50 protein-coding genes and 1 pseudogene are annotated in these 52,456 nt (G+C 66.2%); 37 read left to right on the plus strand and 14 right to left on the minus strand.

Annotated features, from left to right (window positions below):
* The 6 genes from H5T77_RS12780 to H5T77_RS12805 form a co-directional block, all read right to left on the minus strand.
* Positions 1 to 1,106: cbb3-type cytochrome c oxidase subunit I (locus H5T77_RS12780; protein WP_292649791.1), on the minus strand; the 1,106-nt coding region annotated here is incomplete at its 3' end.
* Between the two features lie 99 nt (positions 1,107 to 1,205).
* Positions 1,206 to 2,012, minus strand: a complete 807-nt coding sequence (locus tag H5T77_RS12785) for a GntR family transcriptional regulator (RefSeq protein ID WP_246088255.1) — start codon at positions 2,010 to 2,012, stop codon at positions 1,206 to 1,208.
* A 132-nt stretch (positions 2,013 to 2,144) separates the two neighbouring features.
* Entirely contained in the window at positions 2,145 to 2,921 is a 777-nt protein-coding gene (locus H5T77_RS12790) for a sigma-70 family RNA polymerase sigma factor (protein WP_008362735.1), read from the minus strand.
* Positions 2,918 to 3,169 carry a YgaP family membrane protein gene (locus H5T77_RS12795; protein ID WP_008362733.1) on the minus strand — a complete coding sequence of 84 codons (252 nt, stop codon included), beginning with the start codon at positions 3,167 to 3,169 and terminating at the stop codon, positions 2,918 to 2,920. Before H5T77_RS12795 ends, H5T77_RS12790 begins: the two co-directional genes overlap by 4 nt.
* A 245-nt stretch (positions 3,170 to 3,414) precedes the next feature.
* Entirely contained in the window at positions 3,415 to 3,681 is a 267-nt protein-coding gene (locus tag H5T77_RS12800; protein ID WP_008362732.1) for a metal-sensitive transcriptional regulator, read from the minus strand.
* Positions 3,681 to 4,085, minus strand: coding sequence for a DUF302 domain-containing protein (locus H5T77_RS12805; protein WP_292649796.1), 405 nt, complete (start codon positions 4,083 to 4,085; stop codon positions 3,681 to 3,683). The genes H5T77_RS12800 and H5T77_RS12805 overlap by 1 nt, the downstream gene beginning before the upstream one ends.
* Before the next feature lie 160 nt (positions 4,086 to 4,245).
* Between H5T77_RS12805 and H5T77_RS12810 the strand changes: the two genes are divergently transcribed.
* The 4 genes from H5T77_RS12810 (at position 4,246) to H5T77_RS12825 (ending at position 9,186) form a co-directional block, all read left to right on the plus strand.
* Entirely contained in the window at positions 4,246 to 4,548 is a 303-nt protein-coding gene (locus H5T77_RS12810) for a rhodanese-like domain-containing protein (RefSeq protein ID WP_008362726.1), read from the plus strand.
* Positions 4,549 to 4,556: 8 nt separating this feature from the next.
* The gene (locus H5T77_RS12815; protein ID WP_008362725.1) at positions 4,557 to 6,050 is read left to right on the plus strand and encodes an MBL fold metallo-hydrolase; all 1,494 of its coding nucleotides are present in this window, start codon (positions 4,557 to 4,559) and stop codon (positions 6,048 to 6,050) included.
* Between the two features lies 1 nt (position 6,051).
* The gene (locus H5T77_RS12820) at positions 6,052 to 6,903 is read left to right on the plus strand and encodes a sulfite exporter TauE/SafE family protein (RefSeq protein WP_008362724.1); all 852 of its coding nucleotides are present in this window, start codon (positions 6,052 to 6,054) and stop codon (positions 6,901 to 6,903) included.
* Positions 6,904 to 6,984: 81 nt separating this feature from the next.
* A complete protein-coding gene (locus H5T77_RS12825; RefSeq protein ID WP_008362723.1) occupies positions 6,985 to 9,186 on the plus strand; it encodes an MMPL family transporter in 2,202 nt (733 codons plus the stop codon).
* 221 nt (positions 9,187 to 9,407) lie between these two features.
* Here H5T77_RS12825 and H5T77_RS12830 read toward each other — a convergent pair whose 3' ends face one another.
* The 3 genes from H5T77_RS12830 to H5T77_RS12840 are packed head-to-tail and all read right to left on the minus strand — an operon-like array spanning position 9,408 to position 13,594.
* Positions 9,408 to 9,884 carry a PaaI family thioesterase gene (locus H5T77_RS12830; RefSeq protein ID WP_008362722.1) on the minus strand — a complete coding sequence of 159 codons (477 nt, stop codon included), beginning with the start codon at positions 9,882 to 9,884 and terminating at the stop codon, positions 9,408 to 9,410.
* Positions 9,885 to 9,897: 13 nt separating this feature from the next.
* Positions 9,898 to 10,518, minus strand: coding sequence for a TetR/AcrR family transcriptional regulator (locus tag H5T77_RS12835; RefSeq protein WP_170225267.1), 621 nt, complete (start codon positions 10,516 to 10,518; stop codon positions 9,898 to 9,900).
* Positions 10,519 to 10,552: 34 nt separating this feature from the next.
* A complete protein-coding gene (locus tag H5T77_RS12840) occupies positions 10,553 to 13,594 on the minus strand; it encodes an MMPL family transporter (RefSeq protein WP_141782166.1) in 3,042 nt (1,013 codons plus the stop codon).
* 101 nt (positions 13,595 to 13,695) lie between these two features.
* On the opposite strand from H5T77_RS12840, the gene H5T77_RS12845 reads away from it, so the two are divergent.
* The gene (locus H5T77_RS12845) at positions 13,696 to 14,328 is read left to right on the plus strand and encodes a TetR/AcrR family transcriptional regulator (RefSeq protein WP_008362719.1); all 633 of its coding nucleotides are present in this window, start codon (positions 13,696 to 13,698) and stop codon (positions 14,326 to 14,328) included.
* A 257-nt stretch (positions 14,329 to 14,585) separates the two neighbouring features.
* On the opposite strand, the gene H5T77_RS12850 is transcribed toward H5T77_RS12845, so the two are convergent.
* Complete coding sequence (locus H5T77_RS12850; protein ID WP_292649807.1) at positions 14,586 to 15,599, minus strand: AraC family transcriptional regulator; 1,014 nt, start codon at positions 15,597 to 15,599, stop codon at positions 14,586 to 14,588.
* Positions 15,600 to 15,638: 39 nt separating this feature from the next.
* Here H5T77_RS12850 and H5T77_RS12855 point away from each other — a divergent pair, with 39 nt between their 5' ends.
* From H5T77_RS12855 to H5T77_RS12900, 10 genes and pseudogenes are all read left to right on the plus strand, one after another.
* The gene (locus H5T77_RS12855; protein WP_292649808.1) at positions 15,639 to 16,040 is read left to right on the plus strand and encodes a 2Fe-2S iron-sulfur cluster-binding protein; all 402 of its coding nucleotides are present in this window, start codon (positions 15,639 to 15,641) and stop codon (positions 16,038 to 16,040) included.
* 21 nt (positions 16,041 to 16,061) lie between these two features.
* Positions 16,062 to 17,435, plus strand: a pseudogene (locus tag H5T77_RS12860) (cytochrome P450); the annotation flags it as partial.
* 11 nt (positions 17,436 to 17,446) lie between these two features.
* Positions 17,447 to 18,661 (plus strand): NAD(P)/FAD-dependent oxidoreductase, encoded by a 1,215-nt coding sequence (locus tag H5T77_RS12865; RefSeq protein WP_292649812.1) that lies wholly within the window; start codon positions 17,447 to 17,449, stop codon positions 18,659 to 18,661.
* A gap of 368 nt (positions 18,662 to 19,029) precedes the next feature.
* Entirely contained in the window at positions 19,030 to 19,755 is a 726-nt protein-coding gene (locus H5T77_RS12870; protein ID WP_008362709.1) for a transglutaminase-like domain-containing protein, read from the plus strand.
* Positions 19,752 to 21,284 carry an aldehyde dehydrogenase family protein gene (locus H5T77_RS12875; protein WP_008362707.1) on the plus strand — a complete coding sequence of 511 codons (1,533 nt, stop codon included), beginning with the start codon at positions 19,752 to 19,754 and terminating at the stop codon, positions 21,282 to 21,284. The genes H5T77_RS12870 and H5T77_RS12875 overlap by 4 nt, the downstream gene beginning before the upstream one ends.
* Positions 21,281 to 22,114: an SDR family oxidoreductase gene (locus H5T77_RS12880; protein ID WP_008362705.1), complete on the plus strand. Its 834-nt coding sequence runs from the start codon at positions 21,281 to 21,283 to the stop codon at positions 22,112 to 22,114. Before H5T77_RS12875 ends, H5T77_RS12880 begins: the two co-directional genes overlap by 4 nt.
* A 52-nt stretch (positions 22,115 to 22,166) precedes the next feature.
* Positions 22,167 to 23,234 carry a BtrH N-terminal domain-containing protein gene (locus H5T77_RS12885; protein ID WP_292649815.1) on the plus strand — a complete coding sequence of 356 codons (1,068 nt, stop codon included), beginning with the start codon at positions 22,167 to 22,169 and terminating at the stop codon, positions 23,232 to 23,234.
* 78 nt (positions 23,235 to 23,312) lie between these two features.
* A complete protein-coding gene (locus H5T77_RS12890) occupies positions 23,313 to 24,944 on the plus strand; it encodes a long-chain fatty acid--CoA ligase (protein WP_008362701.1) in 1,632 nt (543 codons plus the stop codon).
* 55 nt (positions 24,945 to 24,999) lie between these two features.
* Positions 25,000 to 25,671: a PaaI family thioesterase gene (locus tag H5T77_RS12895; protein WP_008362700.1), complete on the plus strand. Its 672-nt coding sequence runs from the start codon at positions 25,000 to 25,002 to the stop codon at positions 25,669 to 25,671.
* Between the two features lie 29 nt (positions 25,672 to 25,700).
* Positions 25,701 to 26,462, plus strand: a complete 762-nt coding sequence (locus H5T77_RS12900) for a lysophospholipid acyltransferase family protein (protein WP_008362699.1) — start codon at positions 25,701 to 25,703, stop codon at positions 26,460 to 26,462.
* A 239-nt stretch (positions 26,463 to 26,701) separates the two neighbouring features.
* Here H5T77_RS12900 and H5T77_RS12905 read toward each other — a convergent pair whose 3' ends face one another.
* Positions 26,702 to 27,943, minus strand: coding sequence for a PucR family transcriptional regulator (locus H5T77_RS12905; protein ID WP_008362698.1), 1,242 nt, complete (start codon positions 27,941 to 27,943; stop codon positions 26,702 to 26,704).
* Between the two features lie 256 nt (positions 27,944 to 28,199).
* Between H5T77_RS12905 and H5T77_RS12910 the strand changes: the two genes are divergently transcribed.
* From H5T77_RS12910 to H5T77_RS12965, 12 genes are read left to right on the plus strand one after another with little or no spacing between them, the layout of a single operon-like run.
* Complete coding sequence (locus H5T77_RS12910; protein WP_008362697.1) at positions 28,200 to 29,954, plus strand: GMC family oxidoreductase; 1,755 nt, start codon at positions 28,200 to 28,202, stop codon at positions 29,952 to 29,954.
* Positions 29,951 to 30,805: an MlaE family ABC transporter permease gene (locus H5T77_RS12915; RefSeq protein WP_008362696.1), complete on the plus strand. Its 855-nt coding sequence runs from the start codon at positions 29,951 to 29,953 to the stop codon at positions 30,803 to 30,805. The genes H5T77_RS12910 and H5T77_RS12915 overlap by 4 nt, the downstream gene beginning before the upstream one ends.
* A gap of 1 nt (position 30,806) precedes the next feature.
* The gene (locus tag H5T77_RS12920; protein WP_008362695.1) at positions 30,807 to 31,610 is read left to right on the plus strand and encodes an MlaE family ABC transporter permease; all 804 of its coding nucleotides are present in this window, start codon (positions 30,807 to 30,809) and stop codon (positions 31,608 to 31,610) included.
* Between the two features lie 6 nt (positions 31,611 to 31,616).
* Positions 31,617 to 32,792 carry an MCE family protein gene (locus H5T77_RS12925; protein WP_008362694.1) on the plus strand — a complete coding sequence of 392 codons (1,176 nt, stop codon included), beginning with the start codon at positions 31,617 to 31,619 and terminating at the stop codon, positions 32,790 to 32,792.
* A complete protein-coding gene (locus H5T77_RS12930) occupies positions 32,789 to 33,820 on the plus strand; it encodes an MCE family protein (protein ID WP_008362693.1) in 1,032 nt (343 codons plus the stop codon). The genes H5T77_RS12925 and H5T77_RS12930 overlap by 4 nt, the downstream gene beginning before the upstream one ends.
* Complete coding sequence (locus H5T77_RS12935) at positions 33,817 to 34,806, plus strand: MCE family protein (RefSeq protein ID WP_008362692.1); 990 nt, start codon at positions 33,817 to 33,819, stop codon at positions 34,804 to 34,806. Before H5T77_RS12930 ends, H5T77_RS12935 begins: the two co-directional genes overlap by 4 nt.
* On the plus strand, positions 34,803 to 36,035 hold the full coding sequence (locus H5T77_RS12940; RefSeq protein ID WP_008362691.1) for an MCE family protein: 1,233 nt from the start codon (positions 34,803 to 34,805) through the stop codon (positions 36,033 to 36,035). The genes H5T77_RS12935 and H5T77_RS12940 overlap by 4 nt, the downstream gene beginning before the upstream one ends.
* On the plus strand, positions 36,032 to 37,174 hold the full coding sequence (locus tag H5T77_RS12945) for an MCE family protein (RefSeq protein ID WP_008362689.1): 1,143 nt from the start codon (positions 36,032 to 36,034) through the stop codon (positions 37,172 to 37,174). Before H5T77_RS12940 ends, H5T77_RS12945 begins: the two co-directional genes overlap by 4 nt.
* On the plus strand, positions 37,174 to 38,478 hold the full coding sequence (locus tag H5T77_RS12950; protein WP_008362687.1) for an MCE family protein: 1,305 nt from the start codon (positions 37,174 to 37,176) through the stop codon (positions 38,476 to 38,478). Before H5T77_RS12945 ends, H5T77_RS12950 begins: the two co-directional genes overlap by 1 nt.
* A gap of 2 nt (positions 38,479 to 38,480) precedes the next feature.
* Positions 38,481 to 38,966: a hypothetical protein gene (locus tag H5T77_RS12955; RefSeq protein ID WP_008362685.1), complete on the plus strand. Its 486-nt coding sequence runs from the start codon at positions 38,481 to 38,483 to the stop codon at positions 38,964 to 38,966.
* On the plus strand, positions 38,963 to 39,547 hold the full coding sequence (locus H5T77_RS12960) for a hypothetical protein (protein WP_008362682.1): 585 nt from the start codon (positions 38,963 to 38,965) through the stop codon (positions 39,545 to 39,547). The genes H5T77_RS12955 and H5T77_RS12960 overlap by 4 nt, the downstream gene beginning before the upstream one ends.
* Positions 39,548 to 39,579: 32 nt before the next feature.
* Positions 39,580 to 40,599 (plus strand): ABC transporter ATP-binding protein, encoded by a 1,020-nt coding sequence (locus tag H5T77_RS12965; RefSeq protein WP_008362680.1) that lies wholly within the window; start codon positions 39,580 to 39,582, stop codon positions 40,597 to 40,599.
* Positions 40,600 to 40,808: 209 nt separating this feature from the next.
* Here the strand turns inward: H5T77_RS12965 and H5T77_RS25660 are convergent, their stop codons facing one another.
* Positions 40,809 to 41,189 (minus strand): TetR/AcrR family transcriptional regulator, encoded by a 381-nt coding sequence (locus H5T77_RS25660; RefSeq protein WP_366816626.1) that lies wholly within the window; start codon positions 41,187 to 41,189, stop codon positions 40,809 to 40,811.
* A 317-nt stretch (positions 41,190 to 41,506) separates the two neighbouring features.
* On the opposite strand from H5T77_RS25660, the gene H5T77_RS12970 reads away from it, so the two are divergent.
* The 4 genes from H5T77_RS12970 (at position 41,507) to H5T77_RS12985 (ending at position 43,850) form a co-directional block, all read left to right on the plus strand.
* Positions 41,507 to 42,286 carry a tyrosine-type recombinase/integrase gene (locus tag H5T77_RS12970; RefSeq protein ID WP_292649826.1) on the plus strand — a complete coding sequence of 260 codons (780 nt, stop codon included), beginning with the start codon at positions 41,507 to 41,509 and terminating at the stop codon, positions 42,284 to 42,286.
* Positions 42,287 to 42,451: 165 nt separating this feature from the next.
* A complete protein-coding gene (locus tag H5T77_RS12975) occupies positions 42,452 to 42,613 on the plus strand; it encodes a hypothetical protein (protein ID WP_292649827.1) in 162 nt (53 codons plus the stop codon).
* 177 nt (positions 42,614 to 42,790) lie between these two features.
* On the plus strand, positions 42,791 to 43,360 hold the full coding sequence (locus tag H5T77_RS12980; RefSeq protein WP_292649829.1) for a winged helix-turn-helix domain-containing protein: 570 nt from the start codon (positions 42,791 to 42,793) through the stop codon (positions 43,358 to 43,360).
* A complete protein-coding gene (locus H5T77_RS12985) occupies positions 43,353 to 43,850 on the plus strand; it encodes a hypothetical protein (protein ID WP_292649830.1) in 498 nt (165 codons plus the stop codon). The genes H5T77_RS12980 and H5T77_RS12985 overlap by 8 nt, the downstream gene beginning before the upstream one ends.
* 1,003 nt (positions 43,851 to 44,853) lie before the next feature.
* Here the strand turns inward: H5T77_RS12985 and H5T77_RS12990 are convergent.
* Positions 44,854 to 45,210, minus strand: coding sequence for a hypothetical protein (locus H5T77_RS12990; protein ID WP_292649832.1), 357 nt, complete (start codon positions 45,208 to 45,210; stop codon positions 44,854 to 44,856).
* A gap of 260 nt (positions 45,211 to 45,470) precedes the next feature.
* On the opposite strand from H5T77_RS12990, the gene sbnA reads away from it, so the two are divergent.
* Complete coding sequence (gene sbnA / locus H5T77_RS12995) at positions 45,471 to 46,472, plus strand: 2,3-diaminopropionate biosynthesis protein SbnA (RefSeq protein WP_292649834.1); 1,002 nt, start codon at positions 45,471 to 45,473, stop codon at positions 46,470 to 46,472.
* Positions 46,469 to 47,890, plus strand: a complete 1,422-nt coding sequence (locus tag H5T77_RS13000; RefSeq protein ID WP_292649835.1) for an MFS transporter — start codon at positions 46,469 to 46,471, stop codon at positions 47,888 to 47,890. Before sbnA ends, H5T77_RS13000 begins: the two co-directional genes overlap by 4 nt.
* A gap of 82 nt (positions 47,891 to 47,972) precedes the next feature.
* On the opposite strand, the gene H5T77_RS13005 is transcribed toward H5T77_RS13000, so the two are convergent.
* Positions 47,973 to 48,233, minus strand: a complete 261-nt coding sequence (locus H5T77_RS13005; RefSeq protein WP_292649837.1) for a CDGSH iron-sulfur domain-containing protein — start codon at positions 48,231 to 48,233, stop codon at positions 47,973 to 47,975.
* Positions 48,234 to 48,383: 150 nt separating this feature from the next.
* Between H5T77_RS13005 and H5T77_RS13010 the strand changes: the two genes are divergently transcribed.
* The 4 genes from H5T77_RS13010 to H5T77_RS13025 form a co-directional block, all read left to right on the plus strand.
* Positions 48,384 to 48,689, plus strand: coding sequence for a metal-sensitive transcriptional regulator (locus H5T77_RS13010; protein WP_292649839.1), 306 nt, complete (start codon positions 48,384 to 48,386; stop codon positions 48,687 to 48,689).
* 73 nt (positions 48,690 to 48,762) lie between these two features.
* On the plus strand, positions 48,763 to 49,800 hold the full coding sequence (locus tag H5T77_RS13015) for a hypothetical protein (protein ID WP_008359930.1): 1,038 nt from the start codon (positions 48,763 to 48,765) through the stop codon (positions 49,798 to 49,800).
* A gap of 58 nt (positions 49,801 to 49,858) precedes the next feature.
* The gene (locus H5T77_RS13020; RefSeq protein ID WP_292649844.1) at positions 49,859 to 52,231 is read left to right on the plus strand and encodes a heavy metal translocating P-type ATPase; all 2,373 of its coding nucleotides are present in this window, start codon (positions 49,859 to 49,861) and stop codon (positions 52,229 to 52,231) included.
* 113 nt (positions 52,232 to 52,344) lie between these two features.
* On the plus strand, positions 52,345 to 52,456 hold a 112-nt coding region (locus H5T77_RS13025), incomplete at its 3' end, for a heavy-metal-associated domain-containing protein (RefSeq protein WP_292649846.1).

Here is a 52,456-nt window from a genome sequence, read left to right on the forward strand (position 1 = left end):
CCGAAGAGGAAGGTCGTCAGGAAGCCGATCGACCACAGCATCGGGGTGTCGAAGCTGACCGACCCGCCCCACATCGTGCCGATCCAGTTGAAGAACTTCACGCCTGTCGGCACCGCGATCAGGAAGCTCATCCCGGAGAAGAACGGAAGGTTGACCGCACCGGTCACGAACATGTGGTGCGCCCACACCGCCACCGAGAGGACTCCGATGCCGAGGGTCGCGGCCACCAGACCGACGTAGCCGAAGATCGGCTTGCGGCTGAAGACCGGGAGGATCTCGGAGATGATCCCGAAGAACGGCAGCGCGATGATGTAGACCTCGGGGTGACCGAAGAACCAGAACAGGTGTTGCCACAGGATCGGTCCGCCATGGGCGGTGTCGAAGACGTGGGTGCCGAACTGTCGGTCGGACTCGAGCATCAGCAGCGCCGCGGCAAGGATCGGGAACGCGATCAGCACGAGCAGTGCGGTGACCAACACGTTCCAGGTGAAGATCGGCATCCGGAACATGGTCATGCCCGGCGCGCGCATGGCGATGATCGTGGTGATGAAGTTGACCGAGCCGAGGATGGTGCCCAGACCGCTCATGTAGAGGCCCATGATCCACAGGTCGCCACCGACGCCCGGCGAGTATTGCGCGCTGGAGAGCGGTGTGTAGGCGAACCAGCCGAAGTCGGCCGCGCCGGTCGGGGTGAGGAAGCCGCTGGCCGCGATCAGGCCACCGAAGAGGTAGAGCCAGTAGCTGAACATGTTGAGCCGCGGGAAGGCGACGTCGGGCGCGCCGATCTGCAGCGGCATGATCACGTTGGCGAAGCCGATAAACAGCGGTGTAGCGAAGAGCAGCAGCATGATCGTGCCGTGCATCGTGAACAGCTGGTTGAACAGCTCGTCGTTGACGACCTGCTGACCCGGGAACGCCAGCTCCGAGCGCATCAGCAGCGCCATCACGCCGCCGCCGAGGAACCAGGCGAACGACGTGACCAGGTACATCTTGCCGATCAGCTTGTGATCCGTGGTCGTGAGTATGCGGACTAGTTGGCGGCCCAACGGCGTGCGCGGAGTTTTGGGTTTCAACGCCTGGCTGGTTCGAGGGGTGGTAGTGGTCATGTTCAGCTCCTCACCGGTCGAAGGCGCATGGCAGGTATATGCCGTCGATCGTCTGCTTGCTGGTGTTGATCTCGTCGGCGTGCATTAGGTCGGCGTGCATTAGGAGGTCATGGAATGGCGGCGGTCAGAAACCGTGACCGAGACTTGGTCAGGGCGGGTGAAGTCGGTGACCAGGCTGAAGCGGTCGCCTCGCACGATGGTCCGACGCCACTCGATGGGCTGCCCTCGCAGTTCGCCGGTCCGGTCGATCGAGAGTGCCGCGGTGTTATCGGGGATCCCGAGCAGGACTCGCTCTGCCGAGGTCGGCACCACAGCGCGGACCTCTTCTCGGCCACCGGTCAGCCGAAGATTGCACCGACGGTCGAGCGCCTCGTAAAGGGAGGTTTGGGTGAGGTCTGCTTCGAGCAGCGGCGCAGCCAGCCGAGCGGGCAGCCACACGCGGTCCATCGCGAGCGGTTCCTCATCGATAAGGCGAATCCGTTCCAGGTAGATCAGAGGCGTTGATTCCTCGACTCCGAGCCTGGTGGCCACGGTCGCGTCAGCGCGCGCGTCGAGTGTGCGCACGATGCTGTGCTGGCGACGTCCTGACGCTTCGACGGAGGCGAACAGGCTGTACAAGGTGCCTTGGGGCTGAGTGATCTCAGTGTTTGCGACCTTCGGTGTTCGGCCACGGGCGGCATCGACAAGGCCGCTCTCACGCAGCCGACGAAGCGCCTCGCGCACCGTGTGTCGGCTGACCGCGTACTCCTGGACCAGCACCATCTCCCCCGGGAACGACTCGTTGAACTCACCTCGACGTAGGCGTCGCTCGACATCGTCCTTGACCTGAGCCCATAGCGGCATCGGGCTTTGGCGGTCAACAGCCCGGGCAGGGCCGGTGGACCGCTGGCCGCCATTTCCCCGCATGTCGCCTCCTGCACAGGAGCTTCGTGATGGTGGGCCCTGCCTTAGGTGGAAGGTCCACGTACCGTCGATGCAAATGTACGTACATCCGTATTCCCTCTGCAAGGGGTCCGCGAACCAGACCCCAGGGGCAGATCATGCGTCGGCCCGATCCTTGCGTTGCCGCTGCAGCGCTTCACGGACCCGTTGGACCTGGTTCGAACCTAGTGCGGCCTCGTCGGCGAGCGCGCCTAGGGCAGCGGTGACACCGACCAAGCTGGCGTAGATCGGAGGGCAGGTCGGGCAGCTGGCGAGGTGCGCTTCTAGCCGTGGGCGTTTCGCGGCCGAGAGTTCGTTGTCGATGTAGGCGCTGACTTGGGAGCGAGCGTCCCAACAGCGCAACGGCAGTTGATCCAGGGGGCGAGACTTCAGCTCTGCCAAGGCGGTGACCAGCATCATCCGTCCGCGACGCAGACGTTGCTTGGCGGCAGCCAGGGAGATGGACTGGATCGAGGCGATCACGGGCACGGTGAGGCCTTCCATGTCGTGGAGCACGACCGCGGACCGGTAGATGAAGGGGAGGGCCAACAATGCGTCGCGCAGCTCGTCGGCTGACTCTGCGCGCTCGATCACAACCGCGGCGTCCACGGTCCAGCTGTCGTCGCGCCAGGCCGCATCGGCCAAGGCTGCGACGTCCTCGCGGGGCGTTTCCCGCTGGCGGCGCCCCTGATCGATGGCGAGGTTGTGGAGGATGCCGCGCAGCCACGCTCCCAGAGGCGCTTCGTGCCGGTAGGTCTCGCGACGTTCAAGAGCACGGGCGAGTGTCTCCTGCGCCAGGTCCTCGGCTCTGTGACGGTCACCGGTGACCGACCAGGCGTAGGCCCCAAGCCGCGGGAGTTCCGCAACCAGCTGGTCGAGGAGGTCTGAACTCAACGGCGAGATTCACCCGCCGCGGTGGGGGCCGAGGGCGAGCGTCCTGCGCGGCCGAGGGTGCGGATCCCGAACGGCAGATACAGCGGACAGGTGCCGACCGCGGAGGTTGCGGCCATGACCGCCGCGAGCGCGTAGAAGATGAGTGACAGTGCACCGAGCGGGCCAAGGATGATCCCCGCGACAACGAGTACCGGCGCGATGACGAACAGGCGGATGGAGCGGTCTGCGCGTCCCATGTTGAGTTTCATCAGTCCTCCAATGGTGGTGGGTTTGTATCGGTAGACGCAGCACGGCTGCTTATCGATACAAACCGCGTGGCCCGAGTGGCCAGCGCGGCCGGACTGTCGGTCTCGAACGAGTCCGATGACCTCAAATGGTCGAGACGGTGCAAACGGCTGAGTCATCGTCCGTCGTTGAGGAGGTCATCGAACCGGCTGTTGGTGGCTCGAGCCGGAGGCCGGCATCTGGTCTCGACGTTGGTCGTCGGCCTTGCTCAGGCGAGGGCGAGGAACAGCTTCTCCATCTTCTTGACGTCCACGTCCTCCAGCCCTTCCTCGCTCTGTTCGAGGCACTGCTGCAGTCCGGTGGCAACGATGGCGTAGCCGGCGCGGGAGAGGGCCTTGTTGACAGCGGCCAACTGGGTCAGCACCGACTCGCAGTCGGAGCCTTCCTCCATCATCCGGATGACGCTGGCGAGGTGTCCGTTCGCGCGCTTCATTCGGGTGATGATCGCTTTGATCTCGGTGGGTTCGAGGTCCATCAGTTGTTCTCCAGGGCGGCCAGGGCCGCAGTCAGGCGCTGCCGTGCGTCGGTCGCGACAGTGCGGAGTGTGTCGCCGGCCTGGCCGGCGATAGACATCATCGCGTCGGGGTCGAAGGCCTCGACGACCGTGGTTGTGTCGTCGAGGGCACGCACGACCACGTTGCAGGGCAGCAGGGCGGCGATGGACGGTTCGGCTTGAAGTGCCTGGTGGGCCAGCTGGGGGCGACACGCGCCCAGGATGACCTGCGGGGCGACATCGACGTCGAGCTTGGCCTTCAGCGTTGCCTTGAGGTCAATCTCGGTGAGGATGCCGAACCCGGCGGCGGCAAGCTCGCCGCGCACCGCCTCGACCGCCTCCTCGTAGGGGCGGTTCACCGTGATCTGGAGCGTGTACTTCGTCATGGGCCGTTCCCTCCCGGGTACCGATCACTGCATGGGTGAGTGGTCTGCACCATCAACTGTACATCCCCCATGGGGGTTCTGTTACGCTCGAATCGTAACCCCCCGGGGGGTTAGATTGAAGTGGCAGCCACGAGCCGATTCGCCCAAGGAGTTCCCTTTCATGCGTGAGACCACCGTCGAGCACCTTGCCTCGGCCCTCGAGCAGGGCGCGACCCTGATCGACGTGCGAGAGCCCGCCGAGTACCGCCGTGGCCACGTCCCCGGCGCGGTCAACATCCCAATGAGTCAGCTGACGACCCGGCTCGGTGAGATCGACCGCAAACGTCCAGTGCACTTGGTGTGCGCCTCGGGCAACCGCAGCCGCGCGATGACCGAGGTTCTGACCGCAGCCGGCTACGACGCGACGAACGTCGCCGGCGGAACCAGCGCCTGGATCCGCTCCGGGCGATCGACCCAGAAGTGAGGCGAACCATGAACGAGCCCTCGAACATCACGAACACTGCATCCGGGAACAACGAGTCCGTCGCCCCTGCTTCGGCGACGGGGGAAGCGCAGCAGCGCCCGGTCACAGGCGTGACCGTACGCACTCTGGAGACCCCCTCCCTGGGCGACCGCACCTACGTCGTGCACGACGGCGAGATCGCCCTCGTCATCGACCCGCAGCGCGACATCGACCGGGTGCTGGAAGTGCTGGAGGCCGACGAGGTCCGGCTGACCCACGTCTTCGAGACCCACATCCACAACGACTACGTCACCGGCGGCCTGGCGCTCGCACGGGCCACCGGCGCGGCGTATCTGGTCAATGGCGAGGACGAGGTCTCCTTCGACCGCACCTCGATCACCGATGGTCAAGCCGTCGAGGTGGGCTCGCGGATGCGGGTCCGGGCGATCGCCACTCCCGGCCACACCTTCACCCACCTCTCCTACGCCCTCTCTCTCGATGGGCCTGACGGGGAGGAGCCGTACGCCGTGTTCACCGGTGGCTCCCTGCTTTACGGCGCCACCGGCAGACCGGACCTGCTCGGTGAGGAGCACACAGGCGAGCTCGTGCGCCACCAGCACGCCTCCGCCCACAAGCTCGCCGCTGAGCTGCCCGACGACGCCGAGGTCTACCCGACCCATGGGTTCGGCTCGTTCTGCTCCGCGACCCAGTCCGACGCCACCGCCTCCACCATCGGACAGGAGAAGCGGTCCAACCCCGTGCTGACTCAGGATGAGGAGACCTACGTCCGCGAGCTGCTGGACGGGCTGGGTGCATGGCCGGCCTACTACGTGCACATGGGCCCCGCCAACGCCGCCGGCCCAGACGCACCGGACCTTTCCCCTATTCGAGAAGCCGATGCGACAGAGCTGCGCCGCCGTATCGAGGCGGGCGAGTGGGTCCTCGACCTTCGCAACCGCAAGGCCTTCGCTGCCGGGCACGCCCCAGGCACGTTCAACTTCGGTCTCGACGGCGCCTTCTCGACCTATCTGGGCTGGCTCATCGAGTGGGGCACCCCGGTGACCCTGCTCGGGGAGACCGCCGAGGACGTCGCCACCGCTCAGCGCGAGCTGGTTCGTATCGGCATCGACCGACCGGCCGCCCACGCCACCGGCGGTCCGCAGAACTGGGCCGATGCAGAGCTCGGCAGCTTCCCCACTGCCACCTTCGCCGACCTGGCGCAGGTGCGCCATCACCGCGAGGTGGTCGTGCTCGACGTGCGCCGCACCGATGAGCACGAGGGAACCGCGATCGCCGGGGCCCTCAACATCCCGATCCACGAGGTGCCCTACCGCCTCGAGGAGATACCGGCCGGTGAGGTGTGGGTGCACTGTGCCAGCGGCTACCGCTCCTCGATCGCTGCCTCCTTCATCGCTGCCGCAGACCGCACCCCGGTCGCGATTCACGACTCATTCGAGAACGCAGAAAAGGTCGGCCTGCACATGGTCACCCCCGGGGAAGACCCCGACGGGTCCCACGCCTGAGATGACCCTGCTCCTCGCCGCAGCCGCCGGTGCGCTCATCGGGCTCTCCTTGGGGGCGCTCGGAGGTGGCGGATCGATCCTGGCCGTACCGGTGCTGATCTACCTGCTCGACCAGTCACCCGCCCAGGCGACCACTGGATCGCTGGTCGTGGTCGGCCTCACCTCCCTGATCGGGGCCGCCGCTGCCCACCGGGAAGGCAACGTGCTGCTCGGCCGCGGGTTCGTCTTCGGGCTGGTCGCCACCGGCGGAGCGGTGCTGGGAGCGGCGGCATCTTCCCGCGTCCCTGAGGATCTCTTGCTGGCCGCCTTCGCTGCCCTGATGCTGCTGGTCGGTGTGATCCTGGCGTGGCGTCAGATACGTCACGGTCAGGACAGTCAGAGCAGCCAGGACAGTCAGGACAGTGCCGCGGGGCATGCCGCCCGCCCCGCCCTAGATGACCCGATCATCACGTTCAGCCCGACCTTCGCCTGCCAGTGCCCCCGGGCGCTGAAGGTACTGGGCACCGCCACGATCGTCGGCGCCCTGACCGGGTTCCTCGGCGTCGGCGGCGGCTTCTTGGTCGTCCCAGCACTCCTGTTGGCGCTCGCGCTTCCCATCGAGTACGCCGCAGGCACCTCGCTGGTCGTCATCACCATCACCAGCGCCGCCGCCCTCGCCGTCCGATCCGGTTCCGGTGTCCAGCCGGACTGGACGGCCGTCATCGTCTTGACCGCGGTCTCCGCGGCGGCAGCCGTGGCCGGAGCACGACTGGCCGACCGGGTCGACACCGGCCGGCTCCAGGCGGCATTCACCGTCCTGGTCCTCGGCGTCGCCATCTACACCGCGACCCAGGCGCTGCCCGCGCTCGCCTGAACCCGGCCCCACGCATTCAAGTCCGCGTATCCCAAGTCTCACGTATCCAAGCTTGTCCATCACACACGGAACGGAACCTGCATGAGCACCACCACGGCCTCCAGCCCCACGGCCGGGCCCTCAACCCCGCCACCTACCACCGCCGGCCCCTTGGGACGTCTGGGGATCTGGGTCACCGAACACGCCAAACTCGTCACCGTGGTCTGGCTGTTGACCATCGTCGGCCTCGGCGCCTTCGCCCCTCAGGTCGAGCACAACCTCTCCGGTGCCGGCTGGCAGGCCAACGGCTCAGAGTCTGTGCAGGCTCGCGAACTCGCACGAGAACACTTCGGCGGCAACGCCTCATCCGCCATCCAGGTCGTAGTCCGCTCCACCGACGGACCGGTCACCGAAGGTGAGGGCCAGCAGGTCCTCGCCGAGGTCACCGACATCCTCGAGGCCGAACCGCGCATCGCCGACGTCCTCGCACCCACGCCGGGAGCCACCCTCTCCCAGGACGGCTCCACCGCGATCGTTCTGGCCGGCGCAGGCGCCGACACCAACGAGATGGTCCGCGTCGCCACCGACCTCAAGGCCGAACTTCAAAACCTCTCCACCGACACCGTCGAGGTCAACCCAACTGGGTCCTCGCTGCTATGGAGCGACTTCAACGAGGCCAACCTCGACGCCATGCTGAAGTCGGAGTTCATGTCCTGGCCGGTCACCCTGGCCATCTTGGTACTCGCCTTCGGCGCCCTCGTGGCCGCCGGACTCCCACTGATCCTCACCCTGGCCGGCCTTGTCGCCTCGGCCGGTTCCCTGGTGCTGATCAACGAGCTCGTGCCCGTCTCCATCTGGGCCATGAACTTCGCAATGATGTTCGCGCTCGCCCTGGGCATCGACTACGCCCTCTTCTTGGTCGTGCGCTACCGCGCCGCCCGCGCCGTACGCCGCGAGGCTAACCGCGCCGCCGGCCGCCCCGACACCCGCGAAGACCGACAGTGGGCTATCGCCCAGACCATGGACACCGCAGGCAAGGCCGTGCTGCTCTCCGGCCTCACCGTCCTCGTCTCGCTGTCCGCGGTCATGCTGGTGCCCTCGCCCTCCTTCCGCTCCATGGCCGGCGGCATCATGCTCTCGGTGGTCTTCGTCCTAGCCGCCACCCTCACCCTGCTGCCGCTGGTGCTGTTCGGCCTCGACGACCGAATCAACAAGCTCGCACTGCCCTGGTCCCGCGCTGGTGAGCACCGTTCCTCGGCATTCGCCGCCTGGGGCGAGCGACTCTGGAAGCGCCCCGTTGCCTGGGGCCTCCTCGCCACGGTCATCCTGCTCGCCCTCGCCGCCCCGATCCTCGGCCTGAAGACCGCCATGCCCTCCATCAAGGTGCTGCCCGAGGACGCTTCTGCCCGAGTCGGCTACAGCCAGGTCCAAGACGCCTTCGGCACCGGCGCCCCCGGTACTTTGCAGATCATCACCGACGACACCGACGCCTCGGCCGCCAGCGCAGCACTCAAGGACGACCCCGGCATCGCCGCTGCCATGCCTCCGATGCCGGCTGCCGACGACAGTGGACTGGTGCTGATCCAGGCCGTTCCCTCCGTGGACCCCTCCGACCCCGCACTCAGCGACACCGTCGACCGGCTCCGCGCAGACCTCCCCGACTCCGCCGTCCTCGGGGGCGCCCCCGTGGAGAACCTCGATCTCAAGGCGCAGCTCGACGAGTCCACCCCGCTGGTCATCGGCGTCGTGCTCGTCCTCGGCTTCATGCTGCTCCTCATCGCACTGCAGGCCCCGCTCATCTCCCTACTCGGCACCCTCGCCAGCCTGCTCTCCACCGCGGCGGCGTTCGGTGTCGCCCGGCTGATCTTCCAGGAGGGACACGGCGCCGACCTGCTCGGCTTCGAACCACAGGGCTTCCTCGACGCCTGGGCGCCGGTGTTCTTCTTCGCCATGATCTTCGCCATCGCGATGGACTACACCGTGTTCCTGCTCGCCTCGGCCAAGGAGCACTACGAGCGCTCCGGGGACCCCAAGCACGCCATGATCGGCTCACTTGCCCACTCCGGCCGGGTCATCTTCGCCGCCGGCGCGGTCATGGTCGCGGTCTTCTTCACCTTCGCCCTCTCCGGCCCCATCCCGCCCAAAGAAATGGGCGTCGTCCTCGGCCTCGCCGTCCTCCTCGACGCCTTCCTCGTCCGGCTCGTCCTCCTACCGGTCATGCTTCGCCTTACCGGCAAGGCCGCCTGGTACACCCCCGCCTCGCTGCGGAAGATCCTGCCTAACATCACCTTCGCCCATGACTGACCGCGGATCCGTGGGCAGGAACCCGATCGAAGGATCCGATTGTCATATACCGACAGTCAGGCGGGCGTCTCCCGGTACCTTCCGCCCGCTGGTCACCGCCGCGGTGCCCTCGTGCGCTCCCCGCTCATAGCCCGCGTGGTGCAACGCGCCGAGTGCGGGCGAGGGTCTTCTCATCCAGCCTGGCCATGCCACAGGGGCATTGGCTAGCGTTGTGGATCGCCTCAGATAGCGGAGCTCGGGCGTGCCTGAGCGAAGTGCTCGGCGTCGACTGTAACGAACACAGCCGTCGATGTGGCGGCGGTTCGCCCGTCGAGTGCGGTCACCTTGGCGTTCACGAACAGCTTACGGCCCTCGCGCCGATCTACCCGGGCCTCGAGTCGGTATGTCGTCCCGATCAGGACCGGCGCGAGGTATTCGACCACCAGTTGGCGAGTGACAGCTGGTTCTCCGACCAGGTAGAGCAGGAAGCCGTAGAGGTCGTCAAGGACGGTGGCGACCGCGCCGCCGTGCGCGATGCCGGGTGCGCCCACGTGGCGATCGTCGAAGATGTGGGTGGCCACCACGAGATCGCCTTCGCGATGCACGCTTAAGTGATGGCCATGAGGGTTGTCAACGCCGCAGCCCAGGCATTGCTCGTGGTGGGCCGGCAGGTGCGCGCCATCTGGATGGGGGCCGATTCTTTGCTGCAACGCAGTCATGAGTGCTTGAAGGTCAGCCACGGGTGCTGCCGTTCAGAAGGCGTGCCCAGGCGGTGAGCAGTTCTGCTTGCCGATCGGGATGTGGCGTCAACAGCCGTGCGACACCCCGTCCGAGGACAAGGTCCAAGGTCAAGCGCACTTCGATCGGGTCGTCGCTGATATAGGTGCGACAGATCTCAGCGAGCTCCGCGTTGACACGCTCCTCGGCTGGGACCAGCTCCTTACGCAAGCCGGGGTCTGAGCGCGCGGCCACCCAGAGCTCGAGACTGGCCGCGTACAACGGTCCGGACAGGGCCTCAGCTAGCAAACCCAACGCCGCTTCGCGTTCCTGGGTGACCGTCGTCAACTTCTGGAGTTGGGCCCCTTGTGGTGCGATCCGAGACATCTCCGTCCGCACCCTGCGCATGCGTTCTTGCGCTAAGTGCTCGACGGCGGCTACCACGAGTTGGTCACGGGTTCCGAAGTGGTGCAGTTGGGCCCCGCGGGACAGCCCGGCTCGCTCCGCCACGGCGACACTGGTGGTGCCGGCATATCCCAGGTCGGCAAGGCAGGCGATGGTCGCGTCCAACAGCGCGCGTCGGGTGGTGGCCGAGCGTTCGGCTTGTTTTCGCGGTCGTCGCGTAGCTACCTTCATGCCCGAAGCGTACATGCATGCATGAACGTATGTACTAGGCCGAGCTGGCTTTTCTGATCTGTGTTCCCTTAAGCCCAGGGTTCCGGATCTGGCGGGCAGGCCACCAGTTGTGGTCCTCAAGCAGGGCGGCACAGGCGGGAACGATGAGGCTGCGGACTACGAAGGTATCGAGCAGCAGTCCGGCTGCGACGGCGAAACCAGTCTCGACAAGCGTGACCACGGGAGAGGTGAGCAGCGCGATGAAGGTGCTCGCAAAGATGATTCCTGCGGATGTGATCACCGGGCCGGTCAGGGTCACTGCTTCGGCAACGGCGCCTCGAGTCAGGGTGGTGCCGTTCTCGCGCATTCGGCTCATGAGCAGGATGTTGTAGTCGGCGCCAACGGCGACGAGCAGCACGAACGTGATCACTGGGACGGCAAACTGGATGTCGTGGCCAAGGATGCCTTGGAAGACCAGTGTTGTCAGGCCAAGGGCCGCGGCGCAGGATAGCGCTACAGAGGCGAGCAGGTATAGCGGCGCGGCCAGGGAGCGCAGGGCGATGATGAGGAGGAGCAGGACGATCAGAAGCACCGCCGCGAGCACGAGTTTCGCGTCTTCGTACAGATAGCGGTTCAGGTCGGCGCCGAGTCCAGCGGCCCCGGTGCCGCTGACGGTTGCGCCTTCGAGACGTGTCCGATTCAACGCGTTTTCAGCGGCTGCCTGGGATTCTTCGAAGCGGCGCAGCCCATCCGGGCTAAGAGGATCTGAGTCACCGGTTACCTGGATGCGGGCAACGCGGCCATCGGGGCTCAGGAATACGCTGCGGGCGTAGGCGAAGCGCTGGTCGTCTAGGGCGCTCGCGGGCAGGTAGAAGCCACCAGCCTCTGGTGTGTCGGCCTGACGGTTGACCGTGCGCAGGTAGGACTCAGAGGTCTCCAGGTTCTGGGCGAGTTCCTTGGTCTGGCGGATGAGGTCCTTGATCCCCGGCGCAAAGGCCTCGGCGTTCTCAGCGATCTGGGAGGTGCCGTCCGCCATCTGCCCTAGACGCGCGCGCAGAAGGCGCTGTCCTTCGGTGATCCGGTCGGCACCCCGCTCGGCCTGGCTCAACCCGGAGGCGAGATCGTTGAGGCCATCGGCGAGGCTTCCTTGTTTGCGGGCGATCAAGTTCGCTCCGTTGGCTGCCTCCTGCAGTCCTGGGAGGAGTTCATCCTTCATGCCGCGGTGGATGTCGGCAAGTCCTTCCCTGGACCTGCGGCAGATCGGGTCTGTGGTGCACAGCAGGTCGCGGTCGAGTGCCTGGACGATCAGGCCGATGCTACTCACGACCACGGTGACTTGGTCGTGAGCGGTTTGGATGCCTGTGGCCAAGGCGGCAGCGCCGGTCTGCAACTGGCGGGCGCCGTGCGCTGCGTCACGCGTGCCCTCGGTAGCGCGGCCGAGACCGTTGGCGAGATCGCTGGTTCCGTTCGCAAGTCGGTCGGCGCCGCCTTGGGCGCGGCCGGCGCCGTCGGCCACCCGGCTGATCGCGTCGGCTAGCTGGGCGCTGCCCGAGGAGAGGCGTTCGAGATCGGGCTGACCCTCCTCCAAGCCATCGCTGGCCCGACCCAGCCCGGTGGCGAGGCGCTTGAGCTGTCGCGCGATCGACGCTGGTTCTAGTGGCTCACCTGCCGGCTGGGTGATGCTCCGGACGCTGGAAACACCATCGACCTTGGCCACGGCTCGGCTGACCTCGTTGAGGACTGCCAGATCCTTCGAATTGCGCATGTCATGTGTGGACTCCAGCAGCAGGTAGTCCGGGAGGGTCTCGTTGCGAGGGAAGTGGTCCTCCAGCACCGCCAACCCCTTGTTGCTCGGCGTGTCGGGCGGCTGGGAGTTCCGCTGGTCGTAGGAGATCACCATCGTCGGAAGGAACGCGGCAAGCACAACCAACACGGCGGTACCGGCAACAAGCACCCGGACCGGTCGGCGCGCCACGAGGCGGCCGACGCGTGACCACGCCGACGTCGGTGCTGGCGTGCGCGCCGGCCCGATCCTGGGGCCGAACCAGACCATCAGCGCGGGCGTGAAGGTCAGACTCACCGCAACGGTGACCGCGACGCAGATCGCCATCGGCGGTCCGGTGGTGGAGAAGATGGCCAGCTTGGTGAATCCCAGACATATCGCGGCGAGGATGACCGTTCCGGCGGACGCCACCAACGCCGGTCCTACTCTGGTGGCTGCCTCCTCGACGGCCGGCAGCGCGTCGACTCCGCGCCCGTATGCCTCGCGGAATCTGCTGATCAAGAACACGCAGTAGTCAGTGCCAGCGCCGAGCACGATGGCGGTTACGAACGCGTCGGTGTAGGTCGACAGCGACATTCCTTGCATCCCGGCCCATGCCAGCACTCCCCGCGCGCACGCCAGTGCCACCCCGATCGATACCAGGGAAACCAGTACAGTGGTGACGCGGCGGTAGATGATCAACAAGATGATGACCAGCAGCAGCCCGGAGACCACCGTGATCCGTACCGAGGCCTCGTTCACCTCGGTGGTCAGGTCGGTGATCATCGCTGGGTCCCCGGTCACATACGCGCTGCTGCCACGGGGCAAAGACAGGTCGGCGACCCGTTCTCGCAGCCAGTGGATGTCCTGTTCGGAGTCCGGCGATCCGATGCCACTGGTCAGCCCGGCCACCAGGTAGGCCGCCTGGCCGTCCTTGCTGACCAAGTGTCGCCGCGCGTCCTTGTTGCCGACGAAGTGCTGCACTTCGGAGACCCGCTCCTGGTTCGCACCCAGGGTGCGAACCAGGTCGCGATACGCAAGCGTGTCAGCCGCGCTCAGGCCGTTCTCGTTGCGGAACACGATGTAGGCAAATGACTCGGTGCGCCCCGAGCCGAACGCCTCGTCCATGTCGTGCAACGCGGTCAACGTCGGCGCGTCCTCGGGCAGAAAGGCCGCACTGCTGCGCTCGACCACCGACGGCAGCGACGGCAGGCCGAGAGTGACCGCTGCAGCCGCGACCAACCAGCCGACGACGACCAGACGCGGGAAACGGATTCCCGCCGTGCACAAACGGGCCAGACGACCCGGCGCCCCAGCATCCACGGATGCCTCCATGACTTGTATCTTGAGTTTGTACTCGCAGTACAACATAGGCTGAGGCTGCTGTCGATACCCTCCGAATACGCAGTGTCACTCGTCCGGAAAGGTGTGTGGAGATGCGGCAACTGCCTGCCTCCATCGCAAGCAAGCTCTACGGAGCCGCGGAACTGATCGCCGAGCGCGGAGTCGCCGAGGCCAAGATGGACGAAATCGCGGCTGCCTCCGGCATCCCTCGCGCAACCCTCTATTACTACTTCACCGGTAAGGATGAGATCCTCGCCTTCCTCCTCACCGACATGCTCGAGGCAATTGCTGGCGAGGTAGCGGCAGCTGTTGGGGCCACCGGAAGCGCCCGCGTCCGCCTCGAAGCTGCGGTCCAAGCCCAGATCGCCGTGATGCTCGACCAGCCCGCCGCATGTCGGGCGCTCGTTGGTGACCTCGGCCGAGCCACCAGACTTCCTGCGCTCGCTCACGCCCTCCAAGAAGCATTCCGCCGTCCCATCGAACAACTCCTTGCCGAAGGCGCCGCCGACGGATCGCTACACGTGCAGCCCCACCCAGAAGAGGCATCCCTGGCGATCTTTGGGGCCATCACAGTCGCCGGTCTGTATCACGCAGTTGAAGACAGCCGCCCCTCTGCAGAACAGGTTGCGAAACGAGTTCTCGGCGTTCTGATGCAAGGGCTTGGCGGCCAAAAGGAACCACGCACCACTGATTGCCCTGCTAGCGCGACTGACGCTCAGGCCTGATGGTGAGATGGCCTCTGAGTGCATGCCCGGGGGTAGCGCGATCACGACCTCGTTCCTCGGCTCCCTGCCGCCCCCACCGCTCAGTCTGACCCGACCTGGGACTAGTTGATTTGCCCGCTGAGAGGACACCCCAAGATTGGGTCGCTCGCCGAGGTCTCAATGCCTGTGCTGCCATGCAGGAGCCCACCTAGACCACCTGGCTCTGCGGAACCGGCGGACTGCGGCTGCATCAGGTCTGGTGATTCAGTGCGGAACCGTCACCACCTCAGGCATTCTTGTCGGAACTGGCTTGGAGACTGGCCAGTCCATCGCTTGAAGGCGTGTGAGAAGTTGGTCAGGTCGCTGAAACCGAGTTCAACAGCTATCTCGCTGACCGACAAGGATCGGTCGAGCAGCTTTAGCGAGGCCCGCTCCAGCAACGACGATTCGAGTATCTCTCGGAACGTGGTGCCCTCGTTGAGGAGACGTCGCTTGAGAGTGCTGGTCGAGATTGACAGTTCGTTTGCGACCGACTGACAGGTTTTTAGTCCGGGGCCCTCTTCTATCGACAGTCTTACCTTGGTCGCGTATGACGCCGGTCCGATCCGGTGCTCAAGGGATTTCGACAGATCGGCGATCGCGTGTCGGTATGCAACGGGGTCGGAGAACCGGCAGACCTCGTTCAGGACCTCCGTGGGCACATACAGGAACGTCATGGGCGCGTTGAAAACCAGGTGTCTTCCCAGCGCGTCCTCATGCTGGGTCGTGGAGGCGGGCGCCGGCCAACTGGTGTGCAGCCTGACGGTTGACACGTCGCCAGCGAGCATTCGGATCAACCGCAGGAGCGCGGAACCACAGTAGGTGACGACCAGGCAGTCCAGGTCCGGATCGCCCGTCTGACCTGTGAGCCCGACCGCAAGGCCGTCGTCATTCGGATGGAACCGCGTACTGACGGCCGTCGTAATCAAGGGAAGATACGTGAGCAGTTCCATGACCTCAGCGACCGAGCCCGCACTGATCAAGGGAAGACTCAATGGGCCGAATGAGGTCAGCTGGGCCTGATCTGCGAACGCATGGCCGAGGTGGGTCGCTTGATCGGCGTCCAGGTTGGGGTACACCTCCCGGAACCATCGAGCCGGTGCCTGGCCGCCGAGTTGCAGCAGGGTCGTCTCGTCGGCTCCCTCGCGAACCATGATGGCGCGGAACCGTGCGGCTGCCTCTGCGTCGAGAGTTTGGCTCTCGAGCAGCTGTGCGAAAGCCGTGTAGGGCACGCCCGCGTCGCTGCCGTTCAAAGACACTCCTTGAGCCGAAATCACAACTTTCTGACTCGTGTGACCATAGCCACAGGGCGCATCCGCGACAAGAGTTTGTCCAAGGCTTTGCGGCCCACAACAGCACCAGGAGAGTTGATCATGACAGTGGTTAGGTTTGTGTCACACGACGGGAAGACGCACGCGGTGCCCGTTGAGGAAGGGCAGTCGTTGATGCAGGTCGCGACGAACAACGCGGTGCCTGGCATCGACGGTGACTGCGGTGGAGAAGCTGCGTGCGGGACCTGTCACGTCATCGTTGATCCGCAGTGGTCCGAATGTGTCGGGCCGCCCGGCGCCGATGAGGAGGAGATGCTCGCGATGAACCCTGAGCGTGAACCGACCTCCCGGCTGTCTTGCCAGATGGTGGTCTCCGACGTGTGGGACGGGCTGAGCGTCCGGCTTCCCGAATTTCAGATGTGACGACGAGAACGGGTTGAAATGATGAAGATTCCTGAGGCAATCACGGCCAAAGTTCAATCCTCCATCCCGATGGAGCGCCAGATTCAGGGCGCGCATCTCTACGACAAGACCATGAGATGGGTGAGAGGTGCGAACGGCGACAGGATGTTCGTAGAACGTCCTATCCCGCCGGTCGACGAGGTGGAGCTCGCGGACATCGACGTCAGCAATCCCTTCCTGTATCGGCAGGGTCGATGGCAATCCTACTTCGAGCGCCTGCGCAACGAGGCCCCGGTCCATTATCAGCCCAACAGCCCGTTCGGCCCGTTCTGGTCGGTCACTCGTCACGCCGACATCATCGCCGTTGACAAGAACCATGAAGTCTTCTCGGCCGAACCTTTGATCGTCATCGGTGTTCCACCTCGATTCCTCGACATCGAGATGTTCATCGCGATGGATCCTCCGCGTCACGACCTGCAGCGACAGGCGGTCCAAGGCGTTGTCGCGCCGAAGAACCTGCGCGAGATGGAGGGCCTCATCAGGACACGTGTCCGCGAGGTGCTGGACGATCTTCCTGTGGGTGAGCCCTTCAACTGGGTGCAGCGAGTATCAATCGAGCTGACGGGCCGCATGCTCGCCACCTTGCTGGACTTCCCGTACGAGCAGCGTCAAAAGCTCACCTACTGGTCAGACCTTGCGTCGTCGATGGAGCAGGCCAACGGTGGCCCCTCGGACAACGACGAAGTCTTCCATGGAATGCGCGACATGGCGCGAGGTCTCAGCGCGCTCTGGCATGACAAGGCGGCCAGGACTGCTGCCGGGGAGGAACCCGGCTTCGATCTGATCACCATGCTGCAGAGTGACGACAACACCAAGGATCTGATCGACCGCCCCATGGAGTTCCTCGGGAACCTGGTGCTGTTGATCGTCGGCGGCAACGACACCACCCGGAACTCGATGAGTGGCGGGGTTCTAGCGCTCAACCAGTTCCCGGACCAGTTCGAGAAGCTAAAGGCCAACCCCGACCTGATCCCCAACATGGTGTCGGAGATCATCCGCTGGCAGACGCCGCTCGCCTACATGCGCCGGATCGCCAAGACCGATACCATCCTGAACGGCCAGTTCATCCGCAAGGGCGACAAGGTCGTCATGTGGTATGCCTCTGGTAATCGCGACGAGACCGTGTTCGATCAGCCAGATGAGCTGATCATCGACCGGCCAAACGCACGCAACCATATCGCCTTCGGATTCGGTGTCCACCGTTGCATGGGCAACCGGCTGGCCGAGTTGCAACTGCGCATTCTCTGGGAGGAGCTGCTCCCGCGCTTCGAGAACATCGAAGTCGTGGGTGAGCCGGAATACGTGCAGTCCAACTTCGTGCGGGGTATCAGCAAACTGATGGTCCGACTGACCCCAAAAAGCAGCGCATGACCGCGCTGAGAACGGTGATTGTCGGAGCAAGCCATGCCGGCGCGCAACTCGCGGCCAGCCTGCGCCAGGAAGGCTGGGACGGCGAGATTGTCCTGGTGGGCGATGAGTCGCCAGTGCCCTATCAACGCCCACCACTGTCGAAGGCCTATCTGGCTGGGAAGAGCGCCTTCGAAGAGCTGGAAATTCGCAGTGCGGAGTTCTACGACAAGCGGAAGATTAGCCTTCTCGATGCGAGGGTCGAGGCGATCGACCACTCTGCTGGCCACCTGACGCTGAGCAGCGGCCAGTCGCTGGCCTACGACCATCTCGCGTTGTGTACCGGCGCGCGTCCGCGACGGTTGCTCGTCCCAGGTGCCCATCTTTCCGGTGTTTGCTACCTGCGCACCGCCATGGACGTGGACCTGATCCGAGCAGCCGCCCAACCAGGAAGCGTGGCCGTGATCGTTGGCGGGGGGTACATAGGGCTCGAGGTGGCAGCCTCGCTGCGCGCCTTGGGGCTGGACGTCACCGTGCTCGAGGCGACCGAGCGTGTTCTCGAAAGAGTCACCGCTCCCGAGGTCTCAGCGTTCTTCCAACGGGTCCACCAAGAGGAGGGTGTGAGCATTCGAACCGGAGCCCTCGTCGAGGCCTTCACCGGTGAAACCAAGGTCCGCGAAGTGCTCCTGTCCAATGGCGAGGCCGTCCCTGCAGACCTCGTGATCGTTGGCATCGGTGTCGAGCCGAACACCGAGCTCGCCGCATCAGCCGGCTTGGAGGTCGACAACGGTATTGTGATTGACGACCGTGCTCGGACAAGTGACCGGAACATCGTTGCGGCCGGTGACTGCACGAGTCGATACATGGCCTCCTACGGCGGTCGGGTCCGCCTGGAATGCGTTCCAAGCGCGGGGGAGCAGGCCAAAGTGGCCGCAGCGACGATCTCTGGAAAGTCCAAGGAGATCGCTGCTCTTCCATGGTTCTGGTCGGATCAGTACGACGTCAAGCTCCAGATCGCTGGGCTCAACACCGGGTTCGACGAAGTCGTCCTCAGCGGTGACCCGAAACTGGACCGTGACTTCACCTGCTTCTACCTTCGTCAAGGCGAGCTAATCGCTGCGGATTGTGTCAACCGTCCCCGTGACTTCGTCGTCAGCAAGCGGCTTCTGACGCAGGCGTCTCGGGGCGTTGGGCGAGCCGAGCTGACTTCGGCTGTGAGTGACGCGGGTGCGTAATGCCGTGCGATCCGGGCTCGTCGCGAGCCGGGCGTGCTGGAGCGGAGGGCTCCGGGCCAACCGCGAATCCCATGGCAACGAAGAGTGGACCTATCGTCGAGAGGACATTCAATGACGACCTGCCTATCGCGTTCGGGCAGACAGAGCCCTGCGCGCGGTCCGAGACCAGTTGCCAGTCCGCGACCTCGCACCAGTTCGGGCAGGCTCCGGTCTCAAGTCGGTTCAGGAAACTGTCAGGCTCCCGTCTCTTGGCCACGTCATGGACTGCTCCCGATTCGGACCAGTCTCACCCGGGCCAAGAACAAGCGATGGGACAACGCCTCGCTACCGGTTCTCGCGGACGAGTATCCGATGACCTTGGAGCGAGGATGAGCTGCAGTCCGGCGTCGTTCCTTGAGGCGACTGAGTTCCTCGACATCGAGCACGAAGACATCCGCGCCTTCACCGAGGCCACCGTTGGTGACGCGTCCGGCGACAGGGAAAAGGCGAGGCGCCTCTTCGCTGCCGTCCGGGACCAAGTCTGGTACGACCCCTACACCGTTTCGGCCGACCCCGCCAACTACCGCGCGAGTTTCGTCCTCCAAGCGGGCCGTGCCTATTGCGTCCCGAAAGCGGTCCTCTTGACCGCAGTGTGCCGTGCAGCGGGAATTCCAGCGCGGTTGGGGTTCGCTGATGTGCGCAACCATCTGCAGACCGAATCACTGCGAAAGCTCATGGGCGGCACCGACCTGTTCGTCTATCACGGATACAGCAGTCTCCACATCGACGGGAGATGGCTCAAGGCCACCCCGGCATTCAACGTCGAACTATGCGCTCGTTTCGGCGTTCCACCTGTGGAATTCGACGGCGAGCACGACGCGCTCATGCACGCTTTCACTGGGGACGGAACCCAGCACATGGAGTACGTCCGCGAGCGCGGCGTCTATGACGACCTTCCCCTGGCCGCGATCCTGACCGAGCTTCGGAACACCTATGGATCGATGGTCGAGGCCTCGCCGCAGGCGATCGACGACGCCTTCACCGCAAAGCCCGCCAGCCAGGTCAAACCCGGTGGATCCTCACGCCGGTCCACTTCGCCTCAGGAGGATCAATGACCACCACAACGACCTCAAATAGCGCACTCGAGGTGCGCAACCCGTCCGACGGTCAGCTGGTGGGAACCGTGTCCGTTGACGACCGTGACGCTGTGAACCGCCGCGCCACGCAGCTCCGGCTGGCCCAACGTGCATGGGCCGAGGCTGGTCCGCGGCAGCGCTCCAAGTGGCTGCGCCTCTGGCGCGACTGGATCCTCACGCACTCCGATGAGCTCACCGACCTGCTGCAGGCCGAGACAGGCAAGGTTCGTCCGGACGCGCTCGTAGAGACGACCGCCTCGTGCGAGTTCATCACCTACTACGCCGACCATGCCGAGGAGTTCCTCGCCGACGAACGGGTCAAGACCGCGGGTCTACTCAGCCTGCCGAAACGACTGTCCAAGACCTACCAGCCCTACCCACTCGTCGGTCTGATCACCCCGTGGAACTTCCCGATCACCCTGTTCCTCATGGACGCAGCCCCCGCACTGGCTGCCGGTTGCGCGGTACTGGCGAAGCCCTCAGAAGAGACACCGCTGACCTGCGCGCGGGTCATCGACGGCTGGCGCGAGATCGGCGCGCCACCCGTTCTCGCACATGTCACAGGAGCCGGCGACACTGGTGCCGCAGTGGTGGATGCCGCCGACTTCGTCCAGTTCACGGGCTCGACAGCGACAGGGCGCCAGGTCGCCCTCCGCTGTGCTGAGCAGTTGAAACCGGTGAGTCTGGAGCTGGGCGGCAAGGATCCGGCGATCGTGCTGGAGGACGCCGATCTCGCTCGAGCGGTCGAGGGCGTCGCCTGGGGTGGCCTTTTCAACGCAGGGCAAGTCTGCATCTCCGTCGAACGCGTGTATGTCGTTGCTGCGGTCTACGAGGAATTCGTGGCCCGCCTGACACAGCGCGTGCAGTCCCTGACCCAGGGGGCGGATGCCGGCAACGATGTTGGTGCGATGGTCACCGCGAGACAAGTTGACATCGCGGATCGCCACGTCAGCGAGGCGGTGGCCGCGGGAGCGAAGGTAGTGGCCGGCGGCAAGCGGGGTGCGGCCGGGAACTACTACACGCCAACGGTCCTTGTCGACGTGGATCACACGATGTCCTGCATGACCGAGGAGACCTTCGGACCCACGATCCCGGTGATGTGCGTCGCCGACGAAGAAGAGGCCATCCGACTGGCCAACGACTCGACGTACGGATTGTCGGCGACCGTGTGGACTCGTGATCGTGCTCGCGCCCGCCGTGTTGCACGGCGCCTGGAGGTCGGCGCGGTCAACATCAACGATGTCTTCAGCAACCTCTTCGCGATGACGTTGCCTCACAGTGGCTGGAAGGCCTCCGGGATGGGCGCCCGGCTCGGAGGAGCCGACGGGCTGCACAAGTACTGCCGCGTCCGCGCGGTCACCGAGCCACGACTTCCAGTCCGGGCAAGAGAGCTCACGTGGTACCCGTACTCCGCCTGGCGTACGGCCATCGCCGCGAAGATGCTGCGCGCAGCAGCCGGACGCGGCCTGAGTCAACGCCTCGGCCAGAACAAGGAGCACCGCAGATGACGCACGCCACTTCCTTCCCCGCCAAGACGATCGCGATCACTGGAGGAGCCCGTGGCATCGGCTACCAGACGGCGAAGGAACTGACCGAACGCGGCCACCGCGTTGCCATCGGCGACATCGACGAGGCCCGTATCAAGAAAGCGGCGGACGAGCTCGGTATCTCTGTTGTGGGCCATCTCGACGTCACCCACCCCGACTCGTTCCGGGCGTTCCTCGACATGGTCGAGGAACAGCTTGGCCCCCTCGATGTGCTGGTCAACAACGCGGGCATCATGCCCACCGGACACGCTCACGAGGAGGACGACGCCGTCACCCGGCGACAGGTGGAGATCAACCTCCTCGGAGTGATCTTCGGGACCAAGCTCGCCCTCCAGCGGATGCTGCCGCGGCGGGCCGGACACATCATCAACACCGCATCGCTGGCCGGGGAACTGCCCGTGCCTGGCCTGGCTACCTACTGCGCCACCAAGTTCGCAGTCATCGGATTCACCGAGGCAGCACGGCAGGAGTACCGCAAGTCCGGGATCCAACTGTCCACCGTGCGACCGACATTCACCAACACCGAGCTCGTCGCCGGCACGGCCGGAGCCAAGGGGCTGCGCAACGCCGAACCCGAAGAGATTGCTCGCGCGACAGCCGAGCTGATCGAGCATCCCCGTCCCTTCGTACGGGTCACTCGCCTCGCCGGCGGCATGGTCGCAGCGATGAAGTTCGTGCCCGGACGGGTGGCGTCCGCGCTCGGCTCTGTCCTGGGCACGGACTCGGTCTTCCTCGACGACGTCGACATGGTCGCCCGCCAGACGTACCTCGACCGCATTCGGAACAACTGACCCCCAACTCCAGAACCATTCGGCACGAAGAGCACAAAGAGAAGGACGCCACATGCCCGTCAATGCCTTCATCCAGGACTACCCCCATCGACTGGGGGGACACTGCGGCTCCGGTGCGATGCGCGATCTGCTGCACTGGCACGGTCTGGGATGGGATGGACCGCCCAATGAGGGCCTGGTCTTCACGCTCGGCGGCGCTCTAGGGCTCTCGTTCCTCCGGTCGAGCGAACTCTTCCCCCCGCTGTACCTGGTGGGGCGAGGTGCTGACTTCGAAATCGATCTACCGACGCGACTGGGCGGTGTCGTGCAGGTCCTTACCACCGACGATCCCGCCGAGGGATGGTCGTGGGTCCGTAACGAACTCGACGCCGGTCGACCCAGCCTGATTTGGGGAGACATCGCCGAACTTCCGTACCTCCGTGTCCAGCTGCAGATGAGCCGTCACGACATCGTCGTCATCGGCTACGACGAAGACGAACAACTCGCCTACGTCGTGGACAACGACCGCGCCGAGGTGCAGAAGGTGCCTTTGGACGCCTTGGCCCGGGCACGGTCCTCAACGGCATTCCCACAACCCACGCGTCACTGCACGTACCGCATCACCTGGCCGCCGTCCCTGCCCGCCATCGAGGAAGCCGCCGCGGGCGCGTTCATCCAGTGTGCCGGCAACATGCGCGATCCGTCACAACACAGCATTGCCGGCCCCGCCACAGCCGCGGTCGGTGCCGAAGGCCTGAAGGCGGTTGCTCTGTTCGCTGACGACATCGCGACCTGGGCGGAACTTCCCGACGACGAACTCGGACTCTTGTTGTTCAGCCTGGGTGCCTTCATCGAGAAGGCAGGCACCGGCGGCGGGCTCTTTCGGCGACTGCTCGCAGATGGCTGCGCAGAAGTCGCACGTCTGACCGGCGACCAGGCGACCGCTGAGGCTGCGACCGAAGCTGCCCGTTGCGCACAGGGCTGGACAGAAGCCGCCCGCGCTGCGGTCAAGCGCGACACCCACCCACGTTCGCGGATTGACGACGTGGTCCTGATGGCCAGCCGGCTACCGGAGTTGGAGTTGCGTCTCGTCGAGTCCCTGGAGTCTGCCGCAACCTCCTTGGCGGCGGCAGATGGCTGATCATCGCCATTGACGTTCGAAGGTCGGCTATCTCGGAACAACTGTCCGTGCGGATCCACACACGAGTGAAGGAACCTTATGCAGAGCACGATGATGAACGTCCCGTTGACGACCACAGCAATCATGCGTCACGGCGCAGGCGTGCACGGGTCTGCAACGGTGCGGACGCTGCAACCCGATGGAACCGTAAAGGTCGGCACCTTCGCCGAGGTCGGCCGTAGGGCTGCGCAGTTGGCTCACGCGTTGCGAGGCTGCGGAATCACTGGCGATGATCGGGTCGCCACCTTCATGTGGAACAACCAAGAACACGTGGAGGCGTACTTGGCGGTGCCCTCGATGGGCGCGGTGCTCCACACCCTGAACTTGCGCCTCGCCGCGGAGCAGATCACCTACATCGGCAACCACGCCGAAGATCGAGTGATCATCGCCGATGGCAGTCTCGTACCCCTCCTGGCTCCGGTGTTACCGCAGATCACCAGCGTGCACACCGTCGTGGTGACGGGCGACGTCGATCTCACTCCGCTACGCAGCAAGGACGTCACGGTCGTGAGATACGAGGATTTCATCTCGGGTCAGCCCGAGGCCTTCGACTGGCCCGAGCTCGATGAAGGCACGGCGGCGGCCATGTGCTACACGTCCGGGACCACCGGCAATCCCAAAGGAGTCGCCTACAGTCACCGGTCGACCTACCTGCACTCCATGGCCGCCTGTCTCGCAGACGGCCTCGGTATCGGCGCCGGTGACCGCATCCTCGCGATCGTGCCCATGTTCCACGCCAACGCTTGGGGCCTGGTCTATTCCGCCTTCATGGCCGGTGCCGACCTACTCATGCCCGAGCGTTTCCTACAGGCCGAACCGCTCGTGCGCCTGATCGGTGCTGAGCGACCCACGATCGCCGGAGCAGTCCCGACGATCTGGAACGACGTCTTGAACTTTCTGGAGTCCAACCCAAGCCACGATGTGTCCTCGCTCGGTCTTGTCGCCTGCGGTGGCTCTGCGGTGCCCCTGCACCTCATGAAGACATTCCAAGAGAAGTACGGCGTGCAGATCGTCCAAGCATGGGGGATGACTGAGACCTCTCCGCTGGCCGCCGTCGCCCGTCCGCCCGCATCGCTCGACCCGTCCGAGCAGTGGCAACTGCGTGCCACCCAGGGGCGTCCGGTCGCTGGAGTGGAATTGAGGATCGTCGACGATGCGGGCCGAGTGCTGCCCAACGATGGCGCGGCGGTGGGGGAGTTGCAGGTGCGCGGGCCCTGGATCAGCGGCGCCTACTACCGGGAGGAGGACGACGGAGAGAGGTTCCACGACGGGTGGTTGCGCACCGGCGACGTCGGGCGCATCAACTCACGCAGCTTCGTCACGTTGACCGACCGCACCAAGGACGTGATCAAGTCCGGAGGGGAGTGGATCTCTTCGGTTGAGCTTGAGTTGCACCTCGCCGGTCACCCCGACGTTCTGGAAGCCTCCGTGGTGGGGGTTCCGGACGCGAAGTGGCAGGAGCGGCCACTGGCCGTCATCGCCGTACGCGAGGGCAGGGAACTCACACCGGCCCAGCTTCGTGACTTCCTCGAGGACAAGGTTGCCAGGTGGTGGCTGCCGGAGCGCTGGAGCTTCGTCGCCGAGGTACCGAAGACGTCGGTCGGGAAATTCGACAAGAAGCGCCTACGCGCACTGCATGCCGACGGCGAACTGGCCGTCATCGAAGTCTGAGAAGTATCGCTTCACTCGGACAACTCGAAGCCCGACGAATAGAGAAGTGACACGGATGACGGCGATTGGGAAGCACAGCAACCAGATGACGCCCGTTGGCGGTAGCGAAGGCGACGTATCCCGCGAGGGGGGAGTGATCTCTCGCTGGGCGGCGCACCTCGCCGGTCAGCGCCCGGTGGGGATCGGCCAGACGCTGCCCCCGCACTCGCCGGATTGCGCCGGATGCGGGCCGGATAATCCGGCCGGCCTGCATCTGCGTGCGGTCCGCACCGCGTCGGGAGTCGAAGCAGTCCACTGCTTCGACGAGGCGCATGTAGGAGCCCCAGGTATCGCGCATGGAGGAGCGGTCGCACTCGCGTTCGACGACTTGTTTGGGTTCGTGCTCTACACGGTCGGATCGCTCGCCGTCACTCGCAGCCTTACCGTCGAGTACCGAGCACCGTTCCGGTTGCGCCAGCCGTACACCTTCTGCGCCAACGTGGCCCAACGGGAAGGACGACGGCTGCTGCTCCACGCCGAGGCGCGGGACGACAATGGACGGGGGGTCGGATCCGCCGAGGCCACCTTCGTGGTCGTCGGTGCTGAACATTTCGCCGCGAACGCTGGACAAGGAATGAGCCCCGGCGAATGCGACCTGCAGATGAGAGATCCGAGAGGTCCGAGCAACGTGCCCAGTTCAGTAGCGGTGTCCTACGTGCACAGCCAGCCATCGGTGGAGGTCCAGTGAGGTTACCTGCGTTTCTACCTGGGTGGGGCGTGGCGTGGTGGATCGCGTTCTTGGTCTGCAAGCCGGCGTTGGTCTTGGTGCGCCGTCGGGACTGGCATGGCGTTGAACAGATCCCATCCAGCGGCGGCGTGGTGCTCGCCGTGAACCACGTTTCCCATGTTGACCCGCTGCTCATTGCCGAGATGGTGCTCGCGAACGGAAGGACTCCGGCATTCCTTGCCAAGAGCAGTCTGTTCGGCGAGCGCATCGTGGGGTGGTGGTTCCGTGCCGCCGGGCATGTGGAGGTTGACCGTTCTCGTGGCGCGGACGGATTCGGCGCCGCCTTGACATCTCTCCGCGGCGGTGCGCTTCTTGTCATCTATCCCGAAGGATCGATTACGAGAGACCCCGACGGCCGCATGATGGATCTCAAGACAGGAGCGGTGCGGCTGGCACTCGAGTCAGGAGCACCGTTGATTCCGGTGGTGCAACGAGGCGCTCAAGAGATCCTGCCCGCCTATAGCCGGCGCCCGAGGCTGTTCAAGCGGACGACCGTCAGTATCAACGTCGGTCGTCCGCTGGACCTTACCGATCTCAGAGAGCAAGGACTTGAGCCTGAAGCGGTCAGCGCAGGAACACGTCGGCTGGCCGACACGCTTGCCCGAATGTTGGAGCAATTGTCGGACGGGCGCGGCACCGGTCTGTCTCCGTCGCTCGACTTGCACGTGGGTGGTGACGATCACAAGCGGTCACGCGACGACTTCGCCCGCCAGCAACTGCGATGCCTAGATGCGTCACAGAGCGGTCCGTAGTAGGCCCGACTGGTTGGGTCCTCCAGGGCGGCGAACGCGGGGAGGAAGAACACGCGTTTGAGCTGCAGCCGGACCTCGGGCCGGTACATCAGGCCCTTCGGGACTGCTGCACGTAATGGTGACAGTTGGGTTAGGACGCCCGGGTGACGGTTGGGGTCATGATGGTCTCGCAGTCGATCAGGGTCAATTGGGCGAGTCGTGCTTGGCGTCGGCGGCGGTGGTCTTCGGATCGCGGCGGCTCAGGCCAGGTTGTCAGGTGAATGAAACAGCTCCCGGTGCTGGATCGCCAGCCGGAGCTCGTCCCCGGTCTTGGCTACCGGCCGGTCCAGTAGATCCTCCGCCCGGCCAAGCCGATACCGGATGGTGTTGCGGTGCACGCAGAGTTCCTCGGCTGTGTCCTCCACGCTTCCACCGTGTGACAGGAAGGCTAGAACCGTTTCGCGTATCCGTGCCGTCGGCTCATCGGATGAACCCAGCGGCCCCAGCACACGATCGACGAACCGGTCGACCTCGGGACTGCAGCCGAGCAGCGCAAGGAGCTCGATCTGCTCGTAGCGCATGACAGCTGCTGATCCACCGCCACTCGTGGCGGCCTCAAGGGTGCGTCGGGCATCATCGTGGCTGCTGACGAACCCCGCCTGGCCGGGGGCGGGTGTGCCGGCGTACAGTGCTGCGCTGATGCTCACCAGGTCGGGGGCGAGGTTCTCGAGACCGCCTAGATCCGGCTGGTCACGCGTGCCGATCCAGGCCCACAGTTGACGGCCGCCGGGGTGGACTACAAGAGGACTACTCCCGCCGAGTAGGCTCGCTACCTCGTGGACGATACGTTCGAGCCCGTCGATGGCATAAGCGTCGGCGGTCTCCAGGATCAAGGCGGTGTGCCTCACCGACATCGGATAGCCGCCCAGAGCGGCCGAGGCGCGCCGGGGGTCGGTGGGCTCGTTAGCCAAGAGGGCCTTCACGACTTCGTACTGCCTCGCCGCCACGCCCTTGGTGCGGCGGGAACTCTCGGCATGGAAGATCTCGGTGGAGTCTGTGATCGCTCCGTCGATCCATGAGCTCGCGCGGCCCCAGAAGAAAATGAGCAGCGCAGCATGGTCGATCTGGTCGGTCGGCAGTGCGTTGACGACGCCGGTGACGTAGTGCCATGACTCCTGCTGAGCCACTCTGTACATCTTGATCAGAAGCTCCAGCGGCAGTTGACGGCCGGCGACCTCACGAGCCAATTGACTGCCCGCTTTAGGCAGGTGGGCGTGGAAATCGGGTTGGCCGAAGGCCGCTAGGAAAGCAAGCCAGTGCTCCCTGACGGCGTCCTCCAGGAGCGCGAAAAAATCCGGCGCCGAGGCGAGTTCGGGCAACTCGCGCCGGATCGCGCTGCTGGTCCGGGTGACCCACCGTTCGACCATCTCCGGGCGCAATTCGTCGGCGACGAACCGGGGGAGCCAGGTGGCGAAATCGGCGGGAAGAGCATCGATGGACAACTGAAATCCCTCCCGGATTGGGTAGCGCTGGCTTGCCAGGCTAGCCCAATTTGTGACCCCGGCCACGTCGTGATCGCGTCAGTGCTGCGGCACGGCCTAGTTTGCGGAAAGGCATGGAGCGGTTGTCGTGTTGCACAGTCCGGGCGCCCATATTTGGTGCTGCCTACAAGAGGTCTCCGCGAGCCCGGTGTTGAACTTCGCAAGCCCAGTCATGTGACGGGTGACACGTTTCCAAAGGACTGAAAGTGATGTTCCGGTGAACGCATCGAGCCCTGAACAGGTCTACGACGTCGTCGTGGTCGGCTCCGGCTTCGGCGGCTCGGTCGCCGCTCTGCGACTGGTCGAGAAGGGCTACCGGGTGCTGGTGCTCGAGGCCGGTCGCCGGTTCCGCGACGAGGACTTCGCGGCGACCTCCTGGGATGCCCGGAGGTTCCTGTTCGCGCCTCGGATCGGCTGCTTCGGGATCCAGCGCATCCGGCTCCTCCGCGACGTGGTCGTGCTGGCCGGCGCCGGCGTGGGCGGTGGGTCGCTGGTGTACGCGAACACGCTCTACGAGCCGCGCTCGGACGCGTTCTACCGCGACGCTCAGTGGTCCCACATCACCGACTGGCGCGACGAGCTGGCTCCCTACTACGACCAGGCAAAACGCATGCTCGGGGTCCGGCCCAACCCGACGACCACCCGGCCCGACGAGATCATGGGCGAGGTCGCCGCCGAGCTCGGCGTGGCCGACACCTACGGTCCCGCGCCGGTCGGGGTCTTCTTCGGTCGCGGTGACACGTTGGAGCCGGGCGTAACGGTCGCCGACCCGTACTTCGGCGGGGTCGGCCCCGACCGCACCGGTTGTCTGGAGTGCGGCGAGTGCATGACCGGATGTCGGCACAACGCGAAGAACACGCTGCTGAAGAACTACCTCCATCTCGCCGAGCGGGGTGGTGCCGAGGTGCGGGAGCTCACCACCGTCGACAGCATCACCCCGTACGACTGCGGCTACCGCATCGCGGTTCACGAGTCGGGCGGCTCGCGCCGCCGCACCGCGCACACGATCACGGCCGACCAGGTCATCATCGCTGCCGGCACCTGGGGTACGCAGGAGCTGCTGCACACCATGAAGCAGCGCGGGCTCCTACCCGGCCTCTCGGACCGGCTCGGTGAGCTGACCCGCACGAACTCCGAAGCGCTGTGCACCGCGAGCATGCGGCCCGGAGCCCGGATCGACGGCGACCTCAACCGCGGCGTCGCCATCACCAGCTCGATCCACCCCAACGACCACACCCACATCGAGCCGGTGCGCTACGGCGCCGGCTCCGGGTTCATGGGGTTGCTCACCACCGTCATGACCGACGGCGGCGGCCGGGTGCCCAGGGCGCTGAAGTGGATCGGCCAGATCCTGCGCCACCCCGTCCAGTTCCTCGGTCACTACCTGGGGATCCGCACCTGGGCGGAGCGTACGGTCATCGCCTTGGTCATGCAGACCAGCGACAACTCGATCACCGTCTTCGGCAAGAAGCGGCGCTTCGGTCGCGGGGCGCTGCGGCTGTCCTCGAAGCAGGGCCACGGCGAGCCGAACCCGACCTGGATCCCGGTCGCCAACCAGGCGATCCGCAGCATCAGCGAGAAGATCGACGGCCGGCCGTTCTCGAGCATCGGCGAGATCTTCAACATCCCGATGACGGCCCACTTCCTTGGTGGCTGCGTCATCGGGGACAGCGCCGAGAGCGGCGTCGTCGACCCCTACCACCGCGTCCACGGCCACCCTGGGCTGCACATCACCGACGGCTCGACGATCTCCGCCAACCTCGGCGTGAACCCGAGCCTGACCATCACCGCGCAGGCCGAGCGCGCCATGTCCTTGTGGCCGAACAAGGGCGAGACCGACCTGCGCCCGCCGCTCGGTGCCGCATACGAGCGGATCGCGCCGGTCGGCCCGAAGCAGCCGATGGTGCCGGCCGAGGCGCCGGCCGCGTTGCGGCTTCCGGTGGTCGAGATCAACGGTCGGGCCGCTTCATGACGGCCACCCAGACAGACCGGATGGAGCCGTCCGGTCCCCGCGGCATGACGCCCGAGCGTCAGCGGATCGCCGCCGAGGCGCTCCAGTCGAACGCCCTCTTCAAGGCTCTGGCGTCCTTCGGCGACTTCTACGCTTTCGTCGTCTCGGTCTTCCGCAAGGGGTTCACGCACAGCTTCCAGTTCCGCGAGTTCGTCTCCCAGGCCTGGTTCATCACGACCGTCTCGTTCTGGCCCGCGCTCCTGGTCGCGATCCCGTTCTGCGTCGTCATCATCTTCCAGGTCAACCAGCTCCTGATCGAGATCGGCGCGGTCGACCTCGCCGGGGCCGGGGCCGCCGTCGCCGTCGTCCGTGAGATCGGTCCGATCGTCAGCGTCCTGGTCGTCGCCGGTGCCGGGGCGACCGCGATCTGCGCGGACCTGGGCTCCCGCAAGATCCGCGAGGAGATCGACGCGATGACCACGCTCGGGATCGACCCGATCCACCGGCTCGTCGTGCCGCGCGTGGCCGCCTCGACCCTGGTGGGCATCGCCCTCAACGGACTGGTGACCGTCGTCGGCCTGGTCGGCGGCTACTTCTTCTCGGTGGTGCTGCAGGGCGCGACCCCAGGGCTCTACCTCAACGACCTCACCCTTCTCGTGGGCTTGTCAGACTTCATCGCAGCTGAGGCGAAAGCCGCGATCTTCGGACTGCTGGCCGGGTTGACTGCCTGCTACCTGGGCCTCAACGCCAAGGGCGGCCCCAAGGGCGTCGGGGAAGCGGTGAACCAGACAGTCGTGTTCGCGTTCATGCTTCTGTTCGCCGCCAACAGCGTGATCAGCACCCTGTTCCTCCAGTTCAAGTTGGGAGCCTGAGATGGCGGTCAACGCATCAGCACTCCGCGAGCTCGGCGAGCAGCTCGCCTTCCATGCACGCGCCTACTCCCACGTCCCTCATGCCTTCCACCGCTACCGCAAGGAAGTCGTCCGGCTCCTGGCCGAGGTCGCGATGGGAACCGGGGCCTTGGCACTGATCGGCGGGACCGTTCTCGTGATCGGGTTTCTCACCGCGGCGTCGGGCATCGAGGTCGGCCTGCAGGCGTACACCTCCTTCGACAACATCGGCGTCTCCGCGCTGTCGGGATTCTTCTCGGCGTACTTCAACACCCGCGAGGTGGCTCCGATCATCGCCGGGATCGCGCTCACCGCGACCGTCGGCGCGGGCTTCACCGCCCAGATCGGCGCGATGCGGGTCTCAGAAGAGATCGATGCGCTCGAGGTGATGGCGGTGCCGCCGGTGCCCTACCTGGTCACCACCCGGATCATGGCCGGGCTCATCGCGGTCATCCCGCTGTACGCCATCGCGGTGATGATGTGCTGGCTGGCGACCCGGCTCGTGGTGACCGTCGGCTACGACGAGGCACCGGGTACCTACCAGCACTACTTCGACACCTTCCTGATCCCCGGCGACCTGTTCCTGTCCATGTTGAAGGTCACGATCATGGCGCTGGTCGTGGTCTCGGTGTGCTGCTACCACGGATTCAAGGCCGCGGGCGGACCCGCCGGCGTCGGCCGTGCCGTCGGCCGCGCCGTGCGGTCGGCCCTCATCGCCATCATGTTCGTCGACCTGATCTTCGGCATCGCCATCTGGGGCGGTCCGTCGGTCCACATCGCGGGGTGATCGGGCATGGTTGATCGTCACGTCACGTACGGCCTCACCTTCATCGCGCTGATCCTCGCGCTGATCGTCGGCACCGTCGCCAGCTATGAGGGCGTCTTCCGCTCCACCGTCCCGCTCACCGTCTCCTCCGACCGGGCCGGTCTGACTTTGGCCCCGGGGGCAGCGGTCAAACTCCGAGGTGTGGTGATCGGCCGGGTCGGTTCGGTCGACCATGACGCCGGCGACGGGGTCTCGATCCAGCTCGAAATCGACCAGGACGAGCTCAATCAGATCTCCAGCGACACCACCGCCGAGATCGTCCCGCCGACAGCGTTCGGAGCAAAGTACATCCAGCTCAACCCCGGTGAGCCGGGCGCCGAGCGGATCCAGGCCGGGTCCACGATCGACGCCGACCGGGTCACGGTCGAGGTCGACGAGGCGTTCGAGAACCTCACTCAGGTACTGGACACGGCCAAGCCTGCCGAGGTCGCGGCCGCGCTCACCGCCGTCTCGCAGGCGGTCGACCAGCGCGGCGAGGACATCGGGCTCCTGATCACCCAGACCAACGGCTACCTCACCTCGTTCAACCCCTATCTGAGCACCCTCACCAGCGACATCAGGTCGGGCGCGAGCGTCGCTCAGACCTACGACACCGCGCGGCCCGACCTGGTGGCCCTGGCCGACAAGGCTGCGGTGACCAGCAGGACCCTGACCACCCAGCAGAAGTCGCTGCACGCCTTCGAGGTCAGCCTGTACTCCTTCGACAACAGCGCGAGCCAGCTGCTGGACAGCTCGGGTAGGCGGCTGACCACCACGTTGAAGCTGACCGCCCCGGTCGCTGACGTAGTCGAGCGCTACTCGCCGGAGCTCCCGTGCACGATCCTCGGCCTCGCCTCGGCCAACAAGCTCGCCGAGGCCGCCGTCGGCGGCACACATCCGGGAATCACCACGATCACCCGCATCGTCCCGGGTCGCGATCCATACACGTACGAGCGCAACCTGCCGAAGATCGGCGACACCAGGTCTCCCGAGTGCTACGGGCTTCCGTACGTCACCGAGGAGGAGGCACAGGCTGCGGTGCCGACCTTCGCAACCGGCGCCAACCCCTACGCGGGCAAGCAGCCCACGGTCCAGGAGAACACGCTCACCACGCTGCTCGGCCTGCTGGCCGGTGGCGCCAACGCCGCAGGAGGTAAACAGTGACCAGCAACAGTAAACTTCGGCGCCGGGAGCGTTCCGACCTGATCAAGTTCGGAATCTTCTTGGTGGTCGCGGCGCTGTTCACCTACTGGGTCGGTGTGGTGACGGCCGCGCATCGCCCCGGCGACCGGGTTACGTACGATGCCGTCTTCGCCAACGTGTCGGGTCTCCAAAAGGGCGACTCGGTCCGGATCGCCGGCGTGGACGTCGGCAAGGTCACGGCCCTGGCAGTCCAGCGCGACGCGACCGTGCGCGTCTCCTTTGACGTCCCGCGGGACCAGAAGCTCAACGCCTCGACCGAGGCCACGGTGCAGTACCGGAACCTCATCGGCGACCGGATCGTCCAACTCAGCCGGCCCGACCCGGACGCCAGACCGATCAAGGCCGGCGACACCATCCCAATATCCCAGACCAGGCCGGCCCTCGACCTCGACCTGCTGCTCAACGGGTTCAAGCCGCTCTTCGCGGGCCTTGCCCCGGCGCAGATCAACGCCTTCTCCGGTGACCTGATCAAGATCCTCCAAGGGCAGAGCTCCGCCATCTCCACGCTGGTGCAGCGGGCGGCCTCGCTCACCACGACGCTCGGGAACCGCCAGGAGCTGATCGGGGAGGTGATCCGCAACCTCAACACTGTCGTCGGCACCCTCGATGACAAGCGCGAGACCATCCAGGCGCTCATCGACCAGTTCAGCAAGCTTCTCGACGGTCTCGAGCAGCAGGACACCCAGATCCTCGATGCAGCGGCGCAGACCGACCGGTTCGCCCGTGACGCGGCGTCACTGGTCGAGGCGGGCAGGGAAGACCTGGCGGCCGACCTTACTCAGCTCACCAAGACGGCGAACGGCATCAACCAGGAGCAGGCCACTCTTCAGCAGGTCCTGCAGAAGCTGCCGAACCACTACGCGGCGATCCAGAACACCGCCTCGTACGGCAACTACTTCAACTTCTTCCTGTGTGGGGTCCGGATCCAGACCGAGGCCACCATCACGACTCCCTGGATCATGTCCGACACGCAGAGGTGCAAACGATGAGCGTCCGTACGCCCTCCCAGAACGCCGCCCGAGGCCTGATCGGCACCATGGCGATCGCCCTGGTGGTCACCGCCAGCCTCAACTACAACAAGCTCCCGCTCGTGGGCAACGGTGACATCATCCACGCCGCCTTCACCGAGGCCGGTGGCCTCAAAGGTGGAGATGCCGTGATGGTCTCCGGCGCCCAGGTGGGCAAGGTTCGTGACGTCCGTCTCGATGGCGACGAGGTCGTCGCCGACTTGGTCGTCACCGAAGGTGATGTCGACCTCGGCGGCAAGACCGAGGCACGCATCATCACGGTCACGCTCCTCGGCCGGGCCGCCGTCGAGCTCGTCCCCTCCGGCAGCGGGCGGCTGAGTGCCGGTGACACGATCCCGACCTCCCGGACGTCCTCGCCCTACAACCTCACCGCCACGCTGAACGAACTGACGACGACCACGGCGGACATCGACAAGGCACAGCTGGCCGGCGCGCTCGACCAGGCCAGCGCGGCTCTGAGCGGAACCCACGACGACGTCGGGCCCGCTCTGCGAGGTGTCACTGAGCTCACCGCCGCCGTCGAACAGAACGACGACCAACTTCGCGCCCTGCTCGCCCGCGCCTCACGGGTCTCGGGCGTCCTCGCCAGTCGCAACGAGCAGATCGAGACCCTACTTGTCTCCGGACAGTCGCTGCTCCAGCAGCTCAACGCTCGCCAGGCCGTCGTAGTGAGCCTGCTTAGCAGCGTGCAGGACCTCTCCACGCAGCTGCGTGGACTCGTCGACGACAACCGGGCCACCCTCGGCCCGGCACTGGACCAGCTCGATGCGGTGGTCACTCTGCTCAACCGGAACAAGGCGGCTCTCCAGGACGCCATCACCGGCCTACGCGGGTACGTCACCGGGTTCGGGGAGGCCATCTCGACCGGACCGTGGTTCGACGCGTACATCCAGAACCTCACCTCGCCAGGCACGCTGGTGCCGATCGTCTCGGGGGTCGTGAAATGACCAACTCCTCCAGTCTCCTGCTGCGCCGTGTCCTGATCGGGCTCGCGCTACTGCTCCTCGCCACGGGCGGCTACTACACGGTCAAGGACACCCGCTCGACGGTGCTGACCGCGGTCTTCAGCAACGCCGACGGGCTCTACGAGGGCGACGACGTCAAGGTCCTCGGCGTCGCCGTCGGCCGGGTCACCGAGGTCGATCCGCAAGACGACGGCGTACATGTGAGGATCGAGGTCGAGGGCGGGCAGCGGATTCCGGCCGAGGCCAACGCCGCGATCGTCTCCCCGAGCCTGGTCAGCGGACGGTTCGTCCAGCTCTCACCGGCCTACACCGACGGCCCGGCGATGCCCGACGGTGGCCAGATCCAGCTGGACCGCACCGCGGTGCCGGTCTCGTTCGACGAGGTCAAGAAGCAGCTCACCGACCTCGCCACCGCGCTCGCTCCCGATGGCTCCGGCAAGCAGCCGCTCCGGACCGCCATCGAGACCCTGGACGCCAACCTCCGCAACGGCAACGCCGAGCAACTGAGCGAGGCAGTTGAGGGGCTCCGCAGCGCCACCGCGACCCTCTCGGACGGGCGCGCCGACATGTTCACGACCGTCTCCAACCTGAACAGCTTCACCAAGAACCTCGCTGTCAACGATGCCGCCGTGGCCGGGTTCACCGAGCAGCTCAGCGAGGTCTCCGCGGTGTTGGCCGCCAACCGGCGCGAGCTCACCAAGGCGATCGAGGAGCTCTCCGCGGCACTGGTGGCGACGGGTGAGCTCACCCACGACAACCGCGGCAGGATCAAGAACTCCGTACGCGACCTGAACCTGCTCAGCGCTGCCCTCGCGGACCGATCCAACCAGCTGGCGGCGATCCTGCACATGGCTCCGACGGCCTTGATCGATCTCTTCAACGTCATCGACAAGCAGGCAATCACCGGCCGGGCCTCACTGACCGGGCTCAACGACGCCGCCCAGCTCGTCTGCGGCGCCGTGCTCGGTGCCGGCGGCACGGCACAGCAGTGCCGTGATGCGCTCGCGCCGCTTGTCGACCTGATCAAGACCGCCCAGCAAGGCACGACCGGGCCAGGCGCGACGGGGCCAGGCACGGGGCAGCCAGAGATGGACCCACCGGCCGACCCGGGGCGACCGCCGACACCGCTCCCTGACCTGGGCTCGGGCCTCGACGGGGTACAACCCCTCTTGCCCGGCCTGCTCGGCACCGACCTCGGAGGCGACCGATGAAGACACAGATCCTGGCCACCATGGCCGCAATCGTGGTCGGCCTGACCGGCTGCACGAGCCTCCAGCCGAACGATCACACACTTCCCGGCCAGCCCGGCGTCGGCGGGGACGGCTACACCGTCACCGTCACCTTCGACGAGGTCGCGAACCTGGTGCCGAACTCCGCCGTGCAGATGGACAACGTCGTCATCGGCACCGTCGCCGGCATCAGCGTCTCGGACTGGCAGGCAAAGGTCCGGCTCCGGCTGATGAAATCTGCCCGCGTCCCGGCCGATGCCACCTTCGCGATCGGACAGAAGACCCTGCTCGGCGCCCAGTACATCGACGTCAGCGCGCCCGGGCCAGCCCCGACACCGAGCAGCGCCGACAGCATCGCGGCAGCGGCGGAGCGGACCGAGATACTGCAGCACGGCGCCCGGGTTCCGGTCACCCAGACCGGTACCTACCCGGCCACCGAGCAGGTCCTCGGCGCGGTGGCGCTACTGCTCAACAACGGCGGGTTGTCGCAGATCGAGACCATCACCTCCGAGCTGGCGACCGCGCTGGACGACCGGGTCCCCGACACCCGCAACCTGGTGCGACGGACCAACGAGCTGCTCGCGGTGCTCGACGATAACAAGAGTGAGATCGTGCAGGCGCTCGAGGCGCTCGACCGGCTCTCCGCCGGCCTCGCTAAGGACCGGACGGTCCTGGCGAACGCGATCGACGATATCGCTCCGGGGCTGCGTGCGCTCGAGGAGGAGCGGGAGAGCCTCGTCCGCGCTGTCACCCGGACCGGCGAGACCGGAGATCGGGCGACCAAGGTCATCCGGGCCAGCCGTACGGCTCTCCTCACGAACCTGGACGCCCTGCGGCCCATCCTGACCAGCCTCGGCAAGGTCGGCGACTCCATCCCCGAGGCGCTCAAGCTCGCTCTGACCATCCCGTTCCCCGCGATGACCACGACCAACGCGCTGCGTGGCGACTACGCCAACCTCTTCGCGACGCTCGACCTCCGCGGCTCGAGCCTCACCGAAACCTGGCTCACCGGATTCGGGCCGACCGGCCTGCCTCCCGTTGGCGCCGCCCCCACGTCGACACCCATCCCGAGCACGTCCGACGACAGCGGCTGCCTGATGGCGAACCTGGGGGGCTGCTGATGCTGCTGACGAGACTGGTGAAGCGGCAGTTGGGCGTCTTCGCCTGCCTGACGGCTCTCGCGCTCGGGCTGATGGTCTTCACCTATGCGAGAGTCCCGGCGATGCTCGGCATCGGGGTCTACCAGGTCACCGCCGAGTTCAAAGATGCCAGCGGGCTCTACGAGAGCGCCCTGGTCACCTATCGGGGCGTCAAGGTCGGGCAGGTGACCGACCTTGAGGTGACCCCGCGAGCAGCCGTCGCCACTCTTCGTCTCGATGATGGCACCAGGATCCCCGGCAACGTTGACGCTGAGCTCCACAGCACCTCCGCGGTGGGGGAGCAGTACGTCTCCCTGGTCTCGCCGTCGACCACCAAGGCGGCCTTGAGCGCCGGGGACGTGCTACCAACTTCACGCACCGTCGACATGCCCCAGATCGCGCCCGTCCTGGATGCCGTCAACCACCTGCTTGAGTCCGTGCCGCAGCGACAGACACGCAACGTACTGGATCAGGTCGACACCGGCCTCGGGTCGAGCAGCGAGGACGTCGGCCGGCTGATCGAGGAATCCAGCACGCTCTTGGACACAGCCCAGCAGGAGGTCACCTCGACGACCGAGCTGATCCGCGCCCTGGAGCCGGTGCTCGCCACCCAGCAGGAGATGGCGCCGCAGACCGTGTCGTCGATGTCGTCGCTCCGCGCGCTCACCAAGGAGCTCGCGGCGAACGACGCCGACCTGCGCTCGCTGCTCCGCGACGGGCGTACGGGTCTGGACAGCACCGCCGCGACAGTTGATGACCTCCAGACCACGCTGCCGATGCTCTTGGACAACTTGATGGTCAACGGCGAGGTGCTCAACACCTATCTTCCGCAGCTTCAGCAGACCCTGGTCGTGTACCCCGCCACGATCGGACGACTTCAACAGACGGTCAATCCGCGGGCGAAGGAGGGCGACGTGAAGCTGGACCTACGCGCAGGCGTCAACAATCCACCGTCATGCACGACGGGATACCTGTCCACCGACGATCGACGCAGCCCGTCCGAAGAGAACGTACGCAAGGTCGACCCGCTCGCGCACTGCGAGACCGCGCCCAGCGACCCGTCTTCGGTGCGGGGCGCTCGCAACCAGCCGTGTCCGAATTCCAGCGCGCGGGGCCATCTACCCTCCTCGTGCGGGCTGGAGTTCGGCAAGGGGCGCTGGCCCGAGGGCGACGATCCGAACGCGCCAAAGGCTCCGGCAGGTGAGCCGTCGTCGACGGGGACGACGGACGCATCTGAGGACAACTCCTGGAAGCAGTTGTTCCTCGAGCCGGTCGGGCTGTGGTGACGATGTCCAGACTCTCCACAAGGACCTTCGTGCTCCTGCTGGTGCTAGGCATCGGGCTGCTCGTGTTCGCCGGGCAGCGCGCTTGGTCCTGGCGCGAGGACGTAAGCGCGGAGCATCAGCGAGCGGCGGCCGTCTCGGCGGCTTCCACCGAGGTCACCCGACTGATCTCGGTCAGCGCAGAGGACTCGGAGGCGGCCTTCGAGTCCCTTCTCGACGGCGCGACCGCCTCCTTCCGCAGCGACCTGAAGCAGCAGGCAAGTGCGCTGCAGAAGGCGCTGAAGGCCAACAAGGTCGACGCCGAGGGCGAGGTCGTCTCGGCCGGTGTGGCGCGCTCGACCGACGAGCAGGCGACGGTGTACATCGCGGCGACCGGCACGGTGTCGAACTCGGGCACGAAGGCACCACAGCAACGTGACTACCGGGTCAAGGTCGAGATGCGGAACGTCGAGGGCCGCTGGCTCGTATCCGGACTGGAGTTCATCCCGTGACCATCGATGAGACCGAGATGCCAACAGCCCTCTCAGAAGAGACCGAGGTGGACGAGCACGTGGACAAGTCGCGACCGCCCGAATCCGGTCGGCTCCGGCTCGACCTGGGGGGAAGACTGCTGCGCTGGGCGGTCGTGCTGCTCGTGATCGTCGGACTGGCCGCGGCGATAACCTTCGCCGCGCTCGCCGGTCACGCCTCGGACCGCGCTCGGGACCGAACCGATGCGCTCGCCACGGCCAAGAGCCGGGTGCCCGTCCTGCTGAGCTACGACCACCGCACGCTCGAAGCAGACCTCGACCGGTCCAAGAACCAGACCACCGGCCGGTTTCGCACCGACTACACCAAGCTGCTCGAAGGCCCTGTCGCCAAGGCAGCGACCCAGAAACAGATCTCCACGAAGGCGACCCTCTCCGGGGCAGGCGTCGTCGAGGTCGCCGGGCCGCGGGTCACGGTCCTGGTCTTCATCACGCAGACCACGATCGCGCCTGGAGCCGAGCCCAGCGTCAGTGCATCGCGCGTCGAGGTGAAGATGCAAAGGGTCGGCAACGGCTGGAAGGTGGCTGGGCTCACGCCCCGCTGACCGGACGACAACCCGCGAGTGGAGGCATTGGTATGGGTGTAGACGTAAAGATCGAAGGGCTGACCAAGAGCTTTGGTAAGCAGCTCATCTGGAAGGATGTCACGCTGACGCTGCCTGCGGGCGAGATCAGCGTGATGCTCGGGCCGTCCGGCACGGGTAAGTCCGTGCTCCTGAAGACGCTGATCGGTCTGATCAAGCCCGACACGGGCTCGGTGGTCATCGAGGGCGTCGACATCGCCAGCTGTTCGGAGCGAGACCTCTACGAGGTCCGCAAGCTGTTCGGCGTGCTGTTCCAGGACGGCGCCATGTTCGGTTCGATGGACCTGTTCGACAACGTCGCGTTCCCCCTTCGTGAGCACACGAAGAAGAGCGAGTCCGAGATTCGCAACATCGTCATGGAGAAGATGGACCTGGTCGGTCTCATCGGCGCCGAGAACAAGCTTCCCGGTGAGATCTCCGGTGGTATGCGCAAGCGTGCCGGTCTGGCGCGCGCTCTGGTCCTCGACCCCGAGATCCTGCTGATCGACGAGCCCGACTCCGGTCTGGACCCGGTGCGTACGGCGTTCATCAACCAGCTCTTCATCGACCTGAACGCGCAGATCGACGCGACCTTCCTGATCGTCACCCACGACATCAACTCGACGCGTACGGTGCCGGACAACATCGGCCTGCTCTACCACAAGCACCTGGCCATGTACGGACCCCGCGAGATGCTGCTGAGCTCCGAGGAGCCGGTGGTGCGGCAGTTCCTCAACGCCCAGACGATCGGCCCGATCGGCATGTCGGAGGAGAAGGACGCCGACGAGCTGGCCGCCGAGAAGGACATGGGCCTGCCGCCGCTGCCGCCGATCCCGATGCAGCTCGAGCCGTCCAACGGCATTCCTCGCAAGTACCAGCGTCCGCCGGGCGCCTGGTGCCGCGAGAACGGTGTCACCCCGCCGCCGGGGTCGTTCCAGCCCGACGAGACACAGGCCTTATCTGGCGCTCGTGTACTTCAGATGGAGTCGTCGCGACCGTCCGTAGCAGGGACGTCTGGCGAGTTGTTCACGTAGAAACGCTCGCCGCCGACGTTTCTAGCGGTTCTTGTCGCAGCGAGACCGGGTTGGACTGATCGCTCAACTGTTGGCACAGTCGGCCATGGTTTCCGCTGCAGGCGGCATCTCATACTGCTGCTTCGCCCGAATCACATCGAGGCACGGCCACCATAGCCGCGATGGGCCACGACCATCCCGGTAGTCACATCGCTGCCTGAGACTGTCGGTCAGACCTCGGAACTCGCGTTCGCGGTTGGCGGAGCGAAACAGCAGGCGAAAGCATCGAGACCCTCGGCGGCTGCATCGAGCAGCGCGGGAATCGCATCGTCCTCGAAGTCATCGGTGCCCACGTGTTCGGCCAGCCGCTCACGCGCCCGATCCAGGATGGTCCGACACAGCTCTGCCTTGGAGTCGAAATACCTGTAGAGCACGACGCGCGTGCCCCGTGCCTCATCGGCGACATCGCCCGGGCTTGTCTCGGCGAAACCTCGTGGCGCGCAGGGCCGCGTTGGACGCGGGACCGCTGTTGCCGGCGGGCACCTGAATTCGCAGAACCATCCCCGCCCGGTGTCGGCGCACCGCCGCTTTCGCCCCGCAAGTACTCGCACTTTTCACGCCAGCACCCGCTCGGTGGGCCAGCGCGCTCGCGCTGAGGCCGGATGCGTCGGGTTGCGTGGGTAGAACCGCGCGATGAACTCAACGTCTCCAGTGCTCATCGACTCCTATCCTCACCGCGGTACGCCGCTCACCGCGGAGGACGTCGAGCGGATCACCGCCGCGATCACCGCCCACCCACGCTGCGACCACCCGAACCGTCTACGCCTCCGCCTGGCGCCGATGGGAACGCTGGTGCACGCACCGCGGCATCGCTCCGCTTGGCGAGGAGGGTCCCGGCGCCGGCCGTCGGGGCGCCGACCCGGTCGCGGTGTGCGCCTACCTCGCCGAGACAGCCGCTGACGGGCTCTCGGCCGCGACTGTCGACCTGGCTTGCTCCGCGATCGGCTACCACCACCGCTGTCGCGACCTGACCGATCCCACCGCGACCGTAGCCGTTCGCCAGGTACGCCGCGGCCTGCACCGCATCCTTGGGACCGCGCCACGCCGCCCCGCCCATCCAGTCGGCCCCGAAGAGATCGGCCAGCTCCTCGCCGCCATCGACCGTGACAGCCCGGTTGGTGCGCGAGACGCCGCGGTCATCCTGCTCGGCTTCGCCGGCGCGCTGCGCCGCTCCGAGCTCGCGAACCTCACCCTCGCCGACCTCGAACCCAAGCCCGGTGGACTGTTGCTCCGCCTGCGCCGCTCGAAGACCGACCCCGATGCTCGCGGGCAGGTCGTCGGGATCGCACCGGGCCGCCACCGCGACACCGACCCGATCACGGCGCTCGACGCCTGGCTCGCCCATCGAGGACCCGGGCAGGGCCCGGTCTTCACCAGCTTCCGCAACGGCGCTCCGCCGCTCCAACCGATCTCCGGCAACGTCGTCACGAGTGTCGTCAAGCGCTATGCCGTCGCCGCCGGGCTGACCGGCCGCATCACGGCTCACTCACTGCGCGCAGGACACGCCACCACCGCCGCCATGGCCGGTGTCGGCATCGACCGGATCGCCGCCCAGACCCGCCACCGACGCATCGACATCCTCATCGACCGCTACATCCGACCCGCCCACGCACTCCACGCCACCTCCAGCAGCGCCCTCGGGCTGTAGCCCGTGCATGTTCGGGAGCCCGGCAATCACCGAACACCTCTCGGTAGGCCGGACCCTTCTGGGGGCGGCGGGCCCGCGTGTGACACTGGATGAGAAGGGAGCCGGAGATGACCGCCGAAGAAACATGGACCCCATTCGATCCCAGCAGACCAGAAGTGGTTCTGGATGCAGGCCTGGCAGAAGCGCGAGCAGGAGGTCGACGCCTACGTCGCAGCCGGCGAGTTGGACGTACATGACAACGCCGATGAGTTCCTTGCTCACCTCGGCGCGATCGACGCCCACCGCGTGGACGGGTCAGACTCCCGGCGCCGCGACGACCAACCCTGACGGACCCATCGTCGGGCCAGGGCATGCTGGATCAATGCCATACATGCGGGCGTCGAGAGTGAATGGAATCGATCCAGGTAAAGCCAGCGACGCTGGCGGCACGGCGTGTGCGGTCCGGTGGGGATTCGATTTCCTAAAACGTACGATATTGTCGTTTTTATGAAAACGTCGAGCCCGATGCTCCTGCCGCTGCTGCGCTCGCGGCTGCAGGGCGAGGTCCTGGCGTGGGTCTTGCTCCACCCTGACAATCCGTCGAGTCTGTCGGAGATCGCGGAAGCGGTGGGCACGACGGTCCCGACGGTCAAGCGTGAGGTGGATCGGCTGCAGGAGGCGGGTCTGGTGACCAGTAGCGCCCGGGGGCGCAACCGAGTGGTCACGCCCACCATCGATCATCCGCTCTACCGCCCTCTCGCCGAGGTCATGGCGCTCACGTTCGGCCCGGTCGGGCTCTTGCGGGAGGCATTGACGCCCGTGGACGGGATCAACGAGGCGTTCATCCATGGTTCCTGGGCTGCTCGATATCGGCAGCGACCAGGGGCCGTGCCAGACGACATCGACATGATCGTCATCGGCACCCCTGACCGCGACGAGTTGTACGCCGCGATCGAAGCCGTTGAGCGAACGCTGCGCCGCGAGGTGAACTACAGGGTGGTCTCGCCGCAGGTGTGGGACGCCGACGATGGTTCGTTCAAGACGACCGTCTCCTCCCGTCCGCAAGTCCACCTGATCGGAGGCAGCGATGACTGACCAGCCAGCCCACACGCCGGGCCATTGGCCACAAGGTGACGCCGAGATCGACACCATGCTCGAGCACGGAGACCTCGAGCGTGTCACGCCTTCAGCCGAGCATGCCAACCTGCTGATGAGCCACGCCGACGGGCATCTGGAAGCGGCCGAGCCGCTGATCGATGTCCACCCGACCTCGGCGTTCCCGCTGATCTACGACGCCACCCGCAAGGCCATGACCGCAATCCTCGCGAAACAGGGAGTCCGGCCGTACGCACGCTCCGAACTCGGCGCCCACAAGGCCGTGCAGCAGGCCATCCAGGCACAGCTGGGCCGAGCCGCTGGTGTGGTGCGCCCGTTCGGGCCGATGCGGCTACGCCGCCACGACACCGAGTACCCGTCCCTGGATGATGTTCCGCTCACCAGCGGCGAAACGCGCCAAGCGTTCGACGATGCGACAAGCATCGTCGCCGCAATGAAGAAGCTTCTTCCCCGCCTCGGGCCGTTCTGAAGTCGACGACTGAACTCCGCGAATACCCACCAGCTTGCGCAACGGCGCTCCGCCGCTCCAACCGATCTCCGGCAACGTCGTCACGCGTGTCATCAAGCGCTATGCCGTCGCCGCGGGCGGACCCGCCGCATCACGGCTCACTCGCTGCGCGCAGGACACGCCACCACCGCCACCACCGCCATGGCCGGCGTCGGCATCGACCGGATCGCCGCCCAGACCCGCCACCGACGCATCGACATCCTCATCGACCGCTACATCTGACCCGCCCAAGCGTGGCACGCCACTTCTAGCCGCCACCTGGCGGTGTCTGCATGAGCCTGCAACGATGGATAAAATCCACTCACTCTCCATGCGAGAGTGAGTGGATTTTATCCATGGTGGGACTGGAATCACTTCCAGTGACGTTCACGAGCGGCCCTGCAGGCAGGAGTGCATCCGCGGGACCTATATCGCGGGCGGGACGACGGTGATGCCATCGAGCTCTCGCGCGGCGTGTTCCGCCACGCCGATGCGCCCGAACCTTCCCCCGGCGCTGCGCAGTGGCGGGCAGAGGCCCGGGCGTGGTCCTGAACTCCGCGAATACTCCGCGAAAACCCCTTCGAGAGACCCCGAGATCAGGCGAGGCGACGAGGTAATATGGACCTCGACATCGACATCGATGACGGATGTTCGCCCAGGTCAAACGGAGGTTTCTCCGAAGCTGGCCGAAGAGTCTCGAGAGATTCGGCGCCCGACGAAGGCCGCCAGGCACCAAGAGAAGGCCAGGGGTTCGAATCCCCTCAGCTCCACCGATGGAAACCCGGTTCTGAACAGCCACAATAAGGCTGTGAGGGCCGGGTTTCTTGCATGTCGTTCGCCCGTTTCCTCATCTCACGTCCCCCCGCGTCCCCCTCGAACCTGCATCCGCCGAGCTGACGCGCGTCCGGCCAGAGGACCTACGCCCTAGGCAACGGCCAGTGACGCAAGTCATGTCGTGGCGTCAGAGTTTCTTCAGGGTCGGCTGTTAATTTGGCTGCGCCGGACCACCGACGATGACGACGCAAGGGGGCGTATGGGCTCGCGGGCTGACGCCGCGTTCGCGTCCAGTTTTCGTCGCTTCCTGTTCTCTGGCAGCGGGCCACGAGTGGTGGCCCTGGTCGCCGCAATGGTGTTTGCGGTGCATCTGTTGAGCATGCACAGCGGACACCACGGAGGCGCCGACCATGACATCGCTGAGCCCGTGGCTGAGTCGCCAGCGCCGTCGGCCGTCCATGTCGACGGGAGTGATCAAGAGTCGGGTCATCACGGTCACGGTGACTCCGGGGTCGGTGATGCAGGCGCTGTCAGTGACGTGGACGTCCTCGAGGTCGAGCACCCTCATGGCGAGTACGAGTGCGGCGAGATCACTCAGTCGCGTCTTGGCGTCGCTGTCTCGACGTTGACCCCGGCGTTGGGGTGCTTGTGGGTAACCCCTCGCCCCGCGGCGCTGATCCGGGCACAGGGTCCCGCTGATCTGCCGCGGTCGACCCCCCATCTCGTTCGTGAACTCGGTGTGCAGCGGGTCTAGGAGCCGGCGTCGTCTGACGACACCTTCCTAGCCCTCAACGCACCTTTCGACTTCATGAACGAAGGAACTCCTGCATGCCCGAAAACATCCACGATTCCCTGATCACGTGCGTCGGCGAAACCCCCTTGCTGCGGTTGGGTCGCTGCTTCCCGGACCCGGATCGGGAAGTGATCGCCAAGCTCGAGATGCTCAACCCCGCTGGCAGCATGAAGGACCGTCCTGCCCGCTTCATCCTCGAATCCGGACTGGCCTCAGGCGACCTGCGACCCGGGATGCGGCTGGTGGAGAGCACCTCGGGAAATCTCGGGGTCGCCCTGGCGACGATGGCCGGACTCTTTGGGTTGTCCTTCACCGCGGTGGTGGACCCTAAGACCACGTCAACCAACCTTCGGCTCCTCGAGGCGGTGGGCGCCGACGTGGAGCTGGTGACCGAGCGGGACGAGAGTGGCGGCTATCTGCACACCCGGGTTCGCCGGGCTCAGGAGCTGGCCGATGCCAGCTCGGACAGCGTGTGGGTCAACCAGTACGCCAACGACCTGAACTGGCGCGCCTACTACGAGACGACGGGCCGAGAGGTCCTCGACGCGGTCCAGGCCCCGGTGGACTACCTGGTGGCGGCCGTGTCCACCACGGGCTCGATCCTGGGACTGGCCCGGCGGCTTCGGGAGCGGTACCCGGCTATGCAGGTGGTGGCCGTTGATGCGGTCGGATCGGTGATCTTCGGTACGCCACCTGGTCCGCGTGAGATCCCTGGCTATGGAGCGAGCCGGGTGCCTGAGCTGCTCAGCCGCGAGGAGATCGACCAGGTGGTCCACATCGACGATGCTCGAGCTGCCCTGGGCTGTCGACACCTGGTCGCCACTGAGGGCGTCCTCGGTGGTGGCTCCTCTGGGGCGGTGATCGCAGCCATCACGCAGTTCCTGCCGACCACACCCGCTGGCAGCCGCATCCTGACGGTGCTTCCGGACCGGGGGGAGCGGTACCTCGACCTGGTCTATGACGACCAGTGGCTCGAGATGGTCTCCACGGTCGGCGGTGTGTCCGGCCAGCGACTGGATGTCTCTACTCGAGCATGAATGAGTACATGACCCTGCGGCGGACGGACATGGGGCTGCTGTGGATCTCCCAGTTCGTCAACACCGCCGGGCTGATGGCGCTGGTGCCGATCATGCCGCTGTACATGGCATCGCTCGGCGCCTCCGACGCCACCGTCGGGGTCTGGGCGGGGGCCGCGATCGCGGCCCCCGCCCTCCCGCTGGCGATCACCACACCGCTGTGGGGCCGATTGGGCGACCGCATCGGTCCCAAGTGGATGGTGGTCCGCGCCCTGGTGGGCTTGTGTCTGGCGATGGCTCTGATGGCCGTTGCCGGCAGTCCACTGGCCCTGCTGGCTGCACGGGTCGTGCAGGGCACGCTCGGAGGCGTGGTCGAGGCAGCCGCGGCGTATGTGGGGTCTGCGGCCTCGGAGGGCGGCCGTGGGCGCGCACTGGGTCGCTCCTACAGCGCCACGGCAGCTGGCGCCCTGGCTGGTCCGGTTGCCGGCGGCACGCTGGTGGCCACCGGTGATCTCCGGCCGCTGCTGATCGGGATCGCCGTCGCGGCGTTGCTGCTCGGGGCTGTCTGCACGCTCCGGCTGCGGAATCCGCACGCTGCACGGCAGCCGTCCACGGGCTCAGAACCGGCCCGGGCATCTCTAGCGTCCGTGTGCTCTCGGATCGGCTGGGTTCCCTTGGCCGGGGGTTTCCTCGCCTTCTTCGGCGTCTACGGTTTGATCCCGATCTATGCCGACTTCGTCACCGAACTGGTGGCCGAACCCCAACACGCGGGGCCATGGGTGGGCGGGCTCCATGCAGTGATGTGGGCCGGCACCCTGGTCGGCTCCCTGTGGTGGGGCAAGGTCAACGACAAGACCGGTCTTCCGCTGCGCACGCTGGCCATCGCGAGCGGCATCACCGCCGGGACAGTGCTCATCCAGGCAGCTGTCGGCTGGCTGCCAGCGTTGGTGCCGCTGCGGTTCATTCAGGGCTTCTGCTTCGCCGCGCTGGCACAGTCACTGATGTTGTATGCCTCGCAGAAGGCGGGCCAACACGAGCGTGCCGGGTATCTCGGCGTCGCCAACAGCTTCCTCCTCGGCGGGCAGTTCCTCGGACCGCTCATGGCCGGAAGTGCGATGGCGCTGCTCGCCCCGTCCGTCGGCGTGCTGATCACAGGGATCTGTGTGGCCTCGACGGCTCTGCTCGTCTTGGCGCCGGCCATTGCCACGGCCCGTGCATCCCGCGGCGAATCGGCCCGGGCGCCGGCGATGCCCTTCGTCCCGGAGCGCTGGCGGGCCCAGTCAGGCGGTCGGCACGCAGCTCCTCGCAGGCCGCAGCACCGCAAGGGAAGCCAGCCAGGACCGCGGGTACCCAATGAAGGTCGGAGTCGTGTCCCAGCCGTCTCGACTCACCCCGCAGCCGCGCGGCCACGCGATCCTCGTTCAAGAGTGAACCGGTGATGGCCAAGCCTGGGGAGCTGGTGTCGCGCCTCTGGCCCGACGGCAGTCAGCTGTCGGGCCAGAGGTGGAGGTGCGGACCGACCTAGGCGTCTTGTGCTTGTTCTGCCGCGTCCGCACGCTGGCCAGCAACGAAGCCAACCTTGGCATGGGAGCCGTCGCAGAACGGCTTGTTCCTGGATTCGCCACAGCGGCACAGGAAGATCGTCTTGCCGGTGTCGTAGCTGTTGCCGTCGTGGTCGACGAGCTGCGCTGCACCCTTGATCTGGAGTGGTCCGTTGTCGACCGTCTTGATCGTTGTGGGCTTGGTCTGACTGTTGGCTTCGGGTGCCGAGTCGTCGGTCATGCGCGCTCCTTCTACGTTATCGGTGGGTCTGTCGCGGTGGACATCCGTACCTTAGGGGGGTATGGTTTCTCGCACAGCAGGAATATACCATACCGGGGTATGGTTTCCGGACAGTCGAACAGATGTCGTTGGAGCAGCAGAGGAATGACCATGGGAAGTCACGATCACCAAGGTGAGCGCGGCTATATGCACCGCCAGGACGACTACCTCAAGCGGCTGCGGCGCATCGAGGGCCAGGTTCGTGGCCTGCAGCAGATGGTCGAGGACGAGAAGTACTGCATCGACATCCTCACGCAGGTGTCTGCGGTGACGAAGGCTCTGCAGTCGGTGTCCCTCGCGCTCCTTGACGAGCACCTCAACCACTGTCTGGTGCAGGCAGCGGCCGCGGGTGGGACGGAAGCCGACGAGAAGATCAAAGAGGCCTCCGACGCCATCGCCCGCTTGGTCCGCTCCTGACCCGCGGCATCGCCTACACGGACAGCCACTACTGACACCAGGACCGTATGGGTCCCGACTAAGGAGCCTCCACGTGAAGACCTCGCTCAAGCTCGGCGGATTCATCGCCGCTCTTGCTGCCGTTCTCGCCGTCGCGTTCGGCGTCGGCAACGCCACCGGGCCGATCGGCCGAACCGCACAGAACACCGACCACTCAGGAGATGACATGACCACGAACGCGGGCCACGGGCAGGCCGGCCACGACAACACCGACAGCAAAGCCAGCGGGCACGCCGGCCACGGCGGGGGTGCTAGCAAGCTGCCCGGCGGGCTGATGGTCTCGGAGCACGGATACACGCTGGACCTGGACTCGGCGATCCTGGCTGCCGGCCGTACTTCGGTGAAGTTCCGGGTGACGGGTCCCGACGGAGAGCCCGTCACCGACTACGAGCCCACCCATGACAAAGAGCTCCACTTCATCGCCGTCCAGCGGGACATGAGTGGGTTCCAGCACGTGCACCCCACGCTGGCCAGGTCTGGCGACGAGGCGGGCACGTGGACGACCGACCTCGACCTCACGCCCGGAGCGTGGCGGGTCTTCGCCGACTTCCGGGCCACCGCCCATGGCGAGACCATGACGCTGGGCAGCGACATCTCGGTCCCAGGCACCTACCAGCCGGCGCCGCTGCCGCCCGTCAGCCAGACTGCAGAGGTCGACGGCTACACCGTCACGCTGAAGGGGCAGCTGGTTCCCGAAGAGTCCTCGGAGCTGACGCTGACGGTGAGCCGGGATGGGCAGCAGGTGACCGACCTGGAGCCTTACCTCGCCGCGTACGGACACCTGGTGGCGCTGCGCTCGGGAGACCTGGCCTACCTGCACGTTCACCCCGAAGGTGAGCCGGGAGACGGCATCACCAAGCCCGGCCCGGACATCACCTTCTTCGCCACCGCGCCGTCTGCCGGACCGTATCGCCTCTACCTGGACTTCAAGCACGACGGCGTGGTCCGCACTGCCGAGTTCACCGTCCAGGCCGGCAGGTCCGCGCCCGCGTCGGGGGAGCCCGAGGCAGGTGAGTCCACCGCACAGCCCAGCGGTTCCGGCTCGGCAGGTCACGGCGGTCACAGCCACTGACCAGAACCAGCCGACACGCATCGAGAACGAGAAGCATTCGGTGAGGAAGGAAGAGACAATGAGCGCGCTCAGTGACGTCATGCCCGAGAGCGGTGCCCCCGGCAACCAGGTCGAGCTTGCGATCGGTGGTATGACCTGCGCCTCGTGCGCGAACCGCATCGAGCGCAAGCTGAACAAGCTCGAGGGCGTGACCGCGACGGTCAACTACGCCACCGAGAAGGCCAAGGTCACCTACGCCAACGGCATCGAGCCGGCCGCGCTTGTGGAGACGGTCGAGCAAGCCGGCTACACCGCGCGACTTCCCGAGCCGAAGGGAACCTCGCGTCAGGCGGCGACCTCGGAGGCCGGCGCCGAGGCAGACCCTGTACACGCCTTGCGCAACCGGCTGGTCGTCTCGACGGTCCTGAGCGTGCCGGTGATCGCGATGGCGATGATCCCGGCGCTGCAGTTCAACTACTGGCAGTGGCTCTCATTGACGCTCGCCGCGCCGGTGGTGGTCTGGGGCGCGTTGCCGTTCCACAAGGCGGCCTGGACCAACCTCAAGCACGCCACCTCGACCATGGACACGCTGATCTCCATGGGCACGCTGGCTGCGCTCGGCTGGTCGCTGTATGCGCTGTTCTTCGGCACTGCCGGTGCGCCGGGCATGACCCACCCGTTCGAGCTCACCATCGCTCGCACGGACGGGTCCGGCAACATCTACCTCGAGGCAGCGGCCGGGGTGACCACGTTCATCTTGGCAGGGCGCTACTTCGAGGCCCGCTCCAAGCGCCGCGCCGGCGCAGCCCTGCGGGCACTGCTCGAGCTCGGCGCGAAGGAGGTGTCGGTCCTCCGCGACGGTCCCACCGGACCCACCGAGGAGCGGATCGGCGTCGACCAGCTGGCAGCGGGTGACCGGTTCGTGGTCCGGCCCGGGGAGAAGATCGCCACCGACGGCCGGATCCTCGAAGGCTCCTCAGCAGTGGATGCCTCCATGGTGACCGGGGAGTCGGTGCCGGTCGAGGTCGGCCCCGGCGACACGGTGATCGGCGCGACCGTCAATGCGGGTGGGCGGCTCGTGGTCGAGGCCACGCGTGTTGGTGCTGATACCCAGCTGGCGCAGATGGCCAAGCTGGTCGAGGACGCCCAGAACGGCAAGGCTCAGGCCCAGCGCTTGGCGGATCGGGTCTCGGGGATCTTCGTCCCGATCGTGATCGGCCTGGCTGTCGCGACCTTCGGGTTCTGGGCCGGCACCGGTGGTGGCATCGCTGCAGCGTTCACGGCTGCGGTGGCCGTGCTGATCATCGCCTGCCCGTGCGCGCTCGGGTTGGCGACGCCGACCGCCCTGATGGTGGGAACCGGCCGTGGCGCCCAGCTCGGCATCCTGATCAAGGGCCCCGAGGTGCTGGAGTCCACTCGCAAGGTCGACACCATCGTCTTGGACAAGACCGGCACCGTCACCACCGGTCAGATGACCCTGGTACGTACGGTCGTCGCCGACGGTGAGGACGTCGATGAGCTGCTGCGGTTCGCCGGCGCCCTGGAGAACGCGTCCGAGCACCCGATCGCACAGGCCATCGCCAAGGGCGCGGCCGCTCAGGTCGGTGACCTCCCGGCGGTCGAAGACTTCGCCAACATCGAAGGTCTGGGGGTGCAGGGGATCATCGTCGACGGGGAGGTCTCGCACGCCGTCCTGGTCGGACGGCCGCGGCTGCTCGCCGAGTGGTCCCAGCACCTGACGCCGCCCCTGGAGGCGGCGATGACCGACGCTGCTGAGAAGGGCCAGACCGCGGTGGCTGTCGGTTGGGACGGGCGAGCCCGCGGGGTCCTGGTCGTGGCCGATGCGATCAAGCCGACCTCTGCCGAGGCGATCAGTCAGCTGCGCAGCCTGGGGCTGACCCCGGTGCTGCTCACCGGAGACAACGCCACCGTCGCCACGGCGGTCGCGACCGCCGTCGGCATCGAGGCCGGGCCCGACACCGTCATCGCTGAGGTGATGCCGTCGGAGAAGGTCGATGTCATCAAACGACTCCAGCAAGAGGGCAAGACCGTCGCCATGGTCGGGGACGGTGTCAACGACGCCGCGGCACTGGCTCAGGCCGACCTCGGCCTGGCCATGGGCACCGGCACCGACGTCGCCATCGAAGCATCCGACCTCACCCTGGTCCGCGGAGACCTCCGCGCCGCCGCTGATGCGATCCGGCTCGCCCGGCGCACCCTGGGCAACATCAAGGGCAACCTGTTCTGGGCCTTCGCCTACAACGTCGCCGCACTCCCGCTGGCGGCCGCCGGACTGCTCAACCCGATGCTCGCCGGAGCCGCCATGGCGTTCTCCTCGGTGTTCGTGGTGTCCAACAGCCTGCGGCTGCGCGGCTTCCGAGCGACCAACAGCGACCCACGAACCGAAACCGACGTCACCGAAGCGTCCCGGCCCGAGCCGGTCAACGCCTGACCCCACACTTCTGGATTCTCGAGACGAATCGGGATCCCAGAGGACCTGCCTCGCCGGCAGGACCGAACAACCGGCCCAACCCGGGCGCGGAACCCACGAGAAAGGTTCACCCCATGGCAACCAACGCCACCTACACCGTCTCCGGCATGACCTGCGGCGGCTGCGCCGGCAAGGTCACCGACCAGGTCGAGCAGATCCCCGGCATCCTCGATGTCGACGTCGACC

Source organism: Nocardioides sp. (assembly GCF_014360585.1).
Lineage (GTDB): Bacteria > Actinomycetota > Actinomycetes > Propionibacteriales > Nocardioidaceae > Nocardioides.

Excerpts from the sequence above, each read along its gene's own strand:
- H5T77_RS12785 (WP_246088255.1), bottom strand. The coding sequence starts at position 2,012 with ATGCGGGGAAATGGCGGCCAGCGGTCCACCGGCCCTGCCCGGGCTGTT.
- H5T77_RS12795 (WP_008362733.1), bottom strand. The coding sequence starts at position 3,169 with ATGAAACTCAACATGGGACGCGCAGACCGCTCCATCCGCCTGTTCGTC.
- H5T77_RS12800 (WP_008362732.1), bottom strand. The coding sequence starts at position 3,681 with ATGGACCTCGAACCCACCGAGATCAAAGCGATCATCACCCGAATGAAG.
- H5T77_RS12805 (WP_292649796.1), bottom strand. The coding sequence starts at position 4,085 with ATGACGAAGTACACGCTCCAGATCACGGTGAACCGCCCCTACGAGGAG.
- H5T77_RS12810 (WP_008362726.1), top strand. The coding sequence starts at position 4,246 with ATGCGTGAGACCACCGTCGAGCACCTTGCCTCGGCCCTCGAGCAGGGC.
- H5T77_RS12815 (WP_008362725.1), top strand. The coding sequence starts at position 4,557 with ATGAACGAGCCCTCGAACATCACGAACACTGCATCCGGGAACAACGAG.
- H5T77_RS12820 (WP_008362724.1), top strand. The coding sequence starts at position 6,052 with ATGACCCTGCTCCTCGCCGCAGCCGCCGGTGCGCTCATCGGGCTCTCC.
- H5T77_RS12825 (WP_008362723.1), top strand. The coding sequence starts at position 6,985 with ATGAGCACCACCACGGCCTCCAGCCCCACGGCCGGGCCCTCAACCCCG.
- H5T77_RS12830 (WP_008362722.1), bottom strand. The coding sequence starts at position 9,884 with ATGACTGCGTTGCAGCAAAGAATCGGCCCCCATCCAGATGGCGCGCAC.
- H5T77_RS12835 (WP_170225267.1), bottom strand. The coding sequence starts at position 10,518 with ATGAAGGTAGCTACGCGACGACCGCGAAAACAAGCCGAACGCTCGGCC.
- H5T77_RS12840 (WP_141782166.1), bottom strand. The coding sequence starts at position 13,594 with ATGGAGGCATCCGTGGATGCTGGGGCGCCGGGTCGTCTGGCCCGTTTG.
- H5T77_RS12845 (WP_008362719.1), top strand. The coding sequence starts at position 13,696 with ATGCGGCAACTGCCTGCCTCCATCGCAAGCAAGCTCTACGGAGCCGCG.
- H5T77_RS12865 (WP_292649812.1), top strand. The coding sequence starts at position 17,447 with ATGACCGCGCTGAGAACGGTGATTGTCGGAGCAAGCCATGCCGGCGCG.
- H5T77_RS12870 (WP_008362709.1), top strand. The coding sequence starts at position 19,030 with ATGAGCTGCAGTCCGGCGTCGTTCCTTGAGGCGACTGAGTTCCTCGAC.
- H5T77_RS12875 (WP_008362707.1), top strand. The coding sequence starts at position 19,752 with ATGACCACCACAACGACCTCAAATAGCGCACTCGAGGTGCGCAACCCG.
- H5T77_RS12880 (WP_008362705.1), top strand. The coding sequence starts at position 21,281 with ATGACGCACGCCACTTCCTTCCCCGCCAAGACGATCGCGATCACTGGA.
- H5T77_RS12885 (WP_292649815.1), top strand. The coding sequence starts at position 22,167 with ATGCCCGTCAATGCCTTCATCCAGGACTACCCCCATCGACTGGGGGGA.
- H5T77_RS12890 (WP_008362701.1), top strand. The coding sequence starts at position 23,313 with ATGCAGAGCACGATGATGAACGTCCCGTTGACGACCACAGCAATCATG.
- H5T77_RS12895 (WP_008362700.1), top strand. The coding sequence starts at position 25,000 with ATGACGGCGATTGGGAAGCACAGCAACCAGATGACGCCCGTTGGCGGT.
- H5T77_RS12915 (WP_008362696.1), top strand. The coding sequence starts at position 29,951 with ATGACGGCCACCCAGACAGACCGGATGGAGCCGTCCGGTCCCCGCGGC.
- H5T77_RS12920 (WP_008362695.1), top strand. The coding sequence starts at position 30,807 with ATGGCGGTCAACGCATCAGCACTCCGCGAGCTCGGCGAGCAGCTCGCC.
- H5T77_RS12925 (WP_008362694.1), top strand. The coding sequence starts at position 31,617 with ATGGTTGATCGTCACGTCACGTACGGCCTCACCTTCATCGCGCTGATC.
- H5T77_RS12935 (WP_008362692.1), top strand. The coding sequence starts at position 33,817 with ATGAGCGTCCGTACGCCCTCCCAGAACGCCGCCCGAGGCCTGATCGGC.
- H5T77_RS12940 (WP_008362691.1), top strand. The coding sequence starts at position 34,803 with ATGACCAACTCCTCCAGTCTCCTGCTGCGCCGTGTCCTGATCGGGCTC.
- H5T77_RS12945 (WP_008362689.1), top strand. The coding sequence starts at position 36,032 with ATGAAGACACAGATCCTGGCCACCATGGCCGCAATCGTGGTCGGCCTG.
- H5T77_RS12950 (WP_008362687.1), top strand. The coding sequence starts at position 37,174 with ATGCTGCTGACGAGACTGGTGAAGCGGCAGTTGGGCGTCTTCGCCTGC.
- H5T77_RS12955 (WP_008362685.1), top strand. The coding sequence starts at position 38,481 with ATGTCCAGACTCTCCACAAGGACCTTCGTGCTCCTGCTGGTGCTAGGC.
- H5T77_RS12965 (WP_008362680.1), top strand. The coding sequence starts at position 39,580 with ATGGGTGTAGACGTAAAGATCGAAGGGCTGACCAAGAGCTTTGGTAAG.
- H5T77_RS12975 (WP_292649827.1), top strand. The coding sequence starts at position 42,452 with ATGCAGGCCTGGCAGAAGCGCGAGCAGGAGGTCGACGCCTACGTCGCA.
- H5T77_RS12980 (WP_292649829.1), top strand. The coding sequence starts at position 42,791 with ATGCTCCTGCCGCTGCTGCGCTCGCGGCTGCAGGGCGAGGTCCTGGCG.
- H5T77_RS12985 (WP_292649830.1), top strand. The coding sequence starts at position 43,353 with ATGACTGACCAGCCAGCCCACACGCCGGGCCATTGGCCACAAGGTGAC.
- H5T77_RS12990 (WP_292649832.1), bottom strand. The coding sequence starts at position 45,210 with ATGAGGGTGCTCGACCTCGAGGACGTCCACGTCACTGACAGCGCCTGC.
- sbnA (WP_292649834.1), top strand. The coding sequence starts at position 45,471 with ATGCCCGAAAACATCCACGATTCCCTGATCACGTGCGTCGGCGAAACC.
- H5T77_RS13000 (WP_292649835.1), top strand. The coding sequence starts at position 46,469 with ATGAATGAGTACATGACCCTGCGGCGGACGGACATGGGGCTGCTGTGG.
- H5T77_RS13005 (WP_292649837.1), bottom strand. The coding sequence starts at position 48,233 with ATGACCGACGACTCGGCACCCGAAGCCAACAGTCAGACCAAGCCCACA.
- H5T77_RS13010 (WP_292649839.1), top strand. The coding sequence starts at position 48,384 with ATGGGAAGTCACGATCACCAAGGTGAGCGCGGCTATATGCACCGCCAG.
- H5T77_RS13020 (WP_292649844.1), top strand. The coding sequence starts at position 49,859 with ATGAGCGCGCTCAGTGACGTCATGCCCGAGAGCGGTGCCCCCGGCAAC.